Annotated in this window: 54 protein-coding genes, 1 tRNA gene, 2 pseudogenes and 1 riboswitch (1 of these 58 running past the window's edge); of the genes and pseudogenes, 33 read left to right on the plus strand and 24 right to left on the minus strand. The window is 73.9% G+C overall.

The window, feature by feature from the left end; all coding sequences use genetic code 11:
- From ACPCUX_RS14645 to ACPCUX_RS14655, 3 genes and pseudogenes are all read left to right on the plus strand, one after another.
- Window positions 1-210, plus strand: a pseudogene (locus ACPCUX_RS14645) (ABC transporter ATP-binding protein); the annotation flags it as partial.
- Complete coding sequence (locus ACPCUX_RS14650; protein ID WP_423389043.1) at window positions 207-1,871, plus strand: ABC transporter permease; 1,665 nt, start codon at window positions 207-209, stop codon at window positions 1,869-1,871. The pseudogene ACPCUX_RS14645 and the gene ACPCUX_RS14650, both read left to right, overlap by 4 nt.
- Before the next feature lie 64 nt (window positions 1,872-1,935).
- Window positions 1,936-2,763 (plus strand): hypothetical protein, encoded by an 828-nt coding sequence (locus ACPCUX_RS14655; RefSeq protein ID WP_423389044.1) that lies wholly within the window; start codon window positions 1,936-1,938, stop codon window positions 2,761-2,763.
- Window positions 2,764-2,791: 28 nt separating this feature from the next.
- Here the strand turns inward: ACPCUX_RS14655 and ACPCUX_RS14660 are convergent, their stop codons facing one another.
- From ACPCUX_RS14660 to ACPCUX_RS14695, 8 genes are all read right to left on the minus strand, one after another.
- Window positions 2,792-3,277 carry a hypothetical protein gene (locus tag ACPCUX_RS14660; protein WP_423389045.1) on the minus strand — a complete coding sequence of 162 codons (486 nt, stop codon included), beginning with the start codon at window positions 3,275-3,277 and terminating at the stop codon, window positions 2,792-2,794.
- A 139-nt stretch (window positions 3,278-3,416) separates the two neighbouring features.
- On the minus strand, window positions 3,417-4,127 hold the full coding sequence (locus ACPCUX_RS14665) for a response regulator (RefSeq protein WP_021483553.1): 711 nt from the start codon (window positions 4,125-4,127) through the stop codon (window positions 3,417-3,419).
- On the minus strand, window positions 4,124-6,637 hold the full coding sequence (locus ACPCUX_RS14670; protein WP_423389046.1) for an ATP-binding protein: 2,514 nt from the start codon (window positions 6,635-6,637) through the stop codon (window positions 4,124-4,126). The genes ACPCUX_RS14665 and ACPCUX_RS14670 overlap by 4 nt, the downstream gene beginning before the upstream one ends.
- Before the next feature lie 2 nt (window positions 6,638-6,639).
- Window positions 6,640-7,254: a potassium-transporting ATPase subunit KdpC gene (kdpC, locus tag ACPCUX_RS14675; protein ID WP_061268974.1), complete on the minus strand. Its 615-nt coding sequence runs from the start codon at window positions 7,252-7,254 to the stop codon at window positions 6,640-6,642.
- 26 nt (window positions 7,255-7,280) lie between these two features.
- The gene (kdpB, locus tag ACPCUX_RS14680; protein ID WP_423389047.1) at window positions 7,281-9,434 is read right to left on the minus strand and encodes a potassium-transporting ATPase subunit KdpB; all 2,154 of its coding nucleotides are present in this window, start codon (window positions 9,432-9,434) and stop codon (window positions 7,281-7,283) included.
- Between the two features lie 3 nt (window positions 9,435-9,437).
- Window positions 9,438-11,111: a potassium-transporting ATPase subunit KdpA gene (gene kdpA / locus ACPCUX_RS14685; RefSeq protein ID WP_423389048.1), complete on the minus strand. Its 1,674-nt coding sequence runs from the start codon at window positions 11,109-11,111 to the stop codon at window positions 9,438-9,440.
- On the minus strand, window positions 11,111-11,200 hold the full coding sequence (locus tag ACPCUX_RS14690; RefSeq protein WP_021480408.1) for a potassium-transporting ATPase subunit F: 90 nt from the start codon (window positions 11,198-11,200) through the stop codon (window positions 11,111-11,113). The genes kdpA and ACPCUX_RS14690 overlap by 1 nt, the downstream gene beginning before the upstream one ends.
- Window positions 11,197-11,334, minus strand: a complete 138-nt coding sequence (locus ACPCUX_RS14695) for a hypothetical protein (protein ID WP_163188684.1) — start codon at window positions 11,332-11,334, stop codon at window positions 11,197-11,199. Before ACPCUX_RS14695 ends, ACPCUX_RS14690 begins: the two co-directional genes overlap by 4 nt.
- Window positions 11,335-11,563: 229 nt before the next feature.
- Between ACPCUX_RS14695 and ACPCUX_RS14700 the strand changes: the two genes are divergently transcribed.
- From ACPCUX_RS14700 to ACPCUX_RS14710, 3 genes are read left to right on the plus strand one after another with little or no spacing between them, the layout of a single operon-like run.
- A complete protein-coding gene (locus tag ACPCUX_RS14700; RefSeq protein WP_021480409.1) occupies window positions 11,564-11,860 on the plus strand; it encodes a type II toxin-antitoxin system VapB family antitoxin in 297 nt (98 codons plus the stop codon).
- 25 nt (window positions 11,861-11,885) lie between these two features.
- Complete coding sequence (locus ACPCUX_RS14705) at window positions 11,886-12,536, plus strand: LytR C-terminal domain-containing protein (protein ID WP_043652283.1); 651 nt, start codon at window positions 11,886-11,888, stop codon at window positions 12,534-12,536.
- A 50-nt stretch (window positions 12,537-12,586) separates the two neighbouring features.
- Window positions 12,587-13,195, plus strand: a complete 609-nt coding sequence (locus tag ACPCUX_RS14710) for a GNAT family N-acetyltransferase (RefSeq protein ID WP_415297150.1) — start codon at window positions 12,587-12,589, stop codon at window positions 13,193-13,195.
- Between the two features lie 78 nt (window positions 13,196-13,273).
- Here the strand turns inward: ACPCUX_RS14710 and ACPCUX_RS14715 are convergent, their stop codons facing one another.
- From ACPCUX_RS14715 to ACPCUX_RS14725, 3 genes are all read right to left on the minus strand, one after another.
- Complete coding sequence (locus tag ACPCUX_RS14715) at window positions 13,274-14,608, minus strand: uracil-xanthine permease family protein (RefSeq protein WP_021480412.1); 1,335 nt, start codon at window positions 14,606-14,608, stop codon at window positions 13,274-13,276.
- A gap of 99 nt (window positions 14,609-14,707) precedes the next feature.
- Window positions 14,708-15,631, minus strand: coding sequence for an LLM class F420-dependent oxidoreductase (locus ACPCUX_RS14720; protein ID WP_163188720.1), 924 nt, complete (start codon window positions 15,629-15,631; stop codon window positions 14,708-14,710).
- A 156-nt stretch (window positions 15,632-15,787) separates the two neighbouring features.
- Complete coding sequence (locus tag ACPCUX_RS14725) at window positions 15,788-16,087, minus strand: Dabb family protein (RefSeq protein ID WP_021480414.1); 300 nt, start codon at window positions 16,085-16,087, stop codon at window positions 15,788-15,790.
- Window positions 16,088-16,110: 23 nt separating this feature from the next.
- Between ACPCUX_RS14725 and ACPCUX_RS14730 the strand changes: the two genes are divergently transcribed.
- Window positions 16,111-17,004 (plus strand): LLM class flavin-dependent oxidoreductase, encoded by an 894-nt coding sequence (locus ACPCUX_RS14730; RefSeq protein ID WP_194521286.1) that lies wholly within the window; start codon window positions 16,111-16,113, stop codon window positions 17,002-17,004.
- Window positions 17,005-17,174: 170 nt separating this feature from the next.
- Window positions 17,175-17,375: a DUF2510 domain-containing protein gene (locus ACPCUX_RS14735; protein WP_021482786.1), complete on the plus strand. Its 201-nt coding sequence runs from the start codon at window positions 17,175-17,177 to the stop codon at window positions 17,373-17,375.
- Between the two features lie 36 nt (window positions 17,376-17,411).
- Here the strand turns inward: ACPCUX_RS14735 and ACPCUX_RS14740 are convergent, their stop codons facing one another.
- Window positions 17,412-18,011: a dihydrofolate reductase family protein gene (locus ACPCUX_RS14740; protein ID WP_144679899.1), complete on the minus strand. Its 600-nt coding sequence runs from the start codon at window positions 18,009-18,011 to the stop codon at window positions 17,412-17,414.
- A gap of 103 nt (window positions 18,012-18,114) precedes the next feature.
- A complete protein-coding gene (locus ACPCUX_RS14745; protein WP_423389049.1) occupies window positions 18,115-19,950 on the minus strand; it encodes an ABC transporter ATP-binding protein in 1,836 nt (611 codons plus the stop codon).
- A 154-nt stretch (window positions 19,951-20,104) separates the two neighbouring features.
- Between ACPCUX_RS14745 and ACPCUX_RS14750 the strand changes: the two genes are divergently transcribed.
- The 3 genes from ACPCUX_RS14750 (at window position 20,105) to ACPCUX_RS14760 (ending at window position 21,522) form a co-directional block, all read left to right on the plus strand.
- On the plus strand, window positions 20,105-20,740 hold the full coding sequence (locus ACPCUX_RS14750) for a TetR/AcrR family transcriptional regulator (protein WP_051027658.1): 636 nt from the start codon (window positions 20,105-20,107) through the stop codon (window positions 20,738-20,740).
- Window positions 20,737-21,024, plus strand: a complete 288-nt coding sequence (locus ACPCUX_RS14755) for a hypothetical protein (protein ID WP_232322700.1) — start codon at window positions 20,737-20,739, stop codon at window positions 21,022-21,024. The genes ACPCUX_RS14750 and ACPCUX_RS14755 overlap by 4 nt, the downstream gene beginning before the upstream one ends.
- Window positions 21,025-21,261: 237 nt before the next feature.
- Window positions 21,262-21,522, plus strand: a complete 261-nt coding sequence (locus ACPCUX_RS14760; RefSeq protein WP_061268988.1) for a hypothetical protein — start codon at window positions 21,262-21,264, stop codon at window positions 21,520-21,522.
- Between the two features lie 168 nt (window positions 21,523-21,690).
- Here ACPCUX_RS14760 and ACPCUX_RS14765 read toward each other — a convergent pair whose 3' ends face one another.
- On the minus strand, window positions 21,691-22,152 hold the full coding sequence (locus ACPCUX_RS14765; protein WP_085387279.1) for an MOSC domain-containing protein: 462 nt from the start codon (window positions 22,150-22,152) through the stop codon (window positions 21,691-21,693).
- Window positions 22,153-22,236: 84 nt separating this feature from the next.
- On the opposite strand from ACPCUX_RS14765, the gene ACPCUX_RS14770 reads away from it, so the two are divergent.
- The 5 genes from ACPCUX_RS14770 (at window position 22,237) to ACPCUX_RS14790 (ending at window position 27,180) form a co-directional block, all read left to right on the plus strand.
- Window positions 22,237-22,995: a TetR/AcrR family transcriptional regulator gene (locus tag ACPCUX_RS14770; protein ID WP_137280773.1), complete on the plus strand. Its 759-nt coding sequence runs from the start codon at window positions 22,237-22,239 to the stop codon at window positions 22,993-22,995.
- A gap of 125 nt (window positions 22,996-23,120) precedes the next feature.
- A riboswitch (FMN riboswitch) is annotated at window positions 23,121-23,244 on the plus strand.
- Between the two features lie 150 nt (window positions 23,245-23,394).
- On the plus strand, window positions 23,395-24,105 hold the full coding sequence (gene pnuC, locus ACPCUX_RS14775; protein ID WP_051027656.1) for a nicotinamide riboside transporter PnuC: 711 nt from the start codon (window positions 23,395-23,397) through the stop codon (window positions 24,103-24,105).
- Between the two features lie 165 nt (window positions 24,106-24,270).
- On the plus strand, window positions 24,271-25,512 hold the full coding sequence (locus ACPCUX_RS14780) for an acyl-CoA dehydrogenase family protein (RefSeq protein WP_423389050.1): 1,242 nt from the start codon (window positions 24,271-24,273) through the stop codon (window positions 25,510-25,512).
- Window positions 25,513-25,625: 113 nt separating this feature from the next.
- Entirely contained in the window at window positions 25,626-26,858 is a 1,233-nt protein-coding gene (locus tag ACPCUX_RS14785; protein ID WP_423389051.1) for an acetyl-CoA C-acyltransferase, read from the plus strand.
- 193 nt (window positions 26,859-27,051) lie between these two features.
- Window positions 27,052-27,180: a hypothetical protein gene (locus ACPCUX_RS14790; protein WP_255179672.1), complete on the plus strand. Its 129-nt coding sequence runs from the start codon at window positions 27,052-27,054 to the stop codon at window positions 27,178-27,180.
- 44 nt (window positions 27,181-27,224) lie between these two features.
- On the opposite strand, the gene ACPCUX_RS14795 is transcribed toward ACPCUX_RS14790, so the two are convergent.
- Window positions 27,225-27,722, minus strand: a complete 498-nt coding sequence (locus ACPCUX_RS14795) for an NUDIX domain-containing protein (RefSeq protein ID WP_171468396.1) — start codon at window positions 27,720-27,722, stop codon at window positions 27,225-27,227.
- 160 nt (window positions 27,723-27,882) lie between these two features.
- On the opposite strand from ACPCUX_RS14795, the gene ACPCUX_RS14800 reads away from it, so the two are divergent.
- The 3 genes from ACPCUX_RS14800 to ACPCUX_RS14810 are packed head-to-tail and all read left to right on the plus strand — an operon-like array spanning window position 27,883 to window position 29,727.
- On the plus strand, window positions 27,883-28,278 hold the full coding sequence (locus tag ACPCUX_RS14800; protein ID WP_034654103.1) for a RidA family protein: 396 nt from the start codon (window positions 27,883-27,885) through the stop codon (window positions 28,276-28,278).
- Window positions 28,279-28,333: 55 nt separating this feature from the next.
- On the plus strand, window positions 28,334-29,032 hold the full coding sequence (locus ACPCUX_RS14805) for a phosphatase PAP2 family protein (protein WP_423389052.1): 699 nt from the start codon (window positions 28,334-28,336) through the stop codon (window positions 29,030-29,032).
- On the plus strand, window positions 29,032-29,727 hold the full coding sequence (locus ACPCUX_RS14810; RefSeq protein WP_423389053.1) for a phosphatase PAP2 family protein: 696 nt from the start codon (window positions 29,032-29,034) through the stop codon (window positions 29,725-29,727). Before ACPCUX_RS14805 ends, ACPCUX_RS14810 begins: the two co-directional genes overlap by 1 nt.
- Window positions 29,728-29,808: 81 nt before the next feature.
- Here the strand turns inward: ACPCUX_RS14810 and ACPCUX_RS14815 are convergent, their stop codons facing one another.
- A complete protein-coding gene (locus ACPCUX_RS14815; protein WP_423389054.1) occupies window positions 29,809-31,476 on the minus strand; it encodes a glycosyl hydrolase family 18 protein in 1,668 nt (555 codons plus the stop codon).
- 216 nt (window positions 31,477-31,692) lie between these two features.
- Between ACPCUX_RS14815 and ACPCUX_RS14820 the strand changes: the two genes are divergently transcribed.
- Complete coding sequence (locus ACPCUX_RS14820) at window positions 31,693-33,201, plus strand: DNA polymerase IV (protein WP_423389055.1); 1,509 nt, start codon at window positions 31,693-31,695, stop codon at window positions 33,199-33,201.
- Here the strand turns inward: ACPCUX_RS14820 and ACPCUX_RS14825 are convergent.
- Complete coding sequence (locus tag ACPCUX_RS14825) at window positions 33,096-34,490, minus strand: YbfB/YjiJ family MFS transporter (RefSeq protein ID WP_423389056.1); 1,395 nt, start codon at window positions 34,488-34,490, stop codon at window positions 33,096-33,098. The genes ACPCUX_RS14820 and ACPCUX_RS14825 overlap by 106 nt on opposite strands.
- A gap of 24 nt (window positions 34,491-34,514) precedes the next feature.
- On the opposite strand from ACPCUX_RS14825, the gene ACPCUX_RS14830 reads away from it, so the two are divergent.
- A complete protein-coding gene (locus tag ACPCUX_RS14830; protein WP_415297173.1) occupies window positions 34,515-35,105 on the plus strand; it encodes a TetR/AcrR family transcriptional regulator in 591 nt (196 codons plus the stop codon).
- A gap of 82 nt (window positions 35,106-35,187) precedes the next feature.
- Window positions 35,188-36,858, plus strand: a complete 1,671-nt coding sequence (locus ACPCUX_RS14835) for a DHA2 family efflux MFS transporter permease subunit (RefSeq protein ID WP_423389057.1) — start codon at window positions 35,188-35,190, stop codon at window positions 36,856-36,858.
- Window positions 36,859-36,933: 75 nt separating this feature from the next.
- Here ACPCUX_RS14835 and ACPCUX_RS14840 read toward each other — a convergent pair whose 3' ends face one another.
- Window positions 36,934-37,599: a Type 1 glutamine amidotransferase-like domain-containing protein gene (locus ACPCUX_RS14840; RefSeq protein WP_423389058.1), complete on the minus strand. Its 666-nt coding sequence runs from the start codon at window positions 37,597-37,599 to the stop codon at window positions 36,934-36,936.
- A 580-nt stretch (window positions 37,600-38,179) separates the two neighbouring features.
- Here ACPCUX_RS14840 and ACPCUX_RS14845 point away from each other — a divergent pair.
- Genes ACPCUX_RS14845 through ACPCUX_RS14855 form a run of 3 tightly spaced genes read left to right on the plus strand, consistent with a single transcriptional unit; the run spans window position 38,180 to window position 41,179 of the window.
- Entirely contained in the window at window positions 38,180-38,809 is a 630-nt protein-coding gene (locus ACPCUX_RS14845; RefSeq protein ID WP_423389059.1) for a hypothetical protein, read from the plus strand.
- Window position 38,810: 1 nt separating this feature from the next.
- A complete protein-coding gene (locus ACPCUX_RS14850) occupies window positions 38,811-39,788 on the plus strand; it encodes an McrB family protein (RefSeq protein ID WP_423389060.1) in 978 nt (325 codons plus the stop codon).
- Entirely contained in the window at window positions 39,785-41,179 is a 1,395-nt protein-coding gene (locus tag ACPCUX_RS14855; protein ID WP_423389061.1) for a 5-methylcytosine restriction system specificity protein McrC, read from the plus strand. The genes ACPCUX_RS14850 and ACPCUX_RS14855 overlap by 4 nt, the downstream gene beginning before the upstream one ends.
- Here the strand turns inward: ACPCUX_RS14855 and ACPCUX_RS14860 are convergent.
- The gene (locus ACPCUX_RS14860) at window positions 41,156-42,292 is read right to left on the minus strand and encodes a DNA-methyltransferase (RefSeq protein ID WP_423389062.1); all 1,137 of its coding nucleotides are present in this window, start codon (window positions 42,290-42,292) and stop codon (window positions 41,156-41,158) included. The genes ACPCUX_RS14855 and ACPCUX_RS14860 overlap by 24 nt on opposite strands.
- 840 nt (window positions 42,293-43,132) lie before the next feature.
- On the opposite strand from ACPCUX_RS14860, the pseudogene ACPCUX_RS14865 reads away from it, so the two are divergent.
- Window positions 43,133-43,516 (plus strand): annotated as a pseudogene (locus tag ACPCUX_RS14865) (tyrosine-type recombinase/integrase); the annotation flags it as partial.
- 65 nt (window positions 43,517-43,581) lie between these two features.
- Here the strand turns inward: ACPCUX_RS14865 and ACPCUX_RS14870 are convergent.
- The 3 genes from ACPCUX_RS14870 to ACPCUX_RS14880 all read right to left on the minus strand — a co-directional run bounded on the left by ACPCUX_RS14870 (window position 43,582) and on the right by ACPCUX_RS14880 (window position 45,744).
- A tRNA-Ser gene (locus tag ACPCUX_RS14870) sits at window positions 43,582-43,671 on the minus strand.
- 202 nt (window positions 43,672-43,873) lie between these two features.
- A complete protein-coding gene (locus tag ACPCUX_RS14875; RefSeq protein WP_423389063.1) occupies window positions 43,874-44,896 on the minus strand; it encodes an iron-siderophore ABC transporter substrate-binding protein in 1,023 nt (340 codons plus the stop codon).
- 8 nt (window positions 44,897-44,904) lie between these two features.
- Window positions 44,905-45,744: a siderophore-interacting protein gene (locus tag ACPCUX_RS14880; protein WP_423389064.1), complete on the minus strand. Its 840-nt coding sequence runs from the start codon at window positions 45,742-45,744 to the stop codon at window positions 44,905-44,907.
- Between the two features lie 222 nt (window positions 45,745-45,966).
- On the opposite strand from ACPCUX_RS14880, the gene ACPCUX_RS14885 reads away from it, so the two are divergent.
- The 4 genes from ACPCUX_RS14885 to ACPCUX_RS14900 all read left to right on the plus strand — a co-directional run bounded on the left by ACPCUX_RS14885 (window position 45,967) and on the right by ACPCUX_RS14900 (window position 50,951).
- Window positions 45,967-46,650, plus strand: coding sequence for a DUF4956 domain-containing protein (locus ACPCUX_RS14885; protein WP_198163170.1), 684 nt, complete (start codon window positions 45,967-45,969; stop codon window positions 46,648-46,650).
- Window positions 46,647-47,543 carry a polyphosphate polymerase domain-containing protein gene (locus ACPCUX_RS14890; RefSeq protein WP_423389065.1) on the plus strand — a complete coding sequence of 299 codons (897 nt, stop codon included), beginning with the start codon at window positions 46,647-46,649 and terminating at the stop codon, window positions 47,541-47,543. Before ACPCUX_RS14885 ends, ACPCUX_RS14890 begins: the two co-directional genes overlap by 4 nt.
- Window positions 47,543-49,645: a carbohydrate-binding domain-containing protein gene (locus tag ACPCUX_RS14895; RefSeq protein WP_423389066.1), complete on the plus strand. Its 2,103-nt coding sequence runs from the start codon at window positions 47,543-47,545 to the stop codon at window positions 49,643-49,645. The genes ACPCUX_RS14890 and ACPCUX_RS14895 overlap by 1 nt, the downstream gene beginning before the upstream one ends.
- A gap of 502 nt (window positions 49,646-50,147) precedes the next feature.
- Window positions 50,148-50,951, plus strand: coding sequence for an NAD-dependent protein deacetylase (locus tag ACPCUX_RS14900; protein WP_043656515.1), 804 nt, complete (start codon window positions 50,148-50,150; stop codon window positions 50,949-50,951).
- Between the two features lie 151 nt (window positions 50,952-51,102).
- Here ACPCUX_RS14900 and ACPCUX_RS14905 read toward each other — a convergent pair whose 3' ends face one another.
- On the minus strand, window positions 51,103-51,534 hold the full coding sequence (locus ACPCUX_RS14905; protein WP_034651992.1) for a nucleoside deaminase: 432 nt from the start codon (window positions 51,532-51,534) through the stop codon (window positions 51,103-51,105).
- A gap of 325 nt (window positions 51,535-51,859) precedes the next feature.
- Here ACPCUX_RS14905 and upp point away from each other — a divergent pair, with 325 nt between their 5' ends.
- The 3 genes from upp to ACPCUX_RS14920 all read left to right on the plus strand — a co-directional run bounded on the left by upp (window position 51,860) and on the right by ACPCUX_RS14920 (window position 54,356).
- Window positions 51,860-52,495 carry a uracil phosphoribosyltransferase gene (gene upp, locus ACPCUX_RS14910; protein WP_021482058.1) on the plus strand — a complete coding sequence of 212 codons (636 nt, stop codon included), beginning with the start codon at window positions 51,860-51,862 and terminating at the stop codon, window positions 52,493-52,495.
- 315 nt (window positions 52,496-52,810) lie between these two features.
- Entirely contained in the window at window positions 52,811-53,494 is a 684-nt protein-coding gene (locus tag ACPCUX_RS14915; protein WP_168945332.1) for a winged helix-turn-helix domain-containing protein, read from the plus strand.
- Window positions 53,495-53,633: 139 nt separating this feature from the next.
- Window positions 53,634-54,356, plus strand: a complete 723-nt coding sequence (locus ACPCUX_RS14920) for an NAD(P)-binding oxidoreductase (protein WP_034651883.1) — start codon at window positions 53,634-53,636, stop codon at window positions 54,354-54,356.
- 31 nt (window positions 54,357-54,387) lie between these two features.
- On the opposite strand, the gene ACPCUX_RS14925 is transcribed toward ACPCUX_RS14920, so the two are convergent.
- Window positions 54,388-55,244 carry the 3' end of a sigma-70 family RNA polymerase sigma factor gene (locus ACPCUX_RS14925; RefSeq protein ID WP_423389067.1) on the minus strand. Its footprint extends 4,192 nt past the window's final position, so the window shows 857 of its 5,049 coding nt (coding positions 4,193-5,049); the start codon falls outside the window, past its right edge; the stop codon is at window positions 54,388-54,390.

Genomic DNA, 55,244 nt, shown 5'->3' on the forward strand with positions numbered 1-55,244 from the left:
GACGGCGTGCACGACCTCCTCGTCGAGCCCGGCGCCGACGGGACGCGGGCGCGTTTCGACGTCGACAACGACCACGTGGAGCCCGTGCTGCGCGCGCTCACCGACCTCGGGCTGCGGTCCGTCACGGTCACCCCGCCGTCGCTCGAGGAGCTGTTCCTGCGCCACTACGGCGACGAGCTCGCCCAGCTCGACGGGGCCGGTGCGCTGTGAGCGCCCCCACCGCGACCCCGCCCCGCGGACGAGGCGCCGCCGTCGCTCCCGAGCCCCCGGGTCCCGGCCGCGCGGCGACGGGCTGGCTCACCCTGCTGCGCTTCGTCCTGCGCCGCGACCGCGTCCGCATCCCCGTGTGGACGGCGTCCGTCGCGCTCCTCTTCGGGTACGCGGCGGTCGCCCTCGACACGCTCTACCCGACGGCGGCCGACCGCCAGGTGCGCGCGGCGCTCGTCTCGAGCCCGGCCGGGATCATGCTGTCCGGGCCGCAGTACGGCATCGAGGACTACACGCTCGGCGCGATGATCGCCAACGAGATGGCGCTCACCGTCATGGTCGCGGTCGCGATCATGAGCATCTTCCTCGTCGTGCGGCACACGCGCGCCGAGGAGGAGACCGGCCGGGCCGAGCTCGTCCGGGCGGGCGTCGTGGGGCGGCACGCGCCCGCGACCGCGGCGTTCGTGGCGGCGGTCGTCGCGAACGCGGCCATCGCGCTCGCGACCGGCGTCGTGCTCGTCGCGACCGGGCTCGACGCCGTGGACTCCCTCGCGCTCGGCGCCGCCGTCGGGGTCACGGGCCTCGTGTTCGCCGCCGTCGCCGTCGTGACGAGCCAGGTCACCGAGCACGCGCGCGGCGCGAGCGGGCTCGCGCTCGCCGTGCTCGGCGTCGCGTTCCTGCTCCGCGCCGTCGGCGACGTGCAGGAGGAGCACGGGAGCTGGGTCTCGTGGCTCTCCCCCATCGGGTGGGCGCAGCAGATCCGGGCGTTCGTCGACCTGCGCTGGTGGCCCCTCGGCCTGTCCGTCGCGCTCGTGGTGCTGCTCCTCGCCCTGGGCGCGGCGCTCGCCGCCCGGCGCGACCTCGGCGCCGGGCTCGTGCCGCCCCGCGCGGGCCGGCCCGACGCCGCCCGCTGGCTCGCCAGCCCGCTCGCCCTCGCGTGGCGCCAGCAGCGCGCGTCCGTGCTCGCGTGGGCGATCGGGGTCGGCGTCACGGCGCTCGCGTGCGGGACGTTCGTCGACTCGGTGGGCGACATGGTCGCGGCCAACCCCGAGGTCGCCCAGATGATCGGCGACGCGTCCGACCTCGTGGCCGGGTTCGTCGCCGTCATGGCCCTCTTCCTCGGGCTCGGCGTGGGTGGTTTCGCCGTCGCCTCGGCCCAGCGTGCGCGGGGCGAGGAGACCGCGGGGCGGCTCGAGCCGGTGCTCGCGACCGGGGTCGGGCGCGTGCGGTGGCTCGCGGGCCAGCTCGTCGTGACCCTGGTGGGAACGTGCGTGCTGCTCGCCGTGAGCGCCGTCGGGCTGTGGCTCGGCGCGCTGACCGTCGGGGAGGACGCGTTCGGCCTCGGTGACTACCTCGCCGCGTCGTTCGCCTACCTGCCCGCGGTCGCGGTCGTCGCGGGGGTCGCGGTCGCGGCGTTCGGGTCGCGCCCGGGCCTCGCGGCGCTCGCGTGGGCGCTCCTCGCCTACTCGTTCGTCGCGACGATGTTCGGCGCCCTGCTCGACCTCCCGTCGTGGGCGAGCGGGCTCTCGCCCTTCTGGCACGTGCCCCAGCTCCCCGGGGCCGACGCCGAGCCGTGGCCCTTCGTGTGGCTCACGCTCCTCGCCGTCGCGCTCGTCGCGCTGGGGCTCGCGGGCTTCCGCCGCCGCGACGTCCCGCGCCCCTGACGCGTGGCCGTCGTGGGCTCCGGCTAGGCTCGATCCACCTTTTCCGACCACGGAGGTGACGGTCATGTCCACGCCCGACCGGAGCGACGCGACGCGCTCGGCCAGGGCCACCCTGCACGAGTGGGTCGACGCGATCCCCGCGCGGGAGCCGACCGAGGGTGCGGGAGCCCGCGACCCGCGCACCTGGGTCGCGGCCCTCGCGCTCGAGGGCACGTGGCTGGGCCTGTACCAGGACGCGTACCGGTTCACCGAGACGGAGTGGGACGAGCTGGTCGACGACCTCTCCCGGTACGCCGACGTCCGGCCGCCCGCGCGCGCCGTCGTGTTCCGCGACGTCGAGCTCGACGAGGACCCGTTCCGCGACGACGAGCGCCCGCTCGTGGACGCGGTGCTGCGGGTCGCGCTCGAGGAGGGGGTCGAGAACGTCACCTTCGCCGCGGTCGCGCGGCGGTGCGACCGCAGCGAGTCGACCCTGCGGTCGATGTTCGGGGACGCGGAGACGCTGGTCGACGACGTCGCGATCGAGGTCGTGCAGTCCGGGTTCGACGACCTCTCGCCGCTGCGGCTCGACCCGTCGCGCGCCGCGGTCGCGGCGTCGGTCGCGGCGCTCGACGACTCGCGCAAGGCGGCGGCGCTCCTGCGCCTCTACGCCCTCGGCGGGGTCGCGCGCGACGACGTGCCCGAGGGCCAGCACACGGTCCACGCGGACGTGCTCCGCGCGTGGCGGGAGGAGGGCGCGCCGTCGTCCCTCGTGCTCGCGGCGCTCGCGTGCGACGGCTGGCGGGCCGGCGAGCGGCAGCGCGCGCTGCTGTTCCCCTCGGCGCTGCCGGGTGCGGTCGTGCGCGAGCTCGCACGCCTCGTCGACGACGCCGCGGGCCCGGCCACGCCGTAGCGGTCCCGGCACGGCCCCCGGCTCCCGCTCAGCGCCGGAGCTCGCGCTCCTGCACGACGCCGGGGCACGGGACCGCGACGACGTCACCACGCCGCAGGTCCTCGGGGAGCCGCGCGACGCCCCCGGCGCGGCCCGGGGCGGGGTGCACGGTGAAGCGGCGCAGGGGTGCCGGCGAGACGCGGCCGACGAGCCGGGCCTCCTCGACCGCCGCGCCGCACGCGTCGAGGTCGGCGTCGAGCCACAGCTGCCGGTGGTGGCCGCCGAGGCGCGGGACGACGTCCTCCACCCCGGCGAGCACGACGCACCGCGGCGACGCCTCCCACAGCCGCCCGACGCGGCCCGGGTCGGCGCTCGCGGGCACGTGGACGGTCGGGGTCGCGCGCAGCCGGGCGCAGGCGGCGAGGCTCGTCCCGTCGACGAGCACGTCGTGCGGGGCGAGGACGGTGCCGCCCGGCCAGGCCGACGAGGGAGCGCCGCGCAGCGCGGCGAGCCGGGCGGAGAACGCGGTGTGCACGAGGTCATGACTCCGGTCTACCGCGCGCGGCGGGGGCGGGAACCGGGCCTGACGGAACGCACACGGCCCGCGCCCGGATCCTCACGGCCTCCCGACGGGCGTGGTCGCCGCCCGTCGGGAAGCCGCCCGCGGACGGCCCTCAGGACGCCGCGGTCGGCGCCCCGGGGTCCGGCTCGAAGCGGTAGCCCATGCCCGCCTCGGTGAGCAGGTAGCGTGGGGCAGCCGGCTCCGGCTCGAGCTTCTTGCGGAGCTGCGCGACGTACAGGCGCAGGTAGCCCGTGTCGCTCACGTGCTGGGAGCCCCAGATCTCCGTGAGCAGCGTCTGCCGCGTGACGAGCTTGCCCGGGTTGCGGACGAGCCGCTCCAGCACCTGCCACTCCGTCGGGGTGAGCCGCACCTGCTCGGTCTGGCCGTCGCGCACGCGCACGACGCTGTGGGCCGACAGGTCGACCGTCACGTCGCCCAGCACGACGACCGGCGCGGAGTCCTCGTGCGCGACGCGGCGCGTGAGCGCGCGGATGCGGGCGAGCAGCTCCTCGATGGAGAACGGCTTCGTGACGTAGTCGTCGGCGCCCGCGTCGAGGGCCTCGACCTTGTCGGCGGCGCCCGTGCGCCCGGACACCACGAGGATCGGGGCGTCCGACCAGCCCCGGACGGCGTGGATCACGTCGAGGCCGTCGAGCTCGGGCATGCCGAGGTCGAGCATGAGGACGTCGGGCCGGTGGTCGATCGCGCGTGCGATCGCCTGCGAGCCCGAGGTCGCCGTGATGATCTCGTAGCCCTGCGCGGTGAGGGTGATGCGCAGGGCGCGCAGGATCTGCGGGTCGTCGTCGGCGATGAGGATCTTCATGGCGCGCTGGTCTCCGGTGCGTCGGGGTGGGGCGTCGGGCCCGCGGCGGGCAGGGCCACGACCATGGTGAGCCCTCCGCCGGGGGTGTCCTCGGGGGTGAGCGTGCCGCCCATGCCCTCGACGAACCCCTTCGACAGCGCGAGGCCGAGCCCGAGGCCGGTCGTGTTGTCGGTGTCGCCGAGGCGCTGGAACGGCACGAACACGTCCTCGCGCCGCTCGGGCGGGATGCCCGGGCCGTGGTCGACGACGCGGATCTCGACCGACCCCCCGAACGCGCTCGTCGAGATCCGCACGCGCTCGTCCGGCGGCGAGTGCCGCGTCGCGTTGGCGAGCAGGTTGACCAGCACGCGCTGGAGCAGCACCGGGTCGGCGACGACCGCGGGGACGTCGAGCTCGAGGTCGAGCTCCACCTGGGCGGGCCCGAGACCGAGCTCGTCGAGCGCCGGCAGCACGACGTCGGCCGGCTCGACCTCGGTGCGCGACACCCCGAGGACGCCCGCCTCCAGCCGGCTGACGTCGAGCAGGTCGGTGATGAGCGTGCCGAGCGCGCCGAGGCTCTCGTCGGCGGTCGCGAGCAGCTCGTCCCGGTCGGCGGGGCTGAGCGCGCCGCGCGTCGAGCGCAGGCCGCTCACGGCGGCGGTCGCGGCGCTCAGCGGGCGGCGCAGGTCGTGGCTCAGCGCCGAGAGCAGCGCGCTGCGCACGCGGTCGGACTCGGCGAGCTGGTCCATCTCGCTCGCGACCTCGGCGAGGTCGCTGTGCTCGAGCGCGGCCTCGAGCTGGACCGCGATGACGTTGAGCAGGCGCCGCTCGGACGCGGCGAGGTCCGGCCCGAACAGCTCGAGGTCCGCCCGGTCGTCCACGCGCACCGTCGTGCTGGGCGCGCCCGGCCCCGGGTCGCCGTCGGCCGCGAGCTCCGTCCCGGAGACGACGAGCCGCGCCCCCACCATGCCGAACGCCTCGCGCGCCCGGCTCACGAGGGCCTGCACGGCGTCCTGCCCGCGCAGGACGCTGCCCGCGACCGTGGCGAGCACCTCGGACTCCGCGGCCGCCCGCCGGGCCGCGCGCGTCGTGCGCGCCGCGCGGTCGACGACGACGCTCACGAGCACGGCGATGACGACGTACAGGACGAGGGCCACGAGGTGGAACCGCTCGCCCACGGTGATCGTGTGCAGGGGCTCGACGAAGAAGTAGTCGAGCGTGACGCCCGACAGGACCGCGGCGTAGACCGCGGGCCAGACGCCCCCGACGAGCGCGACGACGACGACGAGCAGCTGGTACGCCAGGACGTCGGTCACGAGCGTGTCCTCGTCGCGCGCCGTGACGAGGAGCCAGGTGAGCAGCGGTCCGCCGACGAGCGCGAGGACGAACCCCGCGACGCGACGCCGCAGGGTGAGCGCGCCGCCCGAGCGGGGCAGGCGTGCCCCTCCCCCGGCGGCGGCGTGGTTGACGATGTGGACGTCGATGTTGCCCGCCTCGCGCGTGACCGTCGCGCCGATGCCGGGGCCGCTGAGGGCCGACGCGAGCCTGCCCCGGCGCGAGACCCCGATGACGAGCTGCGTGGCGTTGACGCCCTTGGCGAACTCGACGAGCGCGGTGGGGACGTCGTCGCCCACGACCTGGTGGTACGTCCCGCCGAGCTGCTCGACGAGCGCGCGCTGGTGCGCGAGCGCGCCGGGGGCCGCGTCGCGCAGGCCGTCCTGCGCCGTGACGTGCACCGCGAGGAGCTGGCCGCCCGCCGACCGCGCGGCGATCCGGGCGCCGCGCCGCACGAGCGTCTCCCCCTCCGGGCCGCCCGTGAGCGTCACGACGACGCGCTCCCGCGCCTCCCAGGTGCTGTCGATCCCGTGCTCGGTCCGGTAGAGCCGGAGCGCCGCGTCGACCTCGTCGGCGAGCCAGAGCAGCGCGAGCTCGCGCAGCGCGGTGAGGTTGCCGAGGCGGAAGTAGTTCGACAGCGCCGCGTCGACGCGCTCGGCCGGGTACACGTACCCGCCCGCGAGGCGGTCGCGCAGCGCCTGGGGCGCGAGGTCGACGACCTCGATCTGGTCGGCGCCGCGCAGGACGGCGTCGGGGATCGTCTCGCGCTGCACGGCGCCCGTGATCTTCTCGACCACGTCGTTGAGCGACTCGATGTGCTGGATGTTGACGGTCGAGATGACGTCGATCCCGGCGTCGAGCAGCCGGTCGACGTCCTGCCAGCGCTTCTCGTGGGCGAGGCCCGGCGCGTTCGTGTGCGCGAGCTCGTCGACGAGCGCGACGTCCGGGCGTCGCGCGAGGACGGCGTCCAGGTCGAGGTCCGTGAGCGCGACGCCCCGGTGGGTCACGCGGACGCGCGGCACCACCTCGAGGCCCTCCGCCATGGCCGCCGTCGCGGCGCGGCCGTGGGTCTCCACGACCGCGACCACGACGTCCCGGCCCTCGTCGCGCAGACGGCGGCCCTCCTCGAGCATGGCGTAGGTCTTCCCGACGCCGGGCGCCGCGCCGAGGAGGACCCGCAGCCGTCCGCGCGCCATGCTCAGCCTCCGATCCGGTCCAGGTCGACGTTGAGCTCGAGCACGTTCACCGTCGGCTCGCCGAGGTACCCCAGCGCACGCCCCCCAGTGTGCCGCGCGACGAGCTCCTCGACCTGCGCGGTGGTCAGACCGCGCGCCGCCGCGACGCGGTCGACCTGGACGGCGGCGTAGGCCGGGCTGATGTGAGGGTCGAGCCCGGAGCCCGAGGCCGTGAGCGCGTCCACGGGGACGTCGGCCGGGTCGATGCCCTCGAGCTCCGCGACCTGGGCGCGCCGCTCCGTGATCGCGGCGACGAGGTCCTCGTTCTCGGGACCGAGGTTCGAGCCCGACGACGCCGCGGCGTCGTACCCGTCGCCCGCGGCCGACGGCCGGGGCTGGAAGTACTCGGGCAGGGGGTCGCCGTCGGCGTCGGTGAACGCCTGCCCGAGCAGGGCCGACCCGACGACCCGGCCCGCGCCGTCGTGCACGAGCGAGCCGTCGGCGCGCGCGGGCAGGACGAGCTGCCCGACGCCCGTGACGACGAGCGTGTACCCGACGCCGAGGAGGAGGGTGAGGACGAGCATCGCCCGGGTCGCGACCCAGACGACCCGCCCGGTGCTGCGTGCCGTGGTGTTCATGGGGGTTCTCCTGGTCGTCGTACGGGTCAGTAGCCGGGAAGGAGGCGCACGACGAGGTCGATGAGCCAGATGCCGACGAACGGGGCCACGAGGCCGCCGACGCCGTAGACGAGCAGGTTCCGCCCGAGGATCGTCGAGGCGTCGGCGGGCCGGTACCGCACGCCGCGCAGCGCGAGCGGGATGAGCAGCACGATGACGATCGCGTTGAAGACGATCGCCGACAGCACCGCCGACGACGGCGAGCTGAGGCCCATGACGTTGAGCACCTCGAGGCCGGGGAACACGCCCATGAACATCGCGGGGATGATCGCGAAGTACTTCGCGACGTCGTTGGCGATCGAGAACGTGGTGAGCGCCCCGCGCGTGATGAGGAGCTGCTTGCCGATGCGCACGACGTCGATGAGCTTCGTCGGGTCGGAGTCGAGGTCGACCATGTTGCCGGCCTCCTTCGCGGCCGACGTGCCGGAGTTCATCGCGACGCCCACGTCGGCCTGCGCCAGGGCGGGCGCGTCGTTCGTGCCGTCGCCCGTCATGGCGACGAGGTTGCCGCCCTCCTGCTCGGCGCGGATGAGCGCGAGCTTGTCCTCGGGCGTGGCCTCGGCCAGGAAGTCGTCGACGCCGGCCTCCTGCGCGATCGCGGCGGCGGTGAGCGGGTTGTCGCCCGTGATCATCACGGTGCGGATGCCCATCGACCGCAGCTCGGCGAAGCGGTCCGCGATGCCCTCCTTGACGACGTCCTTGAGGTGGACGACGCCGAGCACGCGGCTCACGCCGTCCGGCGTCCGCACCGCGACGACGAGCGGCGTGCCGCCCGACTGCGCGACCTCCTCCACGACGTCGTCGAGCTCCGCGAGCACGCTCGACGCCGCCCGCTCGCCGCCCTGCTCGACCCACGCCGTCACGGCGGACCCGGCGCCCTTGCGGATCTTGGTCCCGTCCGGCTCGTCGAGCCCCGACATCCGGGTCTGCGCCGTGAACGGCACGATCTCGCCCGGCGCGGTCGGCCCGACGTCGAGGCCCCCGCGGCGCGCGAGCTCGACGATCGACGTGCCCTCCGGCGTCGGGTCCGCGAGGGACGACAGCGCGGCCGCGCGGACGAGCTCGCGCTCGTCCACGTCGCGCAGCGCGACGAACCGCGCGGCCTGCCGGTTGCCGTAGGTGATGGTGCCGGTCTTGTCGAGCAGGAGGGTCGTGACGTCGCCCGCCGCCTCGACGGCGCGCCCGGACATCGCGAGCACGTTGCGCTGCACGAGGCGGTCCATCCCCGCGATGCCGATCGCCGAGAGCAGCGCGCCGATCGTCGTCGGGACGAGGCAGACCAGGAGCGCGACGAGGACGGCGACGCTCACGGGGCTCGCCGCGTACGACGCGACGGGGTTGAGCGTGAGGGCGACCACGACGAACACGATCGACAGCGACGCGAGGAGGATGCTCAGCGCGATCTCGTTCGGCGTGCGCTGCCGGCTCGCGCCCTCGACGAGCGCGATCATCCGGTCGACGAACGTCTCGCCCGGCATCGAGGTGACGCGCACGACGATGCGGTCCGACAGGACGCGCGTGCCGCCGGTGACGGCGGACCGGTCGCCGCCCGACTCGCGGATCACCGGCGCGGACTCGCCCGTGATCGCGGACTCGTCGACCGACGCGATGCCCCACACGATCTCGCCGTCGCCGGGGACCAGCTCCCCCGCCTCGACGACGACGACGTCCCCCAGCCGCAGGTCGGCCGAGGAGACCTCGACCGCGCGGGCGCGCAGGGCCCCGGGGTCGCCCGTCTCGTCGTACGCGGCGACCCGGTGCGCGACGGTCGCGGTGCGGGTCCGGCGCAGCGAGTCGGCCTGGGCCTTGCCGCGGCCCTCCGCGACCGACTCCGCGAGGTTGGCGAACAGGACCGTGAGCCAGAGGAACACGGCGATCACCGCGGTGAAGGACCCGGGGACGGGCGTGCCGCCCGACTCCTCCGGGCCGCCGAGGAACGGCTCGACGACCGCGATCACGGTGGTGAGCGCGGCCCCGACCCAGACGAGGAACATCACGGGGTTGCGCCACATCTGGCGCGGGTCGAGCTTGCGGAACGCGCCGGGCAGCGCCTGGCGCACCTGCGACCAGGTGAAGAGGCCGCCGGCGGTCGCGGCCGGCTGGTGCACGGCGCGCGGGGAGGGGTGGGTGAGCGTGGACATGGGTTACAGCAGCCCTTCAGCCAGGGGACCCAGCGCGAGAACGGGGAAGTACGTGAGCGCGGTGAGGAGGAGGACCACGCCGATCAGGAGCCCCACGAACTGGGGGCGGTGGGTCGGCAGCGTGCCGACGGTGGCGGGCACCTTGTCCTGCTGCGCGAGCGAGCCCGCGAGCGCGAGGACGAGGACGATCGGCACGAACCGGCCGAGCAGGATCGCGACGCCGAGCGCGGTGTTGAGCCACGGGGTGTTCGCGGTGAGCCCGGCGAACGCCGACCCGTTGTTGTTGGCCGCGGACGTGAACGCGTACAGCACCTCGGTCGTGCCGTGCACTCCGGGGTTCCAGATCGACACCGTCTCGACGCTCTCGCGCACGGGCGGGATCGCGAAGCTCAGGGCCGTGCCGACGAGCACGAGCGTCGGCGTCACGAGGATGTAGAGGCTCGCGAGCTTGATCTCGCGCGGCCCGATCTTCTTCCCCAGGTACTCCGGCGTGCGGCCGACCAGCAGGCCCGCGACGAAGACCGCGATGACGGCGAGCACGAGCATCCCGTAGAGCCCGGAGCCGACGCCGCCCGGCGCGACCTCGCCGAGCATCATGTTGAGCAGCGGGAGCACCCCGCCCAGCGCCGTGTAGGAGTCGTGCATCGAGTTGACCGCGCCGGTCGACGTCGTGGTGCTCGTCGTGGCGAAGAGGGTCGAGCCGATTATCCCGAACCGCGCCTCCTTGCCCTCCATCGCGCCCCCGGCGAGGTGCGGCGCGGTGCCGCTCCCGGCGGACTCCAGCGCGGTGAGCGCGACGAACGACGCCACGAAGAGCACGCCCATCGTCGCGAGGATCGCGTAGCCCTGGCGGTCGTCGCCGACCATGCGGCCGAACGTGCGCGGCAGGGAGAACGGGATGACGAGCATGAGCAGGACCTCGACGACGTTCGTCCACGCCGACGGGTTCTCGAACGGGTGCGCCGAGTTCACGTTGAAGAACCCGCCGCCGTTCGTGCCGAGCAGCTTGACGACCTCCTGCGAGGCCACCGGCCCGCCCGGCACGCTCTGGGTGCCGCCCGCCAGGGTCGTGACCTGCGTGAAGCCGTCGAAGTTCTGCACGACCCCGCCGACCAGCAGCACGACCGCGCCGACGAGGGAGATCGGGAGCAGGATGCGCAGGCACCCGCGCACGAGGTCCACCCAGAAGTTGCCGATCGTCCCGACCCGGCGGTACGCGAAGCCCCGCACGAGCATGACGGCGACCGCCATGCCGACCGCCGCGGACACGAAGTTCTGCACCGCGAGCCCGGCGAGCTGCACGGTGTAGCCGAGCGTCTGCTCGGGCGAGTACGACTGCCAGTTCGTGTTGCCGACGAACGACGCGGCCGTGTTGAAGGCGAGGTGCTCCGACGGCGCGGGCAGCCCGAGCGAGTACGGCAGCCACTGCTGCGTGCGCTGGAGCAGGTAGAGGAGCAGGAGGCCCACGGCCGAGAACGCGAGGATGCTGCGCAGGTAGGCGGGCCACGTCTGCTCGGAGCGGGGGTCGACGCCCAGGACGCGGTACAGGCCCCGCTCCACCCGCCAGTCCTTCGGCGTGGAGTAGACCCGCGCCATGTGGTCGCCCAGCGGGCGGTAGAGCGCCGCGAGGACCAGGGCGACGGTCCCGAGCGCGAGGAGCGCGAAGATCCAGGTCATCAGAAGCGCTCCGGTCTCACGAGCGCCACCACGAGATACACGATCGCCGCCGCACCGAGAGCCACGGCGAGGAGCTCGAGCACGATCACAGCTTCTCCACCGCCTTCCCGATTCCGGCGACCAGCACGAACACGGCGATCACGCCGAGCACGTAGACGATGTCGAGCACGAGACGTCCCCAGGTCGAGACCGACGGCCCCCTGTCGGGCGGCCGGGCACCCATCGGACGGGGCGCCGACGACGATCGAACACCCGCTCCGGGGCGGCGGAGCCCGTCCTCACGGGACCCATACGGGCGGGGGCGCGACGCTAACGATCTCCTGACGCTCGGCCCTCGGTGCGGGCGGTCGCGGACGAGCCCGTCGGTTCCCGTGGGGAGTTCGTGACGAGTGCGTGACCGACGCCCCGCCATCGGGGGCGGTGCGCGCCGTCGGGCACCTAGGATGTCCCGCATGATCTTCAAGGCCGTCGGCGACGGGCGCCCCTACCCGGACCACGGCCGGGTCACCGCCCGCGACTGGGCGGAGGTGCCCCCGCGTCAGGTGCGCCTCGACGAGCTCGTCACCACCAAGCGCACGCTCGACCTCGACGCGCTCCTCGCCGAGGACTCCACGTTCTTCGGCGACCTGTTCGCGCACGTGGTCGAGTTCGACGGCGTCCTCTACCTGGAGGACGGCCTGCACCGCGCCGTCCGCGCCGCGCTGCAGCAGCGGGCGATCCTGCACGCGCGCGTGCTGACGCTGCGATGAGCGGCCGGTCCGGTAGGTTGCTGGCGTGACACTCCGCCCCGACACCGCGCGCGCCGTCCGCCGCCGGCGCATGCACGAGCGCCAGGCAGTCGTGTTCGGGCTGCTCATCGCGGCGCTCGCCGTCGTCGGGATCGGCGCCCTCGCCGTGTACACCGGCGCGATCGAGGCGCCGTTCGACCGGGAGCTGTCCTCCCCCGAGGCCGTCGACGACCTCGCGGACGTCAAGGTCCCCTGCCTCGCGGACGGCACCCTGCCCGTCGCCACCGGCGACATCCAGGTCAACGTGTACAACGCGTCCGGCAAGGACGACCCGCTGGGCCGGCTCAACCAGGACATCCTCACGTCGCGCGGGTTCGCGGTGCTCTCGACGGGCAACGCCCCGGACCTCGACGGCGACGGGAAGTCCGACGTCGTGTCGCGCACGCAGATCCACTTCGGTGCCGCGGGCGTCGCGCAGGCGTACACCCTCGCCGCGCACTACGAGAACCCGGGCCTCGTGCTCGACGCGCGCGAGGACGCGACGGTCGACCTCTACGTGGGCGCCGACTTCGAGAACATCGTGGACCCGGAGCTCGTCGGCCTGTCCGGCGACGTCCCGCTCGAGAGCCGTGCGGGGTGCGTCCCGATCGAGGAGATCACGCCCCGCCCGCTGCCCGTGCCGCCCGCCGAGGGCTAGCACGTCCCGGCCCGGCTCCCGCCGGGCACCCTGACCGCCGAACGGTACCCATGAGCACCCTGCCCCTCCGGCCCGCCCGGACCACCGACCCCGCCGAGGTCGACCGCCTGTACGAGATCTGCCTGCGGACCGGTGCGTCCGGCGCCGACGCGAGCGGGCTCTACACCGACCAGCGCCTGCTCGGCGAGGTCTACCTCGGCGCGTACCTCGCGCTCGAGCCGGGCCTGGCGTCCGTCGTCGAGGCCGACGGCGTCGCCGCCGGCTACGTGCTCGGCGCCCGCGACACCGCCGCGTTCGAGGACCGGTGCGAGCGCGAGTGGTGGCCGCCGCTGCGGGAGCGCTACCCCCTCGGGAGCTTCCCCGCGGGGTCGCGCGACGAGGCGCTCGTCGAGCAGATCCACCGCCCGCACCGCACGGACCCGTCCGTGCTCGGCGACTACCCGTCGCACCTGCACGTCGACCTGCTGCCGGCGGCCCAGGGCGGCGGCAACGGCCGCCGCCTCATGGAGGTGCTCTTCGACGCGCTGCGCGCCGCCGGGTCGCCCGGGGTGCACCTCGGCGTGGCGGAGGACAACGCGTCCGCGATCGGCTTCTACGAGCACCTCGGCTTCACCCGGCTCGACGTCGCCGAGGGCCTCGTCCTGGGCCTGCGCCTCTAGCCGACGGCCCGGCGGGCTCGCGCCTGCCGGGCCGTCGTCTCCGTGGAGCCTCCGAGGAGGCCGCTCCCGCGCGTCGCGTCAGCGGGCGTCCTCGACCGTCTCGTGGACGGCGGGCTCGTCGCCCCCGGGGGCCGACGCCGGGCTGGCAGGCTCCTGCGTCGTGCCGCGCCACCGCGAGAGGTTCCGCATCACGTGGTAGATCACGAGCGCCGCGGCGGTGCCCAGCGCGATCCCCTCGAACGTCAGGTCGCCCACGGCCCACGTGAAGTTGGCGATGCCGACGACGAGCGGCACGGCCGCGGTCGTGAGGTTGACCGGGTCGGAGAAGTCGACCTTGTTCTGCACCCAGATGCGCGCGCCGAGGATGCCGATCATGCCGTAGAGCATGGTCGCGGCACCGCCCAGGACGCCGACCGGGATCGTCGCGATGAGCGCGCCGAACTTCGGCGACAGGGAGAGCACCAGCGCGGTCGCCGCCGCGACCCAGTACGCCGCGGTCGAGTAGACGCGCGTCGCGGCCATGACCCCGATGTTCTCGGCGTAGGTCGTCGTGCCCGAGCCGCCGCCGACTCCCGCGAACGTCGTCGCGAGGCCGTCGGCGAAGAGCGCGCGGCCGGTGAGGTCGTCGAGGTTCTTGCCCGTCATCGCGGCGACCGACTTCACGTGCCCGACGTTCTCCGCGATGAGCACGAGCACGACCGGGACGAACAGGCCGAGCACCGCGACGTCGAACGTCGGCGTGACGAACTCCGGGAGCCCGACCCAGGCAGCCTTCCGCACCGCGTCGAACGACACCTCGCCCTGGATCACAGCCACGACGTAGCCGACGACCACGCCGACGAGGATCGACAGCCGCCCGAGGATCCCCTTGAACAGGACGCTCACGAGGATGATCGCGGCGAGCGTGACGACGGCTGTGACCGGCGCCTGCTGGAAGTTGCCCCACGCGGCCGGGGCGAGGTTGAGCCCGATGAGCGCGACGATCGTGCCCGTGACGATCGGCGGCATGACGACGTCGATCCACCTCGCGCCCGCGACGTGGACCAGGAGGCCGACGGCCGCGAGCACGAGGCCCGTGACGAGGATCCCGCCGACCGCGACCGACTGGCCCTGGGACGCGGTCGCCGCGCCGATCGGCGCGATGAACGCGAAGCTCGACCCGAGGTAGCTCGGGAGGCGGTTCCGCGTGATGAGCAGGAACCCGACCGTGCCGATGGCCGAGAAGAACAGCGTCGTCGCGGGCGAGAAGCCCGTGAGGAGCGGCACGAGGAACGTCGCGCCGAACATGGCGACGACGTGCTGCATCCCGATCCCGATGGTCCGCGGCCAGGTCAGACGCTCGTCCGGGTCGACGACGTCCCCCGGTCGGACCGTCTTCCCGTCACCGTGCAACCGCCACCCGATGGCGCTCATGTCTCTCCCGTCCGTGAAGCCCGTGTGAAAAAACCCCCGGTGCAGGGTAGTGGTCCGACGTCACGGCGGTGTTTCCGGGGCGACCCGTGGGCACGGGCGTCACGGCAGCTGCGGCACGACCTCGCTCGCGATGAGCTCCAGGTGGTCGAGGTCGTGCAGGTCGAGCACCTGGAGGTAGAAGCGCGTCGCGCCCTGCTCCGCGGCGGCCGCGATCTTGTCCGCGACCTCGCCGACCGTGCCGGCCAGGCCGTTGCGGCGGACCTCGTCGGGCTCGCGCCCGATCGCGTCGGCCCGACGGCGGAACTCCGCCTCGTCCTTGCCCACCGCGACGACGAACGCCGCCGAGTACACGAGCGAGTCGGGGTCGCGGTCGGCGTCGAGGCACGCGGCGCGCACGTTCTCGAACCGGTCGGGCAGGACGCCCGGGTCGGGGAACGCCGCGTTGAACTCGCTGGCGTACCGGGCCGCGAGCGCCGGGGTGCGCCGGGGCCCGTGGCCGCCGACGATCACCGGGACGCGCTCCTGCGCGGGCTTCGGCAGGGCCGGGGAGTCCGTGAGCGTGTAGTGCTCGCCGCTGAACGAGAACGTCTCGCCGACCGGCGTCTCCCACAGCCCGGTGATCACCGCGAGCTGCTCCTCGAGGATCCCGAACCGCTTCTCCGGGAACGGGATGCCGTACGCCTCGTGCTCGCGGGCGTACCAGCCCGCGCCGAGGCCGAGCTCGACGCGGCCGCCCGACATCTGGTCGACCTGCGCGACCTGGATCGCGAGCACGCCGGGGTGGCGGAACGTCGCCGACGACACGAGCGTGCCGAGCCGGATGCGGCTCGTCTCGCGGGCGAGGCCGGCGAGCGTCGTCCAGGCGTCGGTCGGGCCGGGCAGCCCGTCGCCGTCGCCCATGACGAGGTAGTGGTCGGAGCGGAAGAAGGCGTCGAAACCGAGGTCCTCGGTGGCCTTCGCGACAGCGAGGAGGTCGTCGTACGACGCGCCCTGCTGGGGCTCGGTGAAGATGCGCAGGTCGATCTGGGTCATGCCGTCACCCTGCCACACCGCGCGCCGGCCCCCGCCCGCACGACGCCCCTTCCGCGAAGTAGGACGTGCGGTCGCGAACGAGGACGCGCGGAGCTCTACCTCGCGCCGGGACGTCCTACCTCGCGGGCCACGGCGGACGCGGTGCGGTCAGTCCGCCAGAGGGACGAGGTCGAGCTCCTGGAACTCCGCGACCTCGGGGATCCACCGCTCAGCGACGAAGCGGCGGTGGTCCGGGTGGGCGTCGTACGCGGCGTACGCGGCGTCGTCGTCGAACACCATGGAGAACTGGAACGTCAGCGGGCTCTTCGGGCTCACCTGGCGCGAGACGGTGAAGTCCCGGACGCCCGGGACCCCGGTGAGCGTCGTGCGGGCGGTGCCGAGGAACTCGGCCTCCTCCGCGCTGCCGGCGGGGTGGACGAGGCGGAAGGCGACGGTGTGCTGGATCACTCCTCCACCCTAGGCTGGCGACCATGCGCGTGAGCACCGTGATCCTGCCGATCTACCCGTGGCGCGAGGGCCGGGACGTGTGGCGGTCCGCCGACGACCTCGGGTTCCACGCCGCCTACACGTACGACCACCTGTCGTGGCGGTCGTTCCGCGACGGCCCGTGGTTCGGCGCGGTCCCGACGCTGGCCGCCGCGGCGGGCGTCACCGAGCGGGTGCGGCTGGGCACGCTCGTGTCGTCGCCGAACTTCCGCGAGCCGGTGACGTTCGCGAAGGACCTCATGACGCTCGACGACCTGTCGGGCGGGCGCGTGACCGTCGGCCTCGGCGCAGGGACGACGGGCTTCGACGCGACGGTCCTCGGCGGCGAGCCGTGGTCGCCCCGGGAGCGCGCCGACCGGCTGCGCGACTTCACGATCCTGCTCGACCGCCTGCTCACCGAGCCCGCCGTCACGCACGACGAGGGGCACTACCGGGCGCACGAGGCGCGGACCATCCCCGGGCCGGTCCAGTCGCCCCGGGTGCCCTTCGCGATCGCCGCGACCGGCCCGCGCGGGCTGCGGCTGGCCGCGCGCTACGGGCAGGCGTGGGTGACGACGGGCGACGGCCGCCTCGGGGACGACGCGACCCCGGCGCAGTCGCGCGCCGCCGTCCGCGACCAGGTGCAGCGGCTCGACGCGGCGTGCCGCGACGCCGGTCGCGACCCGGGGTCGGTGGAGCGCATCCTGCTCACGGGCTTCACGCCCGACCCCGCGCTGGAGTCCGTCGACGCGTTCGTCGAGACGGCGCACGGGTACGCGGAGGCCGGCATCACGGAGATCGTCGTCCACCGGCCCATCCCGGGCACCCAGTTCGCGGCCGACGAGCGCGTGTTCGAGCAGATCGCGACCGACGGCGCCGCGCAGGTCGCCGGGCTGTAGGGCGCGGGCCGTCCGCCTCGGGAGTGTCCTCCACGCGCACAGTGTGCCGCACCTCCGGCACGTCCTCCCGCTCGGGTGGAACCTCTCGGGGCGTCGCTGCGTGTCAGAGACAGAGGGCCCGCGACACATGTCGTGCGAGGGCTCACCGGACCGGGACGCGAGGAGGCGACGTGCGCAAGGCACCGGCGGGGTGGTACGCGGACGCACCGGGCTCGGGGAGCGAGCGCTGGTACGACGGCGCGGCGTGGACCGACCGGACGCGCGAGCGCCGGGCGCGCGACGACGTCGGGCCATGGCGGCGGGTCGTCGTGCTCGGGTCGGTGGTCGTGCTGGTCGTCGCGGCGCCGCTCCTCCTCGCCGTGCTCGGCTGAGTCCCCTCCCGGGAGAGCCGCCCGCCGGGAGGCGTGTCAGCCGAGCGGCCCCCGCACGCGGTAGGTCACGTGGGTCACCTGGGACGCCGCCCGCACGGCGACGGTCTCGAGCGCGAGGGGCGGGACGCCGTCGAGCACGCGGTCGCCGTGACCGAGGACCTGGGGCACGACGTGCAGCCGGAGCTCGTCGAGCAGCCCCGCCGCGATCACCTGGTTGATGGTCGCGGCCCCGCCCGCGATCGCGACGTCCCGGTCCCCCGCGGCCTCCCGCGCCTGCGCGACGGCGGACCCGACGCCGTCGGTGACGAAGAAGAACGTCGTCCCGCCCTCCAGGACGAGCGGCTCGCGCGGGTGGTGCGTGAGCACGAACACCGGCGCGTGGTACGGCGGCTCGGGGCCCCACCAGCCCTGCCAGTCCGGGTCCCACTCCCCTCGCCCGGGCGTGAACATGTTCCTGCCCATGACGAACGCCCCCGCGTCGACGATCGCGGCGATCTCCGCCGCGTTCTCGTCGGCGGTCTCGACCATCCACCGGTGCAGGTCCACGCCCGCGCCGAACGGGTGCTCCAGCGTCTGGTCGGGGCGCGAGGAGTACCCGTCCACCGACACCGCCACGTCGCACGTCACGTTCCCCATGCCGCCCTCACCCTCCGCGGTCCGCGTGCGCCGCGACCGCCGTCGTCCGTCCTGACGACACGTCCGACCGCGGGCGGGCGCGGAACTCATCGCCGCACCCGGGTCAGCGCGGTGCGGGGGCCTCCTCGGTGGCGATGCGGAGGGCGGCGACGAGCTCGCGGTAGAGCTCGTCGGTCGCGAGGAGCTGGGGGTGCGTGCCGCGCGCGCGGACGCGGCCGTCTTCCATGACGAGGATGACGTCGGCGTCGATGACCGTGGACAGGCGGTGCGCGATGGTCACGACGGCGCGGTCGCGGGCCAGGTCCTCGATGACGGCGTGCACGGCCGCTTCGGTGAGCCCGTCGACCTGGGCGGTGGCCTCGTCGAGGAGCAGCACGTCGGGCGCGTGCAGGACGGCGCGCGCGAGGGCGACGCGCTGGCGCTCGCCACCCGAGACGGTCGTCCCGACGAGCGACGTGTCGAGGCCGTCGGGCAGCGAGCGCACCTTGGCGTCGAGACGCACCTGCGCGAGCGCCGCCCACATCGCCTTCTCGGTCGCGGCGGGGTCGGAGAGGCGCAGGTTCTCGCGGATGGTGCCCGGCACGACGGGGGTCTCCTGCTCGACGTACGCGAAGCGGCGCCGCACGTCGTCGAACGTGAGGTCGTCGTAGGGCACGCCGTCGAGGAGGATCCGCCCCGACTCGGGCTGCAGGAAGCGCAGCAGGAGCGAGAAGGTCGTGGTCTTGCCCGCCCCGGACGGGCCGACGATCGCGACCTGCCCGCGAGGCGGCACGTCGAGGTCGAGGTCGCGCACCACGGGCTCGCCGCCCGGCAGGTAGCGCGCGGTGACGCCGCGCAGGGACAGCCGCGGCGCGTCGTGCGGGGCCGGCGTGCCCGACGGCGCGCCCATCCCGGCCGGACGACGCGCGGCGGGGTCGTCGTCCTCCTCCGGCTCGATGGCCTGGACCTCGCGGATCCGCCCTGCGGCCGCGATGCCGGCCTGGAGCTGGGTGACGTTCATGGTCAGCCCCGTGACGGGCTCGACGATCTGGAACGCGTAGAGCAGGAACGCGACGAGGCTCGACACGGCCAGGAGCCCCTGGTCCACGCGCCAGGCGCCGAGCGCGAGGATGGCGATGATCGCCAGCTGGATGCCGCCCCCGGCGATGCTCCAGGCGACCGCCTCGGTCCGCACGGCCCGCACGCTGTGGCGCGCGGAGTCCTGCGCGTCGTCGAGCACCCGGTCGATCTGGCGCCCCTCCGCGCGGCTCGCCTTGATCGTGCGGATCGCACGCAGCCCACCCTCGAGCGTGCCGCCGAGGCTGCCGAGCGACTCCTGCGCCTTCTCCTGCGCCTTCGCGATGCGGGGCATGAGGGCGCCCACGAGGACGCCGATGACGACGATCGCCCCGAGCGTCGTGCCGAGCAGGACGAGGTCGAGCACGCCCATGAGGACGACCGTGCCCACGAGGGACACCGCCAGGTTCACGAGGTTGACCAGGCTCGACGACGCCGCCTCGCGCAGCAGCACCGTGTCGGACGTGACGCGCGTGACGAGCTCGCCCGTCGGGCGGCCGGTGAGCGCGCCGATCCGGGCGCGGAAGAAGCGCCGCACCATGGACGACCGCGCGTCGAGCACCACGCGCTCGGCGAGCGTGCCGAGCAGGACCCACTGCCACAGCCCGAGCACGAGCCCGACGACGAGCAGCCCGACGAGCGTGAGCACGGCCGGGGTCAGCGACTCCCCCGTGCCGAGCGTGTCGAGCACCCACTTGGTCACCATCGGCGTCGCGAGGGTGGCGGCCGTCGTCCCGAGACCGAGCACGAGGCCGAGCAGCAGGGTCCGGCGGTGCGGGCGGACGAACTGCCACAGCACCGCGAGGCGCGGGAGGAACGGGCCCCGAGGGGTGGCGTCGCGAGGAGCGGGTGGTGCCTCGGGCGTGGTGGCGGTCGGGGACATGCCGTCAACCATGGTTGACATCCTCTCTCGTGTCAACCGTCGTTGACGCGGCGCGGGTGGTCGCGCGCCGGAGCGCTCGACGCCCCTAGTGGAACACGAGTGTTCCATCCGTGACAAGCAGCGTTCCGTCACGGCGCGGGCTATCGTGGGCCGCGTGACGGCACGAACGAGCGCGCGGAGCACACCCGCGGCCACGCCCTCCGGAGCGGCTCCCGACGCGCCGCCCACGAGCGGCACCCGCACCCGGACCCGGCGCGCGATCCTCGACGCGGCCGTCTCGGTGCTCAGCACGGACAAGTCCGCGTCGCTCGGCGACGTCGCGCAGGCCGCCCAGGTGGGCCGCACGACACTCCACCGCTACTTCCCCGAGCGCGCCGACCTCGTCGAGGCGATCGGCGCCGAGACCGTCGAGCGCACGCGCGCGGCGATCGCCGCCGCGCGGCTCGACGACGGACCCCCGGCCTCCGCGCTGCGCCGCCTCGCCTTCGAGTACTTCGACCTCGGCCCCTGGTACATGGTGCTGTTCACCGAGCTCGCCGACGCCGAGTCCGCGTTCTGGGCCGAGTCCGAGCAGGCCGAGGAGCCGGTGCGGGAGCTGCTGCGCCGCGGGCAGGAGGCCGGCGTCGTCGACGACCAGCTCAGCGTGGCGTGGATCGTCCGCACCCTGTGGTGGATGCTCTTCAACGCGTGGTCCATGGCCGACGACGGCGAGATCTCGCGCGCCGACGCGCTCCGCATGGCCGTCCGCAGCATCGAGGGCGTCGCCCTCACGCGCGAGGCCCGCGCATGAGCGTCAGCCCGGGGCCGGCACCCCGCCCCGGCCTCGGCGAGCGGCTGCGCCGCTGGTGGCAGCGGGCCGACGACGTCCGGAGCGGCGTGCGCTGGGCGAGCGTCGCGACCGTGCTCGGCGGGATCGTCGTCGCGGTCGTGTGCCTCGTGCTCGTGCTGCGCGGCCGCGTCTGGGCGTGGGTCCCGCTCGTGGTCGCCGCGGCCGTCGCGCTGCGCGAGGTCCGCTACCTGCAGCGCGCCGCCCGGGGCGGCCGGCCCCGGTACCAGGAGAACGCCCCGCGCTGACCGCCGGGCGGTCGCTCGTCCGGGCCGCCGTGCGGTCGGCCGTGGGGTCGCCCGTGCGGCCGGCGGTGCGAGAGCGTGCACCTCGCGGGCCACGAGGACCACGCACTCGTCATCCGGAGGTCGCACCCCGGCGGGCCGCAGGATCCACCGGACGGGCGACGCGCCCGGGGTGCGCCGCGGGACAGACTGTCGGTACGGCGCCGGTCAGCGGCGCCGGCCAACCTCCGGAGGCGCACCGTGACCCCCACCCCCGCCCGGGACACCGCGTTCCCCGCCCACGACGGCGCACCCGAGCAGCCGTCCGCCCGCGCGGCCGCGCGCGGCCTGCGCTTCACCGCGCGCCGCGCGTCCCGGGCCCGACGGCGGGGCGCGGCCCCCGCGCGTCGGCCTGCCGTCCCCCCGGTCGAGCGGGCGAACGGCTGGGTCGTCGCGCTGGCCGTGGCCGCAGGAGCCGTGCTCTTCTCGACCCTCGCGATGAAGGCGTTCCTCGGCGGCTGACCCTCGGTCGGGCGCCCGCGGCCCGCGCACCAGGGATCTCGCCGACGCCCGCGGTCTCACCCGCCCCAGCCGTCGACGCGGGGCCACCACGGGTCTACCGTCGAAGCACGGGCGCCGCTGCCGACGGCACGCGCCCGGCCACCGTAGGGCCGGAGGCCGCCCCGGGGCTCAGGCCCCGCCGGCGGCCGCCTCGTCCCACACCACGACGTCGCCCGCCCGGACCGTGCCGGACGACAGCAGCCGGCACACGACGCCGCCCCGCGCGTGCATCGCGCGCATCGCGCCGGGCGCGATCCAGTCGTCGAGCAGCCGGCACGGCGCGGCGATCCGGAGCACCTGGAGCTCGACGTCCCCGATCCGCAGGAACGACCCCGGCTTCGTGGGCAGGTCGCCGTGGGTGAGCGTGACGTTGCGCCGGGTGAGACCGGGGTCGATCTCCTGCCCGAGGTCCGCGGAGGCCGCCGCGAGGTCGGTGAGCGTCTGGATCGTCACGTGCCGGTGCTTCGACCCGTGGTACCGGTCGCCGACGAGGCCCTTGCCTTCCTCCGCCTCGACCGACGCGACGACCCGCGTCGGGAGCCGACGGGCCTTCGCGACGTGGATCGCGTGCACGCGAGGCTGGTCCGGCATGGCACCAGCCTCGCACCCGGCGCCGCCCCAGGGCCACCGCCCCCGGGCCGGGCGAGCGCCGGGTACCGGTGTACCGTCCGGTGCATGACCGACGTCCGCAGCCGCACCCATGCCCAGGCCGTCGACGCAGCGATCGAGCTCTTCACCCGCAAGGGGTACGAGCAGACGACCGTCGAGGAGATCGCCGACGCCGCCCAGGTCAGCCGCGCCACCTTCTTCCGCCGCTACGGGTCCAAGGAGGACGTGGTCTTCGCGGACCACGAGCTCCTGCTCGACGAGGTCGTCGTCATGCTCGCCGCGACGCGGCCCGTGCCCGACGCCGAGGGGCACCTCACGCCCGACCCGACGGTCGACCCGTACCTCGAGGTGTGCCGCGCGGCGCGGCTGGTGTTCGACCACCACGTCGGTCAGCGCGAGACGTCCCTGGCCCGCTGGCAGCTCCTCCAGCAGGTGCCGGCGCTGCGCGACCGCGAGCTCGTCACGACCCACCGCTACGAGCGCGCGTTCACCGCGTACCTGCGCGACGCGCTCCCGCCGGACGAGCGCCGCTCGACGGCGTCCATCGCGTTCGCGGCGTCCGTCGTCGCCGTGCACAACGCGCTCCTGCGCCGGTGGTTGCGCTCCCCCGAGCAGGACCTGCGCCCCCAGCTCGAGGAGGCGTTCGCGGACCTGCGCCGTGCCGCCGTCGGCCGGTACGCCGCGCCAGACGCCGCCGCCCAGGAGCGCAGCGGGGACGGCGTGCCCGCGGCGCGCCGCGTCGTCGTGACCGTGGTGGACGCGGACGCGGACGCGCAGGGCGTCGCGGACGACGTCGCGCGCGCCGTCCGCGACGCCCTGGCCTGACCCCTCCCGCCCCGCCCCGCCGAGCAGGGTCGCATCGTGTTTCAGTCCGTGGGACGGTGCGGTGCGAGTCCCGTGCCCGGGGAATGCGCGAGTAGCATCGGCGGTTGCAGAACGCAGTACGCACGAACGTGCTCCGGGGTCGGTGCAATTCCGAGCCGGCGGTGACAGTCCGCGACCCGCGCCCACGCGCGGTTGACCTGGTGGAACTCCAGGACCGACGGTGACAGTCCGGATGGGAGGAAGCACGTGCGGCGCGGCCGTCCTCGGCCGGGCTCTCGCGAGCCCGCGCGACGGGGCGCGGTCTCGCCGTGGTGAGCGACGCCGTCGGGCCCTCGTGGCCCGGCCCGGCCGCCCGCCCTCACCCCGGAGCGCCCGTGCCCGGGAGGACGAGGACATCCGATGGACCTGATCCACGCGCTGTTCGACGCGCAGCTGACGATCGGCGACCAGCATCTGCTGTGGCGCGAGATCGTGGGCAACGGGTTCGGCCTGGCGTCGGCGCTGGGCGGCATGCGGCGCAAGGTGTGGGCGTGGCCCGTGGGCATCGTCGGCAACCTGCTGCTGCTCACGGTGTTCCTCGGCGCGGTGTTCGCGACGCCCAACCCCGTCAACCTGCTCGGCCAGGCGGGCCGCCAGGTGATGTTCGTCGTCGTGTCGGTCTACGGGTGGGTGCAGTGGCGCAAGACCCAGGCGCGGCTCGGTGACGCCGACGCGGACAGCCACGGCGTCGCCGTCGTGCCGCGCTGGGCGTCGTGGCGCCAGCGCGTGTTCCTCGTCGTCGCGCTCGTCGGCGGCACAGCCCTCCTGACCCCGGTCTTCCGCGCGCTCGAGTCGTACGAGCCCGTCTGGGCCGACGCGTGGATCTTCATGGGCTCGCTGCTCGCGACGTACGGCATGGCGAAGGGCTGGGTCGAGTTCTGGCTCATCTGGGTCGCCGTGGACGTCGTGGGCGTGCCCCTGCTGATCTCGGCCGGCTTCTACGCGTCCGCGTTCATGTACGTGTTCTACGGCGCGTTCACGCTCGTCGGGTTCTTCGTGTGGTGGCGCGTCAACCGCCGCGCGGCCGCCGCAGCCGAGGCGGACGCCGCGGCGGCGGGCGCGCCCGCCTGACCCGCCGGTCACCCGACCCCACCCACACCGATACCCCGTCTCGATTGACTGAGACGGGGTATCGCTGCACTATGGGAGGGACCGCCGCCGACGCCGGGCCCGCACCCCGGGCAACCGCGTCGAGGACGGTCGACCGACCGCAGCCGCCCTCCCAGGGGAGCACCGATGCCCACCACCCCGATCATGCCCGGCGTCACCGAGCCCACCTACGACCTCGCGACCCCGCTCGACCTCGACTACGCCGGCGCGTTCGCCGACGCGACCGAGGAGGACCGCGCCCACCTGCAGCGCGTCCGGCAGTTCGTCCAGGACGAGGTGCTGCCCGTCATCGACGACTACTGGGAGCGCGCCGAGGTCCCGTTCGACCTCGTCAAGCGCATGGGCGAGCTCGACCTGCTGCGTGACGGCGTCGACGTCGACGGTCGTCCGCACGTGAGCCAGCTCGCCGCCGGCCTCGCCGCCATGGAGATGTCGCGGGGCGACGGCTCCGTCGCGACGATCTGCGGCGTCCAGGGCGGTCTCGCGCTGCGCAGCATCCAGATGCTCGGCTCCGACGAGCAGCGGGCGAAGTACGCCGAGCCCATGGCGCGCGGGGAGATCCTCGGCGCGTTCGCGCTCACCGAGCCCACCCACGGCTCGGACTCCGTCTCGCTCGAGACGACGGCGCGCAAGGAGACGCGCGACGGCGTCGAGGGCTACGTGCTGAACGGCGAGAAGAAGTGGATCGGCAACGGGTCGTCGGGCCACGTCACGGTCGTGTGGGCGCGCCTCGTCGGCGACGACGGCGACGGCCAGGTCCACGGGTTCGTCGTGCCGCAGGACAACCCGGGCTACACGGGCACGACCATCACCGGCAAGGTGTCGCTCCGCGCGATCTGGCAGGCGCACGTCGTGCTCGACGACGTGTTCGTCCCCGCCGAGAACGCCCTGCCGGGCGCGCGGTCGTTCAAGGACACCTCGCGCGTGCTCTTCGCGACGCGCCTCGGGGTGGCGTGGGCCGCCGTCGGGCACGCGGTCGCGTGCTACGAGGCCGCGGTCGCGTACGCGAAGCAGCGCGTCCAGTTCGGGCGCCCGCTCGCCGCGAACCAGATGGTGCAGGAGCGCCTCACGCGGATGCTCTCGACGATCACGCAGCTCCAGCTCCTCGTCGCGCAGATGACGCGGCTCGACGAGGCGGGGACGCTCACCGGCCCGCAGGCGTCGCTCGCGAAGTACACGTGCACCCGCGGGGCGCGCGAGGTCGCGGCGAGCGCGCGCGACCTGCTCGGCGGCAACGGGATCCTGCTCCAGAACCGCGTCGCGCGGCACTTCGCCGACATCGAGGCCCTGCACACGTACGAGGGCACCGAGTCGGTCCAGGCGCTCATCGTCGGGCGCGACATCACGGGCGTCTCCGCGTTCGTCTGACGGTCCCGAGGGCGCACGCCCTCCCCCGCTCCCCGGCGCCGCTCGCCCCTCCTCGCGGCGCCGGGGCTCCTTCCTGTTCGCCCCGTCTCCTCGCCCTCCCGGATCGGAGTCCCATGAGCACCGACGCCAGCCCCCTGCCCGACGCCGCCGCCGTCACCCCCGAGGACGAGGTCACCCCGGTCCTCCTGCACGGCGCGCGCACCCCGTTCGCGCGCTTCCACGGCGCGCTCGCCTCGCTCTCGGCGGCCGAGCTCGGCGCGCACGCGATCCGCGGCGCGCTCGCGGCCGCGGGCGTCGCGCCGGAGCAGGTCGACACGGTGATCGTCGGGCAGGTCGTGCAGGCGGGCGCCAAGCAGGGCCCCGCGCGCCAGGCCGCGATCCTCGCGGGCCTCGGCTGGGACGTGCCCACCGTGACGATCAACAAGCTGTGCCTCTCGGGCCTCACCGCGATCATCGACGCGGCCCGGCTGGTCCGCACGGGCGAGGCGAGCGTCGTCGTCGCGGGCGGCCAGGAGTCCATGACGAACGCGCCGCACCTCGTCGTCGGGTCGCGCTCCGGGTTCGCGTTCGGAGACGTGACGATGGCCGACTCGCTCACGCACGACGGCCTGAACGACCCGTTCAGCGGCGAGGTCATGGGCGAGCTCACCGACCGCGGCTGCGCGACGCGCGGCATCGGCCGCCCCGAGCAGGACGCGTTCGCGCTGCGCTCGCACCAGCGGGCCGCCGCGGCGCGCGACGCCGGGCGGCTCGCCGAGGAGATCGCCCCCGTCGAGGTGCCGCAGCGGCGGGGCGAGCCGGTCGTCGTCGAGCACGACGAGGGCGTGCGCGCCGACACGACGCTCGAGGCCCTGGAGCGCCTGCGCCCGGCCTTCGTGCGGGACGGGACCATCACCGCCGGGTCGAGCTCGCCCCTGTCCGACGGCGCGGCGGCGGTCGTCGTCGCGAGCCGCGCCTTCGCGAAGCGCAACGGCCTGCCGTGGCTCGCCGAGATCGGTGCGGCGGGGCAGGTCGCGGGACCCGACAACTCGCTGCACTCCCAGCCGGCGCGGGCCATCGAGGCCGCCGTGAAGCGCGAGGGGATCGCCGCGGCGGACCTCGACCTCGTGGAGATCAACGAGGCGTTCGCCGCCGTCGCGCTGCAGTCGGTCGCGGACCTCGGCATCGACGCGGACGTCGTCAACGCCGACGGCGGCGCCATCGCGCTCGGCCACCCGGTCGGCGCGTCGGGCGCTCGGCTCGCGCTGCACCTCGCGCTCGCGCTCCGTCGCCGCGGGGGCGGCGTCGGCGCGGCGGCGCTGTGCGGCGGCGGCGGTCAGGGGGACGCGCTCGTCCTGCGCGTCTGACCCTCCGGGCGGGCCCCCGTCGGGGCTCCGCCGCGCGAGCCGACCAACCCTGGTGCACGATGCTGCACCAGGGTTGGCGCGTTTCGGCCGCCGCGGTGTGACGCAGATCGCGCCATGACCGCCGGGTTTCGCGTCATGGATCGCGTCTGACGTGGTCCCTCTCCCTGGAACCGCCCCCCACGAGAGGACCGTCATGACCACCGTGACCGACGCAGCCCGCCGTACCGCGAGCCGTGCGCGCCGCTCGCACCTGTCCGCCGTCGCCGTCGCGCTCGTCGGGCTCGCCGCAGGCTTCGCCGCGGCGCCCTACCTGCTCGGCTGACGCCTCCCGCTCGACGAGCCCGGGACCGCGGTCCCGGGCTCTCGTCATCCCGCGGTCGTTCTGCTCTCCGCGGGCTCGCGCGCGAGCAGCTCCTCCAGCCGGTCGAGCAGCGGGACCTGGCCCGCGACGACGAGCCCGCGGGCGCGCGCGAGCGCGAACCAGCCGGCCCGGTCGAGCTCCGGGAACTCCTGCATGCGCCCCGAGCGCGGCGGCCACTCCAGCGCGAACGTGTTGCTCGCGATCGTCGTGACGTCGAGGTCCGCCTCCCGCGCCCACGCCGCGACGAGCTTGCCCGCGCGCTGGCGCACCGTGCCGAGGTCGAGGTCCGGCGCCGCGCCGGCGGGAGCCGGGACGCCGAGCTCCTCGGCGAACTCGCGCAGCGCCGCCGCGTGCTCGTCCTCCCCCGGCTCCACCTCGCCCTTGGGGATCGTCCACCCGCCCGCGTCCTTGCGCGCCCACAGCGGGCCCCCCATGTGCCCGAGCAGCACCTCGACGACGTCGGCACGGAACCGGTAGAGCACGAGCCCTGCTGACTGCTTCACCCCTCCTTCCTACACAGCCGACGCCGGACCGGCCCGTCGGGGCCGCGCGGACCACCCGCCGAGGGCGTCTCGGGTCGTGTCCGGGGGCCTGTCGGGGGTCTGTCGGCGGCACGGCGTAGCGTCGGCAGCACCAGGACCGGGACCGCAGAAGGGGACGACCATGGCCACGCAGAGCGTCACGCACCTCAACCCGCCCGGGCTGCACCGCAACCCCGCGTTCTCGCAGGGCACCATCGTCGAGACGAGCCGCACGCTCTACGTCGGCGGGCAGAACGGCACGGACGCCGCGGGCGCGATCGTCGAGGGCGGCATCGCGGCCCAGACGGCGCAGGCGCTGCGCAACGTCCTCGCCGTGCTGGCCGAGGCAGGCGCCGGGCCAGAGGACGTCGCGCGGCTCGCCGTCTACCTCGACCCCGAGGCCGACCTCATGGAGGGCTTCGCCGCCGTCGGCGAGGTCTGGGGCCCGCACCCCGCCGCCGTGACCGTCCTGCGGGTCGGGATCGCGCGGCCGGGCGCGCTCGTCGAGATCGAGGCGGTCGCGGCGCTCCCCGCCTGACGCGAGGCACCGGCTCCCGCGCGCGACGACGCGGGGGTGCCGCTACTGTCCGGGGGTGCCAGCCCACCGGACCCCGTACCGCGCCCTCTGGCGGGCCGCGGCGTACGGGGTCGCGGCCTCCCTCCCCGTGCTCGCGCTCGCGTGGCTCGTGCGCACGGAGTCGGGGGTCGTCGTCGACGCGGACCGCGCCGCCGTCGCCGCGGCGACCCGGTTCGCCGGCGAGCGCCCCGCGCTCGAGCGCGCGCTCCTCGTGGGACAGGAGGCGCTCGCCGCGCGGTGGATGAACCTCGCCGCGATGGGCGTGTGCGTCTGGGCGTGGCGACGCCACGGGCTCGGGTCACGAGCGGCCTGGGCGGCCGGGACGATCTGGGGCGCATGGGCTCTCGGCCTCGGCGCGAAGGAGGTCGTCGGCCGCGCGCGGCCCGTCCTCGAGGGCGCCGTGTCGACCGTGCCGGGCGCGAGCTTCCCCTCCGGGCACGCGATGAACGCGGCGGCCGTCGGGGTGACGCTCAGCGTGCTCGTCTGGCCGCTGCTCGGGCGGCGAGGCCGCGTCGCGGTGGTCGGCGGTGCGACGGCGCTCGCCCTCGTCACCGCAGCCGACCGCGTGCTGCTCGGCGCGCACTACCCGTCTGACGTCGTCGGCGGGATCCTCCTCGGCGGCGCGGTCGCGGGGGCGTCCGCCGTCGGCTATCACGGGTGGGCCGCCGCGCGGTCCGGCCGTCCCTCCGGTGACACTCCCAGGAACGAGGTCTGATGCAACCCTTCGTGCACCGCTACGAGCTGGACACGACCCGCCCCACGGCGAAGGAGGTGCTGCGCGACGTCGGTCTGCGGGCGTTCCTCCCGGGGGCGGTGCTGTGGGTGGTCATCGTCGCGACGGGCTTCCTCGTCACCGGACCGCTCGGCGACCTGCCGGGCGAGGTCGCGGTCAACCGGTGGTTCGAGCAACGGCGCACGCCGTTCTGGGACACCGTCACCGAGGTGCTCTCCCTCATCGGCACGACCGAGTTCATCATCGGCGGCACGCTGCTCACCGTCGCGCTCGTGTGGTGGCGCACCCGGCAGTGGTGGTTCGCCCTCGTGCCCGCGCTCGCCGTCTCGCTGCAGGCGCTGATCTTCCTCACGTCGTCGATCGTCGTGGGGCGCGAGCGGCCCGACGTCTCGCGGCTCGACGAGGCGCCCCCGACGTCCAGCTTCCCCTCGGGGCACACGGGCGCGTCGGCGGCGTTCTACCTGACGCTCGCCCTGCTCGCGCAGCGCATCACGAACCCGGTGCTGCGCGTCGTCGTGACGGTGCTGTGCTGCCTCGTGCCGCTCGGCGTGGGTCTCTCGCGGCTCTACCGCGGTGCCCACGGACCGGCGGACGTCGTCGTGGGGCTCCTCAACGGCATCGTGTGCTGCGTCCTCGCGTGGCACTACCTGCGCCGCGACCTGCGCGCGAAGCGCTGACACCCCCGGGGACGCGCTCCCGGCGCCCGTCGTCGTGCGGGGGCCGTCCGGGCGCGCGCGGCGCCCGGGCGACCCGTCAGATCACTCGCACAGACCCACCGGGTCCCACGAGCCCCACGTCACGGAACCGGGGAGCTCGCCCTTCGTCCACCACTGGGCCGTGTAGTTCACGCCCGCACGGGACACGGTCTGACCGCCGGTGTAGACGGCCTCGCGCGACCAGGCCGGGGCGCAGACCGCCGCCTCGACCTCGGGCGCGGTGCCGCAGGGGCCGATCTTCTTCCAGGCGTTGCTCGCGCCCGGCTCCTGGTTGCGGGTCCACCACTGGGCCTTGTACTCCGCGCCCTCGTGCGAGACGACCTCACCACCGGTGTAGACGCCCGTGCCGTACCAGGGCACCGCGCACTCCTCGGCCACGCCGGGGCCCGGGGTCGCCGCGCGCAGCGTCGAGCCGAGGGCGTCGCCGAGCTCGTTGCGGTAGTCGCCGGAGAGGTCCCACCACATCGCGCCGCCGTAGCCCTGCGTCGCGACGAACTCGGCCTTCGCCGTCACGGACGCCGGGTCGTCGTAGCTCCACCACTGGTCGCCGTTGTACAGCCAGCTCGCGCCGATCTTCGGGTCGAAGAACTTCTTCCCGCCGAACGAGCGCAGCTCGGCGTACGTCTTGGTGCCGACGTACCCGGCGGCGGGCTGCCAGCCCTTCGTGCCGTCCTTCACGCCGTACCAGCCGTGGCCGTAGGCCGCGAGGCCCGCGTTGACCTGCGACGGGTCCGCGCCCGCCTTGACGTACATGCCGAGCGCGCCGTCGAGGCCGAGGCCCCAGTTCTCCGCGCCGTCGGGGTGCAGGTTGCCCTGGTGCCCCGTCTTGTCCGGGACCCAGCCGCCGTGGAAGTCGTAGCCCTGGACGTTGAGGAAGTCCACGACCGCGAACAGGCGCGGGTCGAGCCAGCCGCCCTGCCCCGCGTTCCAGCCGCCCGCGGGCGCGAACGCCGTGAGCAGGTAGTCCTGGCCGGTCGTCGCGCCGCGCGCGTCGAGCTCGGCGCGGAACTCCTCCATGAGGAGCAGGAAGTTCTCCTTGTCCTCCGGGCGGGCGTTCGCCGTCTCGCCGCCGGTGACCGGCCACTCCCAGTCGATGTCGATGCCGTCGAAGATGCCGGCCGCGACGCCGGGGCCGCCCTTGCCGTCGACGACCGGCAGGTTGCCGTCGATGTAGAGGTCCAGGCAGGAGTCGACGAGCCGCGTACGACCCTCGGCCGTGGACGCCGCCTCGGAGAAGTTGTCCGACCAGGTCCAGCCGCCGAGGGAGACGAGGATCTTCGTCTCCGGGCTGACGGCCTTGAGCTTCTTGAGCTGGTTGAAGTTGCCGGCGAGCTTCTGGCCCGGCTTGTCGGCCTTGCCATCGACGGAGTCCGCGGCGGGCACCTCCGCGACGAAGTCATTGAGGGGGTCGCCCTCGCCGGGGACGTCGGCGATGTCGCACACCAGGTCGGTCGTGACGTTGCCGAACGCGTAGTTGATGTGGGTGAGGTCCTCGATCGCTCCGGTGCGCACGAGGTCGGCCACGTGGAAGTCGCGGGTGACGCGCGAGTCGGCCATGACGTAGCCGACGCTGCGGAACCCGTTGATGTCCGACGGCCCGGCGACGGAGGCCGCCGGCTTGGCCGTGGGCTGGGGCGCCGCCGCGGCGGGCGACGCGAAGGTGGCGGCCGTGAGGGCGAGCGCCCCGACGACGGCGGAGGCCGTGACCACGCGCGAGCGTCGTGGCGAGGTCCTGGCGAACGAGCGGCCGGGGGCAGCCGCGCTGGGTGTCGATCGATCGGTCATGAAGGCCTCGTTGCTCTTCGGCCCGGGCTGGGGATCCCGGGATTTGTTCGGTCTCCTGCAAGATACCCGTGCGCATCCCCGAAACGCCAGGGTCCGAACGAAACCGTTACCGCTGTCGGTGGCAGGGCGCAGAGTAGTGCGGTGAGCTTCGACCGTGCGCCGCACGCCCCCGTGCTGCGCGCCCGCCCGACGATCGCGCACCTCGACGCCGACGCGTTCTTCGCCGCCGTCGAGCAGCACCAGCGGCCGTCCCTGCGCGGGCGCCCGGTGCTCGTCGGCGGCGTGGGGCCGCGCAGTGTCGTCGCGACGGCGTCGTACGAGGCCCGGCAGTACGGCGCCCGCTCGGCGATGCCGATGGAGCAGGCGCGACGGCTGTGCCCGCCGTCGACGGTCGTCGTCGTGCCGCGGTTCGCCGCGTACTCGGCCTACTCGGCACGGATCATGGCGGCGCTGCGCGAGGTGACGGACCTCGTCGAGCCCGTGAGCATCGACGAGGCGTTCGCCGACGTCGCCGCGGCCGTCGGGCCGGAGACCGATCTCGAGGCGCTCGCCACCGGCATCCGCGAGCGGGCGCGCGCGCTGAGCGGCCTGCCCGTCTCGCTCGGGCTCGGGCGGTCCAAGCTCGTCGCGAAGCTCGCCTCGGAGGCCGCGAAGCCGGGCGGCGTCCGGGTCGTCGGGGCCGACGACGAGGACCCGTTCCTGCTCGACCTGCCCGTGCGGGCGCTGTGGGGCGTCGGCCCGGTGTCGGCCGCGCGGCTCGACGAGCTCGGGGTGCGCACCGTCGCCGACCTGCGCCGCCAGCCGCTCGACACGCTGCTCCTCGTCGCGGGCGAGGCGGGCGGCACCAACCTCTACCGGATCGCGCGCGGCTGGGACGACCGCCCGGTCTCCACGGTGCGGGAGCGCAAGTCCGCCGGCGCGGAGCACACGTTCGACACCGACCTGCACGGCCGGACCGCGATCGCCGCGGCGCTCGACCCGGTGGTCGACGCCGCCCTGGCCCGCCTCGAGCGGCACGCCGTCGCGGCGCGCACCGTCGTGGTCAAGGTGCGCCTCGCGTCGTTCACGACCCTCACCCGCTCGGTCACGCTGTCCCGCCCGACGACCGACGAGGGCGCCCTCCGCGACGCGGCCCACCGCGCGCTCCGCCTCGCGGACGTCACCGAGCCGGTCCGCCTGCTCGGCGTCGCGTTCCACGCGCTGTCCGAGCACGCGCAGCTCATGCTGCCGCTCGGCGCGGACGCGCCGGAGGACCCCGCCGTTCCGATCGCCGCGGAGGTGGTGGGCGCTGAGGCGGCGGCCGATGAGGCGGTCGGCACCGAGGCGGTCGGTGCAGAGTCGGTGGGTGCAGAGTCGGTGGGTGCAGAGTCGGCGGGTGCCGAGGCGCCCGGCGCGGCCGCGACCGGCCCCGTCCGGACGACGGCCGCCCTCCTCGCCCCCGGCCTCGACGTCGCGACCCCGGCCGACGGGCGCGGGTGGGTCGTGCGCGTCGGCGACGACGGCCGCGTCGCCGTCCGCTTCGAGACGGCGCGGACCGGCCCGGGCTACCAGCGCTGGGTCGACCCGGAGGCGGAGGAGCTCGCGCTCGTCGAGCCGCTCGGCCCGGACGGCGAGCCCGTGCGCGCCTCGCCCACCGACGACGACGCGTAGCCGCGGGCCGCCGCGCTCGCACCGCCCGCACCCGTCCCGCCCGCGCTCGTCCCGTCCGTGCTCGCCCTGTCCGCGCTCGTCCCCTCCGTCCCGGCCCTGCCCGACGACGGGCGGCCGGCGCGCTGCCGACCGGGCCCCGCGCCGTCGGGCACGCGCGGGACAACCCCGGCCGCGACGAGGAGGAGCGCCGCGCCCGCCCAGAACGCGGCCTGCGGCCCGACGACGTCGCTCAGCCCGCCCGTCGCGAGGGCGCCGACCGCCTGCCCGGCCGTGAGCGCGACGAAGAGCGCGGCGGTCGCGCGCCCGGCGGCGTGCGGGCGCAGCACGGTGCCCCACGCGATGAGCACGCCGCTCAGGGCGGTGTAGGCGCCGCCGAAGAGAGCGCCCGCCACCGCCACGACGGGCACGCTGCCCGGGGCGAGGGCCAGCGCGGCGGTGCCGACCGCCGTCGCGACGGCCGTCACGACCCAGGCGCCGCGCAGGCCGAGCACGCGGACGGCGTCGCCGCTGAGGGCACCCAGGACCGCCGCCACGCCGAGGAGGCACCAGAGGGCCGCCGTCGTGCGGCCGGGGAGGCCACCGGTCACGGTGACGAGGTCGCGCCCGAACGTCCAGACCGCGGCGCTGCCGATGCCGGCCACCGCGGCCGCGACCCCGGCGCGTGCGAGCGACCGCCCGACGGCGGCGCCAGCCGCGGGCGGTGACTCGGGGGCCGAGGGCCAGCGCGCGCTCCGGTCGACGACCGCTGCCGTGACCACCGCCCCGACCGCGGCGGCGAACCACACGGGCCGCCAGACGTCCGGCGCGACGAGCGTCGCCGCCCCGACGAGCGCGACGCCCACGCCCGTCCCGGAGTTCACGACGGCCTGCATGCGCCCGGCCCGGCGGCCGTCGACCGTCGCGCCGACCGCGGCGACGAGCGCGGGCGACGCCGCACCGGCGGCGCTGCCCGCGACGAGGACGCCCGCCGCGAGGCTCGCGGACGACCACGACAGACCGACCAGGACCGCCCCGGCCGCGGCGAGCGCCGCTGCGGCCCAGACGACCGCGCGCGGGGAGCGTCGGGCCATCGCGCGCTGCGCCCCGAGCGCGGCAGCGCAGTACGCGGCGAAGCTGCTGGCGGCGATCGCGCCCGCGGCGGCGGACGAGAGGCCGAGCTCGCTCGTGAGCGTCGGGAGCTGGAGGCCGTACCCGTAGCGGACGACGCCGTACGTCACCGCGACGAGGCCGGTGCCCGCGGCGACCAGGCGGGTGGGGTCGGGAGCGGCAGGGTGTAACGATCGTTTCACCATAGTGATCGTTACGCTATCCCCATGCCCCGGACCGACGCACGCCGACCGGCCCGCGACCGCCTGCTCGACGCCGCGGAGGCGCTGTTCGTCGAGCACGGGATCGCGGCGACCGGCGTCGACGCCGTGCTCCGCCGCGCCGAGGTCTCCCCCGCCACCTTGTACGCGCACTTCGCCGGCAAGGACCACCTCGTCGCGGCCTACCTGGAGCGGCGGCACGAGCGCTGGCGCGCCGCGTGGGATGCGGCGCTGGACCGCTGCGGGGACGACGCGGACGCGCGGGCGCTCGCCGTCTTCGACGCGCTCGACGGCTTCCCCACCGCGACGAGCACCCGAGGCTGCGCGTTCCTCGCCGCCGCGGTCGAGGTCACCGACTCTGAGCACCCCGCGTACCGGTGGCTCGCCGCCGACACCCGGCTGCTCGTCGACCGGCTGCGCGACCTGGCCGCCGCGACCGGCGCCGGCGACCCGGACGCCCTCGCGGCCGAGCTCCTCGCGCTCTACGACGCCGCGCTCGCCTCCCGCACGCGCCGCGCCGTCGCGGGCGACGACGGCCCGACGCCCCTCCCGTGGCGCGACCTGGCGGCGGGAGCGGTCGCGCGCCACCGCGTCTGAACTGCCCGGCGCTGCTGATGCGCTCCCCCGCGTGCGCGGCGATCCTGGACGCAGGGCCGCGTCACGACACGAGGGAGGCCCCGTGGAGTCCGTGCAAGGGAACGCGCCGCAGACCGAACCGCCCGAGGACGACGAACCCGCCGTCGATCCGCGGGCCCACGCCAACCGGTGGCGCGCGCTCGTCGTCCTGGCGGTCGCGCTGTCGATGGTCGTCATCGACGGGACGATCGTCGCCGTCGCCGTCCCGGACATCGTCGCCGACCTGAACCTCGGGCTGAGCGAGGCGCAGTGGATCAGCGCCTCGTACGCCGTCGTGCTGGCCGCGCTGCTGCTCTCGTCGGGCCGTCTCGGCGACCGGCTCGGGCGGCGCCGGCTCCTCGTGGTGGGCGTCGTCGTCTTCCTCGCCGGGTCGCTGCTCGCCGCCGCGGCCGACGACGGCGGCTCGCTCATCGTCGGGCGGCTCGCCCAGGGCCTCGGCGCGGCCGCGATCCTGCCCTCGACGCTGTCGACCGTGAACGCGACGTTCCGCGGCAAGGACCGGGCCGCGGCGTTCGGGGTGTGGGGCGCCGTCATCTCCGGCGCCGCCGCGGTGGGCCCCCTGGCGGGCGGCTGGATCACGACGTCGTTCACGTGGCCGTGGATCTTCCTCGTGAACGTCCCCGTCGGCGCGCTCGTCGTGGTCGGCGCCTACCTCTGGGTGCCCGAGACCCGCGCGCACGCGTTCGCCCCCGGGCTCGACCTCGTCGGGCTCCTGCTGTCCGCGCTCGGGTTCGGCGCGCTCGTGTTCGGGCTCATCGAGGGCCAGACGTTCGGCTGGTGGAGCCCGAAGGGTGACGTCGAGCTGCTCGGGGCGACCTGGCCGGCGTCCGCGCCCGTCTCGCCGACCCCCGTGTTCCTCGCCGCCGGGCTGCTCCTGCTCGTGCTCTTCGTCCTGTGGGAGCGGCACCGCGCGCGGGTGCGGCGGTCCGCGCTGCTCGACCTCACGCTGTTCCGGATCCCGACGTTCCGGTGGGGCAACGTCACCGCGACCACCGTTGCCGTCGGCGAGTTCGGCATCATCTTCGTCCTGCCGCTCTTCCTCGTGAACGTGCTCGCGCTGTCCACCATGGGCGCCGGGCTCGTGCTCGCGGCGATGGCGCTCGGCGCGTTCCTCTCCGGCGCGTCGGCGCGTCACCTCGCCGCCGCCGTCGGCGCCCCGCTCGTCGTGGTCATCGGCCTCGCGCTCGAGATCGTCGGGGTCGCCGCCGTCGCGCTCACGGTCACCGCGACCGTCTCCCCGTGGCTGCTCGCGGCTCTGCTCGTGGTCTACGGCGTCGGGCTCGGCCTCGCCTCCGCACAGCTCACCAGCACGACCCTCGTGCAGGTCCCCGCCGAGGAGTCCGGCCAGGGCTCCGCCACGCAGTCGACGGCGCGGCAGGTCGGCTCCGCGCTCGGGACCGCGCTCGTCGGGACCGCGCTCGCCGTCCTGCTCGCGAGCGCCGTGCCCGCGGCCCTCGACGGCGAGGGCCTGCCCGACGCCGAGGTCACGCGCCTCGCCGACGCGACGAGCGGCTCCGCCGGCGACATCATCGCGAAGCTGCGCGCGGAGGGCACGCACGGCGAGCTCGGGCCGCAGGAACCCGAGGTCGTCGACGCGCTCGCGTCCGGGTTCGCCGACGCGACCCGCGGGTCGCTGCTCGTCGCCGGGGCGTTCCTCGTGCTCGGCCTCGCGTCCGCGACGGCCGTCGTGCGGGCGTCGCGCCGGTCGGGGTGAGGGTCGGGCCCGACGCCGGAGCGGGTCGATCTCGGCGCGGGGTCGAGCCCGGGGCCGGGTCGAGCCGGCTCGGGGTCACGCCAGGCGGTGCCAGACGCCCTCGGACACGACCTCGACCGCGCCGTCGACCACGAAGGCGGTCTCGTCGTCGACCGCGTACGCCCGCCCGCCCAGGGCGGCGGCCCACCGCCGCGCCGCGGCCTCCGTGTTGTCGGGCAGGTCCGGGTGGCCCAGGTGGGGGAACACCGAGAAGTCGACGAGCCCCAGCGGCGACGCGTCCTCGCCGTCGGGCGGCTCCCACCCCACGAACTCCTCGCCGATGCGCGGCGTGAGGGCCATGCTTCCGCCGCTCATCCCGACGTAGACCGTGTCGGTGAGCGACGGCACGAGGTCCGTGAACCCCGACCGCCGCATCCAGTAGGCCAGGTAGCCCGCGTCACCGCCCGCGGCCAGCAGGACGTCCGTCTCCCGGACGAGCGGCACCCAGCGGTCCGCGGGGATGCTCGGTAGCGCCGTCAGCTCCAGCACGCCGACCGACCCCCACCCCAGACCCGCCATGTGGTCCGACTTCCCCGTGATGAAGTCCCGGGCGTTCCTCCCCGGCCCTACCCATGGGTGGCCGTACAACGCCGTCGGGATGCACAGCGCCGAGCACTCACCGATCGGCCGGCCCAGCAGCCCGACGAGCGCCCCCTCGATCGTCGGGTTCGTGACTCCCCCTGACGTGAGCAACAGCTTCATCGCGTCCTCCTTTGCTCCGACGGTCTGCACCGCAGACCGCGGCGCGGAGGGGAACTTATCGCTGCACCGCCGCACGGCCCGAGAGCCGTACGGCGACCGGCCGTTGTCGGGTCACCAACTCCCGCGCAGTTCGACCGCTTCGCTGATGCCCAGTTGCGCAATCGTGCGAGCGGAGAGTCTCGGGGAAGCGCGAGATCGGCTGTTCGCCGTTGGACTCACTGCGAAGGCGTACCGCCTGGCGTCCGCATCCGAGTCCGTGCTCGTAGTGGGCACGAGCCGTGACGGTCGCGTGGACGACAGCTGACTTGCACGGCGCCGCGTGGTTGGTCGGCGAGACGGTCGACAAGTACGCGGCGCAGAATCCGAGCCGGGACGACGTTCGGTAGGCGCGAGGGGCGGTACCAAGAGTGAGTCGGAGCCGCCCTTCGTCATGCCGGCCGTCGGACAGGTGGGGTGCGCGGAGGCGCGGAGCACCGGAGCGCGGGGCCCCGCCCGGGAGACCGCCAGCGCGCGGAGCGCGCCTTGAGCCAGTGAGGAAAGTTCTCACGCGACGATCCGAAAAAAGCCCTACTCTGTCCACGTGCCTGACGAAAGCCTCGCGGAGACCGCCTACTCAGTCCTGACCATCGATGCCGTGCGCCGGGCCATCGCCGAACTGAAGCGACACAGGATCCACGAGCAATTCCCCGTCTACTTGAGAGTGCGCCAACAGGCGCTGGCGACAGGGACGCGCAACCCAGTTGACGCTGACATGAACGGCTTCAAGCACTTCTTCCAGGTGCCGGATGGTCCGCCGAACAAGCCGTTCTACCGTCCGTTTGCCTCAGCCGACGTCACGAGCGACGCTGGTTTCTGGAAGGGCAAGAATCAGGCCGGTAGTTTCGCACCAAGCTCCATCCGGGATGTGGCCCGATTTCTGCTGGATGACGACCGCAAGGACTTCGTGCTCCCACCGGCTCATGCAGAAACGGCCCTGAGAAAACTCCTCTTCGAGAGACCGGTCCCTGCCTGGGCGTTCGGCGGGTTCTTCCTCCGCAACTACGGCTTCGACGTAGATCCCGACGCGGGGCGGGAGGTTCTCGTGGAGTCTTTCCGACAGGTCTTCAGGTTCGGGGACGACGGTGACTTTGAGACGCTCTTCACCGTAAACCCGTCGCCTGAGTTGGAATGGTTCGAGCTATATCAGCCAACGAGCGGAGAGGGAGTCTGAGATGCCCATCGCCCTGAAAGAAGACCTTCGCCTGCTCACGGCCGATCAACTCGGGATCGGCTCAATAGCTGCCGCTGGGACGTCCCATGCGTCCACGGCACTTGACGCGCCGCGGCTTGCTTCCGACGATCCCGAGGTCGACCAAATCAGGCACCTTCTACAGATCTTCGGCGGTGTGATCCTCTCGGGTCCTCCCGGAACGTCCAAGTCCTTCCTCGCTGCCGAGGCAGCGCGACACTTGACGGACAACGACCCAGCACGCCAAGCGTATGTCCAGTTTCATGCTTCCTACCAGTTCGAGGACTTCATGGAGGGCTTCCGGCCCGACCCAAAGAACGTGGGCACGTTCGTGCAGCATGACGGCGTATTTCTGCGCATGCTTGATAAGGCGGCGAAGAGTCCCGACAAGACCTATGTGCTCGTGATCGATGAACTGAGCCGCGCTGATGTCGGTCGCGTCTTCGGCGAAGCGCTAACCTATATCGAGAAGTCGAAGCGGCACCTCCAATTTCAGCTGCCATCAGGTCGGGTGATGGTGATCCCACACAATCTGTACGTGATTGCGACGATGAACCCCCTCGATCGAGGTGTCGACGAGGTGGACGCCGCATTCGAGCGTCGGTTTGCGAAGATTGCGATGGATCCAGACGAGGGCAAACTCGCGGCGATCGTCAGTGACAACCTTCATCCGGTCACGAGAGATCGGCTACTCGCATGGTTCAGGATGGTCAACGGGCGGGCACAGGGGAACCCGGCAGCGGCGGTCGGACATGCCTACTTCGCCGGAGTTGGCGACGAGGACGGACTCCAGGAGGTCTGGGACTACCAGCTCAGGTACCTGATCGACCGCGCATTCCAGTTCGACCGGGAGGCTCACAAGGACGTCGTTGCAGGTTGGCATCGCATCTTCTCCGAGATCCGCACGGAGGACGAGAGCGCTGCGGATGCAGTTCTTGACGCCCTCGTGGAACAGGCGTGACCACCGATACGGGGCTCGTCGTCCGCAGCGCAAGAGAGTATGGCGAGGTCGACCTGGAGCCGTCTGACATCCTTGACGCGGACGGCAATCTCCTTGTTCTTGAGTGGGTGCGAGACAGATACGTCACAGCTTCATTCCGCAAGGGGCGGCCCTACATCCAGGCACTTGGGGTCTGTGGAGTCTTCCCACTGACCGATCGGGTCATTGTCCACGTCCAGCCGCGATTCCCGTCCGAAAACATGACCAGGATGGTCAACGCGTGCGGCTATGTGCCTACGGCCATTCGGGCGTTCCGAACGTACGGGGTGGACGAAGAGGCAAGTGCATGGATCTCCGACACGCTCGCAGACTCATTCCTGGATACGTTGGATGTGATTCGCCAGCGAGGCTTGATGAAGGAGTACGTCCGAGAATCCGAGTCCTCATCCTTCCCGCATGGTCGCATCGACTCAACTAAGACTATGCAGCGCCTAGCGTCGAGGGGAATCAAGCACCGTGCCGCCTACTCCTGGTGGGAACGGTCCGCTGATATCACTGTGAACCGGTGTCTGCGAGCGGCGCTCCGAAAGTTGCATGCACGGTACGACCGGACGTCGGGTCCGGGCCAGCGCAGGCAGAGGCGCCAGTTTGCGAAGGGCGAACGTCACCGTATGGCGCGTATCGCATCCGGCATGAGCCTATTGCGATATGTACAGGACGACCCGAATCACATGTGCCTGCGTGACCGACGGGTCCGGGGCCTTCAGGAGTTGCCCGAGCCACGTTCCTACTATCGGGCCGCCCTTGACCTCGCTGTAGCAATTCTGATGGATCGCGGCGTCGATCTGGACCGCCCTGGTGCTACGCTCCGGCTTCCGAGCGTGGTGATCAACAGTGAGACGCTTTTTGAGGAGTACATTCGCACGAGCCTCAAGGACCGGTTCGCCGACTTAGGCGTCGAAGTGGTCGACGGGAACCAGGCCGAGGGTCACTTACCGCTCTACACGGAGCCAACCGCCGCCATGACAGGCCTCGTCCCGGAGGCGCCCGCCTGGAAGGAAACACCAGCCAAGACGCAGCCCGACGTTCTCTTCCGCGACTTCCGCGGGCGAGTGCCGCTGGTAGCCGACGTGAAGTACACGCTAGTCACCGATAGTGCAAAACGCGCATCGGTTGAGCAGGTGATTCTGTATGCCGTGCGCTATGGGTGTCGGGTAGCGATGACGATTCATCCTCGACCACACGGAGGCGAGGCGGGCCTTCGCGTCTCGGGCAGAATCGGGGATGTCCTGGTCCTGCAGTATCGGATCGATCTGTCTGCTCTCGATTTCGCAGAGGAGACCGAGCGGATGGTGTCCTCATTTAGGCGCCTGCTGGCGAACTCCTTGTCAATTCTCAGAGGAATCCACTAGCGGCACAAGGTCGACTCCAATTGAGTCCACGCCAAGCTCGTTGGCAACCTTGAGGGTCGTCCCGGTGCCGACGAATGGATCAAGAACGACACCACGCCCCGGTGTGCCATGCCCGCAGTCAGTCCAGCCAACCGTGGCCTTCTTGGCGAAAGTGAACTCGCGGAAGTACCCACCTAAGGCCTCCTTGGCCTCCTTGGCGAGCCGTTGCACCTCCGCGGAGTTGCGGCCAGTCCCAGACTGGAACTTGGTGGCCTTGCCGACGTCGGAGACACCTGTGGCCTGGATCGCCCGGATATGCGCGGGGGTGAGCTGCTTCTCCTTGGCCAATTCCATCGCGCGCTTCGCCTGCGGCCGCGTAGGGTCAAGTTCTGCCGTTCGCTCCAAGACGCGGTGGCGCGGAACACCACAGGTCTTGCAGACCTGCGGAGGGCACGCGAGGCTGACCGCGCGGCGAACGAGTTCCTGCGGGTACGGCGCTAGGTGCTGACCCATGTTCCGCTCGGGGTTGATCCGCCATACGTCGCCTGGGTTGGCACCGTTCCCGTAGGCCTGGGAGTAGCCGACGAGGTCGTAGTAATAGCTCTCTGCATTTAGGGCGAGATGAATGACGTACTCGTGCCTGTTTGCCAGCCGGTTCTGCGCCGGCTCGGGCATACCGCCATCCTTGGCCCAGATGATCCGGTTTCGAATCTTCCAACCAGCGTCGACCGCCGCGGCCTCCAGACGACCCGGGATACCAACCAGAGAGCGCTTGAAGTACGAGTCGCCGACGTTGAGGAAGACAGAGCCGGTTGGGCGTAGAACTCGTGACCACTCATCAAGGCAGGCCATCATGGCTTGGACGTAGGCCGCGGGCGTCGACTCCTGGCCGATCTGATCAGAGTGGCCGTAGTCGCGCTTCTGCCAGTAGGGCGGTGAGGTGACCACCAGGTCGACGCTGTTGCGTGCGAGCCCGGTGTCGCGGGCGTCGCCAGTTACAACGGTGCTCGCAGGTGCAAGGAGCTCCGCATCCCAATCAGTGAGCCGTCCGACACTTGCCACTCCGAGGTTGGCGCTCGACGTAGCCGAACTGAACTCTCGTGGTTGGCCTGAACTCTCGGCGGGAAGGCTCACAGGGTCACTCCGTTGGCTCGGCTGAGGTAAGCGTGCACTACATGGGGCGCGAGCCGACGCGCGACACGCGCATCGGCGGGATTCCTGCGACGGTACATTGTGGCACCCACACTCGTCGAATCCGCAGGTCAGGCGCTCGCGAGCGGCGACAGCGGGTCGGGAGCGCCAGGCATCTCGACCGGGTCGCGCACATCCATGTGTCACGTGTAACGCGATGCACGTCCGCGACTAGTGTTGTACTACTGGCCGAGGGGCTTCCGAATGCGAGGCATGCGGGACGCGGGCGCGCGCGGCAATCGAATGGCAAGCGAGGGCAGCGGCGGCCGAGCGACGTGCCCGAGCGGACCGTGACGTTGAGGTCTTGGCGATGCTCGCGGCTCCCAGGGCATCGCTCGGATCGGTGGCTGCTGATGTCGGCCTCTCGAAGAGCAAGGTCGCCTTCATCCAGCGCACAACTCGGAGCACCTTCGAGAGCGCGGCGCAGGCTCGCGCCTACCTGGAGCAGCATCCCAATGCCTGTGGTTAGTCCAACCGCACGCGGCGTGTCGGCGCCAGAGGACGCGGCCATGTGCGTACGCTTGACATGGAGTGAGTCGCGCCGGGAAGTCGGCGTCGCCGGCGAAGATCGCCACGTCCTGGGCAACCTCGGGATCGGTTCACTCCCCCGCGCTCAACGACGACCGCAGTCGTGAGCTCGCAGGCTGACAACACTCTCGCGCGCAGCCCAGGAGCTCGACCTGGATGCCGCGGTTCCCACGCTCACGGTGACCGGCACGGTGGTCCGGGCCGGAGGCAGGCTCCTTCGGCAGCCCAAGCCGAAAGTCCGACTCGTCGCAGCGCACGATCTCCCTGCCCGACTTCGCGGTGGCGGCGATCGGTGAGGCGATCGTGCTCGGCCTCGATGGTGGTGAAGACCCTCTCGTGTTCCCCTCTACGAGAGGTACACTGCGGTCGCCGGCGCGGATTCGTGATCAACTGCGGCTCGCCCAGGCGGACACCGGCCTGCGAGTGACGCCGCACGACTCCCGCCGGACGGTGGCGACGCAAGTTGCGAACAGCGCCTCGCTCGCCAGCGCGACGGCCCAACTCGGTCACGCCGACGAGAGCACGACGATGCGGCACTACGTCCAGCGCAGCCACGTGGCTCCGGACCTTCGGATCGTCCTCGATCAGCTCATCACGCAGGCGTCGATCGACGCCACACCGGAATGCAAGAGCGAGTGAAGACGAGTACCGGAAACGACGAAAGGCCCCACAGCCGCAGGATTCTGCGGGTGGGGCCCTTCGGGTGGCGGTAGCGGTGGGATTTGAACCCACGGTGGACTTTCACCCACACACGCTTTCGAGGCGTGCTCCTTAGGCCGCTCGGACACGCTACCTCGCCGGGATACCCGGCCCAGGAAGGATACCTGGTCACACCCCCGGACACCGAATCGGCCGGTCAGCCGCTCCTGCGCCGGGTCACTCACGCCCCGCTCGACACCCGCGCGGAGCCGGACCACCCGGCCCACCCCACGCCGTCGGGCGACACCCGCCGCCGGACCGCGCGGGCGTCACGCACCCCGCCGCAAGGCACGGGCGTCACTTCCCGGCGAGCGCCTCGGCGAACAGCGGGGTGACGTTGTCGATCGCGTAGATCACGGCCGTGGGCGTGCCGAGCGAGAAGGCGTTGGAGAGGTCCTTGTCGTCGAACACGACGTAGCGGCCGTCGGCGACGGACGGCACGGTCTGGAAGATCGGGAGGGCCTCGACGTCGGCGGCGGTGAAGCCGATGGGCTGGATGACGGTGAGGTCGGCGTCGAGCAGGTCGACGTTCTCGGTGCCGAGGGTGGCGGAGAACTCCTCGCCGGCGGCCTCGTCGATCTCGGGCTTGGTGTCGAACCCGAGGCCCTGCATGAACTCGCCGCGGCTGGAGGTCGAGACGTAGGCGCCGAAGCCCTCGGCCCAGTAGGACCCGATGACGGCGGTCTTGCCCGCGAACTCGGGGTGCTCGTCGCGCGCGGCGGCGAACGCGTCGTCGACCTCGGCGAGCAGCTCGTCGCCGGCCTCGCTGCGCCCGAGGGCGGCGGCGATCATGCCGACCTGGTCCTCCATGGGCGTGAGGTAGGCCTCGCCGCCCTCGGGGATCGCGACGGTCGGGGCGATCTCGGAGAGCCGCTGGTACCGATCGGGGTCGCCGGACGACTTCACGTCGAGGATGACGTCGGGGTCGAGCACGGCGATCTGCTCGTACGACGGCTCGAGGGTGCCGATGATCTCGGGCGACTCGTCGTACGCGTCGGCGAGCCACGGGCCGACGCCGTCGCCGCCGAACGCGAGCCAGTCGCTCGCGCCGACAGGCTGGACGCCGAGCGCGAGGGCGGTCTCGGCGTCGCCCCACCCGAGCGCGACGACGCGCTCCGGCTCCTCGGGGATCTCGACATCGCCGAACGCCGTGGAGATGGTCACCGGGAAGGCGTCCGCGGCGCCGTCGGTGGTCGCGCTGCCGGACGGCGACGCCTCGGCGTCGCCGTCCCCGGACGAGCACGCGGCGAGCGCGAGCACGGCGAGCGCGGACACGACCGCGAGCGCGCGGCGGGGACGGGTGGTGCTGGTGCGGTGCATGGGACTCCTCAGTCCTCGAAGATCTGGCCGACGGGCTCGCGCTTCTCCGCCTGGAAGCGGTCCTCCGCGCGGCCGTAGGCCCAGTAGCCGGAGAGCGACAGGTCGGAGCGCGGCACGCCGCGCTCCGTGAAGACGCGGCGCAGGGCCTTCATGGCCCCGCGCTCGCCGTGCGCGAAGACGTGGACGCGGCCCTCGCGCCACGGGAGGTCGGCGACGGCGTCGGGGAGGAGCGTCGTCGTCCCGGCGGGCGCGTCGCCGCGCAGCACCCAGGTGACCTCGACGCCGGCGGGCGCCTCGAGCGGCAGGCGGTCCGCCTCGGTCCCGACCTCGAGCACGGCGTGCCCGACGGCGTCGCGCGGCATGGCCTCGATCGCGGCGGCGATCGCGGGGAGCGCGGAGTCGTCGCCGGCGAGCAGGTGCCAGTCGGCGGCCGGGTCGGGCAGGTACCCGCCGCCGGGGCCGGAGAGGACGAGGCGGTCGCCGGGCTTCGCGCGCGCGGCCCACGGCCCGGCGAGGCCCTCGTCGCCGTGCACGACGAAGTCGATCGCGAGCCGCTGCGCCGCCTCGTCGACCCAGCGCACGGTGTACGTGCGGGTGACGGGCACGTCCTCGGGCGCGAGCGTGTCGCGCAGCGCCGCGACGTCGTAGGGCGGCTCGAGGCCGAGCTCGGGCTTGGCGAAGTAGATCTTGACGTACTTGTCGGTGTGCTCGTTCGTCGTGAACGCGGCGAACCCGTCGCCCCCGGCCACGACGCGCACGAGGTGCGGGGAGAGCCACGCGGTCTCGAGGACCTCGAGGACCGTCTGGGGGCGGGCGCGCCGCGGGGCGGGCGCGGTGGTGGTCGACATGACAACCTCTCGTCGGTGACTTAGGTGAGGCTAACATCACCGCCTGGGCGCGGGGTCGTGACGCCGGTCACCGCCCTGCGGAGCAGCGCGAGTCGCGCGCTCGTGGGCCCGAGGGAACTCATACACGCACCCTGTGCCCTCCACAGCGGCCGCACAGGCTCGCCCGGCGGAATGGGGACGTCCTCGACCACGGCGCCCAGCGCCCCGGCACCCGGAGGCCTCGTGTCCCAGCCCGTCCTGTACCTCGTCGACCTCGTCGCGGTCACCGTCCTCGCGTTCGGCCTCTACTTCCCCCGGCACCGCCGCCGTGACCTCGTCGTCGCGTACCTCGGCGTCAACGTGGGGGTGCTCGCGGTCGCGGCGACGCTCGCGACGAGCAGCGTCGGCGCCGGTCTGGGGCTCGGGCTCTTCGGCGTCCTGTCGATCATCCGCCTCCGCTCGACCGAGCTCTCGCAGACCGAGGTCGCCTACTACTTCGCGGCCCTCGCGCTGGGCCTCCTCGGCGGCCTCGGCGCGACCACCGGCTGGCTGTCCCTCGCGGGCATGGCACTCGTCGTCGGGGTGATGGCCGTCGTCGACCACCCGCGCGTCCTGCGCCGCGCGCAGAGCCAGACCGTCGTCGTCGACCGCGCCCTCGCCGACCCGGCCGAGCTCACGCGCTACCTGGAGGAGCTGCTCGGCGCCGAGGTCCGCGGGGTGAGCGTGCAGCGCCTCGACCTCGTCAACGACACGACCTGGGTCGACGTCCGCTGGACCGCCCCACGGACGCCGCGCCGGGGCGCGCGCCCCGCCCGTCCCGCCGTCCTGCCCGACGACGTCCCCCCGCTCGCGGCCGACGCCGCGCCGCTCCGCGTGGCCGCCACGGCCCCGGACGGTCTCCCCGCCCGGACGGGGGTGCGCGCGTGAGCCCGCAGACCCTCCCGGCCGACGACCGCGTGCGCGCCGCCCTGCAACCGCTCGCCGGGGTGGACCTCGACGAGCTCGTCGGGACCGCCGCGCTGCTGACCCGGGTCGACCGGAAGTACGTCCTGCCTGTGGACGACGCGGTCGCCGTGCTCGACGCCCTCGCCCGCACGACCGCCGCGCGCGTCCTGGAGATCGACGGCGCGCGCAGCGCGGCCTACGAGTCGGTCTACTTCGACACGCCCGACCTCGCGTCGTTCCGCCTCACGGCGACGCGCCGCCGTCGGCGGTTCAAGGTCCGCACGCGCACGTACCTCGACTCCGGGACGAGCTTCCTCGAGGTCAAGACGCGCGCCGCGCGCGGCACGACGCTCAAGCAGCGCGTCGCGCACGACTGCCCGACGGCGCTCGACGGCGGGCAGGAGTTCGTCCACCGGACGCTCGCCGCCGAGGGCATCGACGGCGTGTCGGAGCACGCGCTGGCACCCGGCCTCGTGTCGCGGTACCGCCGCACGACGCTCCTGCTCCCCCGGCCCGACGGCGCCGCGCGCGCCACCGTCGACACCGGGCTCACGTGGGAGCTCGACCGGCCCGACGGCGCCCGGCCCCTCTCCCGGCCCGTCGCCCACCTGGCGGTCGTCGAGACGAAGGGCGGCTCGACGCCGTCGGACCTCGACCGGCTGCTGTGGCGGCACGGCCACCGCCCCGAGCGGATCTCGAAGTACGGCACCGGGCTGGCGCTGCTGCGCCCCGACCTGCCCGACGGCCCCTGGCGGCGCGTGATCCGCCGCCACCTCACCCCCTCCCCGGGCGGCACGAGGTCCGACCGGACTCCCGCCCACCACCTCGCCCGACACCCCGCCCGCACCCCCGGGCACGACGACAGGAGCCTGTGATGCGCATCCGACGACCCCTCACGTACCTCACCGCGGCCGCGGCGGCCGCCGTCCTCGCCGGCTGCTCGGTCCTGGGCAGCGACGCCGCCACGGACGACACGTCCGCGAGCGCGAGCACCACAACCTCGACCGCCGCGTCCGACGCCGTCGCCGGCCTCACCCCGGACGAGGCGCGCGCCGACAACGCCGACGCGACGGTGGACGACGCCGACCTCGCGGTCGACGAGGCGTCGGCGACGACCGTCGCGCTCGACGGCGGCACCGCCACCGTGGACGGCGACGGCGTGACCGTCGACGGCGCGACCGTCACCGTGACCGCCCCCGGCACGTACGTGCTGAGCGGCACGCTCGAGGGCCAGGTCGTCGTCGACACCGCCGAGGACGGCCTCGTCCAGCTCGTGCTCGACGACGCCGACATCACCTCCCCGACCAACGCCGCCGTGAACGTGCAGGACGCGGAGAAGGTCGCGGTGGTCCTCGCCGACGGCTCGACGAACAGCCTCACCGACGCCGAGGAGCCCTCCGAGCTGGATGCCGACGGCGAGCCCGACGGCGCGCTGTTCTCGACGGCCGACCTCGTGCTCGGCGGCGACGGCGCGCTCACCGTGACGTCGCACGCGGACGACGGCATCGTCTCCAAGGACGGCCTCGTGGTCGCGGGCGGCGACCTCACCGTCGACGCGGGCGACGACGGCCTGCGCGGCAAGGACTACGTCGTCGTCACGGGCGGGACGCTCGACGTCACCGCCGCGCAGGACGGGCTGAAGTCGACCGAGGACGGCGACGAGACCCTCGGGTTCGTCGACGTGCGCGGCGGGGACGTCACCGTCACGTCGGGCGACGACGGCGTGCAGGCGGTGACGGACGTCGTCGTCTCCGGCGGCACGCTGACCGTCACCGCGGCCGGCGGCGCGGGCTCCGACGTGAGCGAGGACGCCTCCGCGAAGGGCCTCAAGGGCGACGTGGGCGTCGTGGTCGGCGACGACGCGACGGTCACCGTCGACGCCGCCGACGACGCGCTGCACTCGGACGGCGCCGTGTCCGTCTCGGGCGGGACCGTCGAGCTGTCGTCCGGCGACGACGGCGTGCACGCCGACGGCGACGTCACCGTCTCTGGTGGCGACCTCACCGTCACGACGTCCGTCGAGGGCATCGAGGGCGCGACCCTCACGATCTCCGGCGGTGACGTCGACGTGACGGCGAGCGACGACGGTCTCGACGCGACGGTCGGGTCGACGACGGGCACCGGCGAGGGCGACGCGGCGGCGGGCGGCTCGGCGGCGGGCGACACGGCACCAGGCGGCTCGGCGGCGTCCGGCTCGTCCGACGGCACGATGCCGGAGCCGCCGGACGGTGCACCGGGCGGCACGACGGGCGGCACCCCGCCGGAGATGCCGGCGGACGGAGAGATGCCCGAGCCCCCGCAGGGCGGCGACCTGCCCGACGGCGCCGAGCCCCCCGACGGCGCGGACCTGCCGCAGGGCGGCCCCGGCGGCGGGGCGGGCGGCATGGCGGGCGGCGGCATGGACGCCGACGACGGCTCGTCGCTGACGATCTCCGGCGGCACGCTCACGATCGACGCGGGCGGCGACGGGATCGACTCGAACGGGTCGCTCACGATCACGGGCGGCGAGACGGTCGTCCAGGGCCCGACGAACGACGGCAACGGCGCGCTCGACGTGAACGGCACGTTCGCCGTCTCCGGCGGCTCGCTCGTCGCGGCGGGCAGCGCGGGGATGGTCGTCGTCCCGGCCACGGACTCCGAGCAGGGCTGGCTCGCCGCCGACGTCTCTGCGAGCGCCGGCGACACCGTCACCGTCGCGGCGACCGACGGCACCGTCGTCGCCGAGCTCACCGTCACCAAGGAGACGGCGAACGTCGTCGTCTCCTCCCCCGACGTGACGACCGGCGAGACCTACACGGTGACCGCCCCGTCCGGCTCGGTGACCGCCGTCGCGGGCGAATGGTCGGGCACCGCAGGCCCGGGCGGCGCGGCGCGACGGCCCGGCGCGACAGGGGACGGCGCTGCGGAAGACGGCGCTGCGGAGGACGGCGCGACGACGGAGGACAGCACGACCTCCGGCACGATCACCGAGTCCTGACCGCATGTCGCCCGGGCCGGAATCCCGGCCCGCGCGTTCCACCGAGGTAGAGCCCCGGTCACGCGAGGTCGAGGCGTGGTCACAGCTCTACCGACCCGACCGCGGCTCTCCTTCGCGTGCACCGCGGCTCTACGTCGCGTGACCTGGGCTCTACCTCGCCCAACCACGGCTCTACCTCGCGTGGACCACGCCTCTACCTCGCCCGACCACGGCTCTACCTCGCGGGACCTCGGGGCTCCCTCGGGGTGACCAGGGCTACCTCGGCAGGCCGGGTTTCTGTCCCCGCTCTCGTCGTACCGTGGGAGACGTGCCCAGCGACCCGACCGCACCGTCCCCGACCGACCCGACCGAACCGACGACCGCCTCCCCCGCGCACGTGGCGACGTCGGCCGCCGACCTGCCGTCCGCCGTCCCGACCCTGTCGTCGCGGCTCGCGTGGCGGCCGAGCCAGCCGCCGGCGGGCGCGGAGCCCGCGCCGCGGACGGGGACGGTCGAGGACGCGGTGGAGCTGCTGCGCGGGCTGCGGGTCACGGCGCTCACGGGCGCGGGCGTGTCGACGGACTCGGGGATCCCGGACTACCGCGGCCCGGACTCGCCGCCTCGCAACCCGATGACGTACCAGCAGTTCGTGCAGGACGAGGCGTTCCGCCGCCACTACTGGGCGCGCAACCACGTCGGGTGGCAGCACGTGCACCGCACGCACCCGAACGCGGGCCACCGGGCGCTGGCGCGGCTGGAGGACGCGGGCGTGCTCGTCGGGCTCATCACGCAGAACGTGGACCTGCTGCACGAGGACGCGGGCAGCCGCAACGTCATCGACCTGCACGGCCGCTACGACCGGGTGATCTGCCTGCAGTGCGGGCGCGTCATCTCGCGCGAGCACCTGGCCGAGCGACTGACCGCGCTCAACCCGGGGTTCCTGGAGAGCGTCGGCGACGTCGGCGACGTGGAGATCGCGCCGGACGCGGACGCCGTGATCGAGCAGACGTCGCACTTCCGGCCCGCACCGTGCGAGTTCTGCGGCGGGGTCCTCAAGCCGGAGATCGTGTACTTCGGGGAGAACGTGCCGCGCGAGCGGGTCGACCGCGCGTTCGCGATGGTCGACGAGGGCGACGCGCTCCTCGTCGCCGGATCGTCGCTCACGGTGCTGAGCGGGCTGCGGTTCGTGCGGCACGCGGCGAAGGACGGCAAGCCGGTCGTCATCGTCAACCGCGGCTGGACGCGCGGTGACCCTCTCGCGACGCTCAAGATCGAGGCCGGCACCACGGAGACCCTCACCGCCCTCGCCGAGGCGCTCGCGCGCTGAGGTAAGTCGGGTCGGGAGCGGTGGGGAGGGACGACGACGCCGGGTCTACCATCCGGCGCCTCGTTCCTCGGCGCCTCCCGCCAGGCCCGCCACGACCCGGCGTCGCCGTCCCTCCCCACCGCCGCGCAGGCCACCTCGGCCGCGTGGCAGCTCAGCGCTGCGCGCCGAAGAAGTCGCGGAGCAGCCGTGCGCACTCGTCCTCGCGCACGCCGCCGACGACCTCGACGGCGTGGTTCGCGCGCTGGTCGCGCACGAGGTCCCACACCGAGCCGGTCGCGCCGGCCTTCGGGTCCCACGCCCCGAGCACGAGCCGCTCGACGCGCGCCAGCACGAGCGCGCCCGCGCACATGACGCACGGCTCGAGCGTGACGACGAGCGTGCAGCCCTCGAGGCGCCACTCCCCCCACGTCGCGGCGGCCTGGCGCAGCGCGAGCACCTCGGCGTGCGCGGTCGGGTCGCCCGTCTCCTCGCGCCGGTTGCGCCCCACGCCGAGCAGCCGCCCGTCGGGCCCGACGACGACCGCCCCCACGGGCACGTCGGCGCTCGCTAGCGCGTGGGTCGCCTCGTGCAGCGCGAGGTCCATGAGGGCGTCCCACGTCCGGCGGCGCCCCGCGACCGTGGCGGGCGGGAACGCACCCTCCGTGGCAGGGATCGCGAGCCCGCGCGGCACGGTGCCCGACGCCGTCCCCTCCTCCGGGTGCGCGAGGTCGCCCCGGTGCGCGGGGTCGCCCGAGCGGGCGAGGCCGCCCGGGTGGGCCGGCTCGCCGGGGTGGGCGGCGTCGTCGGGCACGGGACCTCCGGTCGGTAGGAGCGGGCCGCACCAGGCTAGCGACCGGGCGCCCACCCCGTGCGCGGATCGGTTACCGGCCGGTACGGCGGACGGCCCGCGGTCCGATACCGTTGTCACCATGCGCCTGCACGTCGCCGACCACCCGCTCGTGGCCCACAAGCTGACCGTCCTGCGGAACAAGGAGACGACGTCCTCGACGTTCCGGCTCCTCGTCGACGAGCTGGTCACGCTCCTCGCCTACGAGGCGACGCGGGACGTGCGCGTCGAGCCGCACGAGATCGAGACGCCCGTGACCAGGACGGTCGGCGTCCGGCTCGCGGAGCCGCGCCCCCTCGTGGTGCCGATCCTGCGCGCGGGCCTCGGCATGCTCGAGGGCATGACGCGGCTCCTGCCCACGGCAGAGGTCGGGTTCCTCGGGATGCAGCGCGACGAGGAGACGCTCGAGGCGGTCACGTACGCGAACCGCCTCCCCGACGACCTCACGGGCCGGCACGTCTTCCTGCTCGACCCGATGCTCGCGACCGGCGGCACGCTCGTCGCGGCGATCGACTACGTCTTCGCGCGCGGGGCGCGCGACGTCACGGCCGTGTGCCTGCTCGCCGCGCCGGAGGGCATCCAGGTGCTGGAGAAGGCGGTCGGCGAGCGCGTCGACGTCCAGCTCGTGGTCGCGGCGGTCGACGAGCGCCTCGACGAGAAGGCATACATCGTGCCCGGGCTGGGCGACGCGGGCGACCGCCTGTACGGCGTCGTCTGACGCTCCCACCTGCACGAACACCCGCCGGGACGCCCCGGCCCCTGCTCGGCACGCCCGGAACGCGAGATCGCCGCGTTCCGCATGCTGAGAACTTCCACGGCTCCTCTTGGCGTGCCGTGCGCTCCGCTGCCATGCTCGCTCCCGTGAGCACCTCGACCCGTCCCGCCAGCGCGCCGTCCGGCGTGCTCCCGGGCGCGGTCGTGTGCGTCTGTTGTCAGGCCTGAACCCTCTCCCGCACCTCGGTTCAGCCCTCGACCCCTGCCGACCCGCCGGACTCCCGGCGTCGCCGTCGGCCCGACGCACCCGGAGCCACCCATGACGCTCACCGCTACCCGCCCCGCCCGCCGCACGCCGTCGGCCCGCGTCCCCGCCGCCCGGGCGACGACGCCGCGCCCCACCGCCCCGCGGCCCGCCCCCGCACCCCGCGCGGCGGCGCCCGAGCCCGCCGCCCCGCGGCGCAACCCCGGCTTCGTGCTCTACGTCGGCGTCGACGCCGCGCCGGGCGAGCAGCCGCAGGCGCAGCTCGTCGAGCTCGCCGAGGCCCTGGGCGAGCTCGCGCGCGACTGGCTGCCGAGCGCCGAGACGTACACGGCGCTCGCCCTCGCGGAGCCCACGACCGCGACGACGTCGCCCGTCCAGGACATCGCCGCGTTCCGCGAGCGGCTCGCGACCCTCTCGCCCGTGCCGCGCGTCGTCATCGACCCCGCGGGGCGCACGGTCACCGTGGAGGGCCGCTCCGCGCGCCTGACCTTCCGCGAGCTCGAGCTGCTGTCGTACCTCGCGCGCACGGCGCACCGCGTCGTGACGCGCGCCGAGCTGCTGGAGACCGTGTGGGCCGACCACGAGGTCGCGAGCGGCAGCCGCACCATCGACGTCCACGTGCGACGCCTGCGCGAGAAGCTCGGGCTGGAGCACGTCATCACCACGGTCCGCGGGCTCGGCTACCGGTTCGACCCGCAGACCCCCGTCGTCCTCGGCGGCTCGGGGGACGCCGCCTGAGGACCGCGCTGCCGGGCCGCGGTCGACGTGGGGGTACGTGGGGGACCACGCGCCCGGCAGCGCAACCCCCTGCTGTGACGACCCTCGCACGCCGCCCGCTCGCCGGGCGCGGACGCGCGTGCGGCGATACGTTCGGCCCATGCGCACAGTCATCGCGGGAGGTCACGGCCAGGTGGGCCGTCGCCTGGCCCGGACGCTGGTGGAGCGCGGGGACGACGTCGTCGCCTTCGTGCGGTCCGCCGCGCAGATCACGGATCTCACGGAGCTCGGCGCGCACGTCGCGCTCGTCGACCTCGAGAAGGACGACGCCGTCGCGGTGTCGTTCGAGCTCGAGGGCGCGGACGCCGTCGTCTTCGCCGCGGGCGCCGGGCCCGGCAGCGGGGCGCCGCGCAAGGACGCGGTCGACCGCGCGGGCGCGGCCCTCCTCGCCGACGCCGCCGAGCGCGCCGGGGTCGGGCGCTACGTCCTCGTCTCGTCGCGGGGCGTCGAGGCGGCCCGCGCCGACGAGCGCCCCGACGGCGTCGACGACGTGTTCTGGGCCTACCTGCGGGCGAAGGCCGCCGCGGAGGACGACCTGCGTGCCCGTACGGACCTGCAGTGGACGATCGTCCGGCCCGGCCGTCTCACCGACGACCCGGGCGTCGGGCTCGTGGCCCTCGCCCCCGTGGGCGACGGCGACAAGCCGCGCGGCAAGCGACGCAAGCCCGGCGCCGCCGTGGGCGAGCGGTCCGACGTGACGCGCGACGACGTCGCGCTCGTGCTCGCGGCGGTGCTCCACGAGCCCCGCTCGGCCGGTCTCGTGCTCGACCTCGTGGGTGGCGACCGCCCTGTCGAGGACGCGCTGGCCGACGTCCTGCCGTGACCGACCGGCCCGGCGACGGGCGTCGGGCGCGTCAGCCGTCGCAGCGGGCCTCGCGCTGCCAGATCAGCCCGAGCGAGTCACGGTCGGGCCGGATGAGGACGTTCGCGATCCGCGCCGTGTAGTTCCAGCCGCCGTAGGACACCTTGTCGCCGAAGCCGTACCACTCGTCGACCTCCCACGCGGCGTAGCACGCGGGCGCCGCGCTGAAGGGGTCGACCACGAGCTGCTCGGACCACGATCCCGCGTGCAGGACGTACTTCGCCCCGGACCCGGAGGCCTCGCCCAGCGCCACCGTGCGGCGCTCGCCGGCCGCGAGGTCCCACTGACCCTTCGCCTGCCCGGTGACCCGGAACGTCAGCGGGACGTTGGAGCCCGCGTTGTCGAGGAGCACGGACACCGTGCGGAACGAGTCACCACGCTTCGCGTCGTAGTACGGGTCACCGAGGACGAGGCTCCCGCCGGGCGCCACGACCGCGCAGTCGAGCGCGTCGAACCGGGCCGTCACCGTCTCCGCGAACGGGGTGCCGAGGACCGTGCGCGAGAGCTCGAACGTGACCGCACCGGACCGCACCGCGAGGGCGCCCGCGGGCAGGTCGACGCTCGCGCTCGCACCCGGTGCGACCTCGCCGAGGTCGCGCGTGCCGAACGGGGTGCGGACGACGACGCGGGTCGGCTCGTCGGCGTCGTTCCGCAGACCGGTCGTGAGCACCACCCCGCCCCCGCCGGGCGCGCACTGCGCCGTCGCCGTGAGGGTCGCCGCCCAGTCGGGCACGTACGCCGCGCCGCGGTAGGTCGCCGCGAGGGCGGAGTCCTGGAAGCCCTTCCCGAGCACCCAGCGGTACTGGCGGAAGGTCACCTTCCCCGCCTTGACGTCGAGCTTCCCCGTGT

This window comes from Cellulosimicrobium sp. AB352 (genome assembly GCF_049538415.1).
GTDB lineage: Bacteria > Actinomycetota > Actinomycetes > Actinomycetales > Cellulomonadaceae > Cellulosimicrobium > Cellulosimicrobium funkei.

Coding starts and splice junctions, on each gene's coding strand:
- ACPCUX_RS14905 (WP_034651992.1), bottom strand. CDS start 51,534: ATGGACCTCGCGCTGCACGAGGCGACCCACGCGCTAGCGAGCGCCGAC.
- ACPCUX_RS14830 (WP_415297173.1), top strand. CDS start 34,515: ATGCCCCGGACCGACGCACGCCGACCGGCCCGCGACCGCCTGCTCGAC.
- ACPCUX_RS14710 (WP_415297150.1), top strand. CDS start 12,587: ATGAGCACCCTGCCCCTCCGGCCCGCCCGGACCACCGACCCCGCCGAG.
- ACPCUX_RS14730 (WP_194521286.1), top strand. CDS start 16,111: ATGCGCGTGAGCACCGTGATCCTGCCGATCTACCCGTGGCGCGAGGGC.
- ACPCUX_RS14665 (WP_021483553.1), bottom strand. CDS start 4,127: ATGAAGATCCTCATCGCCGACGACGACCCGCAGATCCTGCGCGCCCTG.
- ACPCUX_RS14800 (WP_034654103.1), top strand. CDS start 27,883: ATGGCCACGCAGAGCGTCACGCACCTCAACCCGCCCGGGCTGCACCGC.
- ACPCUX_RS14785 (WP_423389051.1), top strand. CDS start 25,626: ATGAGCACCGACGCCAGCCCCCTGCCCGACGCCGCCGCCGTCACCCCC.
- kdpA (WP_423389048.1), bottom strand. CDS start 11,111: ATGACCTGGATCTTCGCGCTCCTCGCGCTCGGGACCGTCGCCCTGGTC.
- kdpC (WP_061268974.1), bottom strand. CDS start 7,254: ATGAACACCACGGCACGCAGCACCGGGCGGGTCGTCTGGGTCGCGACC.
- ACPCUX_RS14700 (WP_021480409.1), top strand. CDS start 11,564: ATGATCTTCAAGGCCGTCGGCGACGGGCGCCCCTACCCGGACCACGGC.
- ACPCUX_RS14895 (WP_423389066.1), top strand. CDS start 47,543: ATGCGCATCCGACGACCCCTCACGTACCTCACCGCGGCCGCGGCGGCC.
- ACPCUX_RS14850 (WP_423389060.1), top strand. CDS start 38,811: ATGCCCATCGCCCTGAAAGAAGACCTTCGCCTGCTCACGGCCGATCAA.
- ACPCUX_RS14670 (WP_423389046.1), bottom strand. CDS start 6,637: ATGGCGCGCGGACGGCTGCGGGTCCTCCTCGGCGCGGCGCCCGGCGTC.
- ACPCUX_RS14745 (WP_423389049.1), bottom strand. CDS start 19,950: ATGTCCCCGACCGCCACCACGCCCGAGGCACCACCCGCTCCTCGCGAC.
- kdpB (WP_423389047.1), bottom strand. CDS start 9,434: ATGTCCACGCTCACCCACCCCTCCCCGCGCGCCGTGCACCAGCCGGCC.
- ACPCUX_RS14765 (WP_085387279.1), bottom strand. CDS start 22,152: ATGCCGGACCAGCCTCGCGTGCACGCGATCCACGTCGCGAAGGCCCGT.
- ACPCUX_RS14810 (WP_423389053.1), top strand. CDS start 29,032: ATGCAACCCTTCGTGCACCGCTACGAGCTGGACACGACCCGCCCCACG.
- ACPCUX_RS14920 (WP_034651883.1), top strand. CDS start 53,634: ATGCGCACAGTCATCGCGGGAGGTCACGGCCAGGTGGGCCGTCGCCTG.
- ACPCUX_RS14875 (WP_423389063.1), bottom strand. CDS start 44,896: ATGCACCGCACCAGCACCACCCGTCCCCGCCGCGCGCTCGCGGTCGTG.
- ACPCUX_RS14695 (WP_163188684.1), bottom strand. CDS start 11,334: ATGGGTGCCCGGCCGCCCGACAGGGGGCCGTCGGTCTCGACCTGGGGA.
- ACPCUX_RS14915 (WP_168945332.1), top strand. CDS start 52,811: ATGACGCTCACCGCTACCCGCCCCGCCCGCCGCACGCCGTCGGCCCGC.
- ACPCUX_RS14770 (WP_137280773.1), top strand. CDS start 22,237: ATGACCGACGTCCGCAGCCGCACCCATGCCCAGGCCGTCGACGCAGCG.
- ACPCUX_RS14740 (WP_144679899.1), bottom strand. CDS start 18,011: ATGGGGAACGTGACGTGCGACGTGGCGGTGTCGGTGGACGGGTACTCC.
- ACPCUX_RS14755 (WP_232322700.1), top strand. CDS start 20,737: ATGAGCGTCAGCCCGGGGCCGGCACCCCGCCCCGGCCTCGGCGAGCGG.
- pnuC (WP_051027656.1), top strand. CDS start 23,395: ATGGACCTGATCCACGCGCTGTTCGACGCGCAGCTGACGATCGGCGAC.
- ACPCUX_RS14790 (WP_255179672.1), top strand. CDS start 27,052: ATGACCACCGTGACCGACGCAGCCCGCCGTACCGCGAGCCGTGCGCGC.
- ACPCUX_RS14715 (WP_021480412.1), bottom strand. CDS start 14,608: ATGAGCGCCATCGGGTGGCGGTTGCACGGTGACGGGAAGACGGTCCGA.
- ACPCUX_RS14840 (WP_423389058.1), bottom strand. CDS start 37,599: ATGAAGCTGTTGCTCACGTCAGGGGGAGTCACGAACCCGACGATCGAG.
- ACPCUX_RS14780 (WP_423389050.1), top strand. CDS start 24,271: ATGCCCACCACCCCGATCATGCCCGGCGTCACCGAGCCCACCTACGAC.
- ACPCUX_RS14880 (WP_423389064.1), bottom strand. CDS start 45,744: ATGTCGACCACCACCGCGCCCGCCCCGCGGCGCGCCCGCCCCCAGACG.
- upp (WP_021482058.1), top strand. CDS start 51,860: ATGCGCCTGCACGTCGCCGACCACCCGCTCGTGGCCCACAAGCTGACC.
- ACPCUX_RS14655 (WP_423389044.1), top strand. CDS start 1,936: ATGTCCACGCCCGACCGGAGCGACGCGACGCGCTCGGCCAGGGCCACC.